The sequence below is a fragment of the Sphingomonas sp. 2378 genome (assembly GCF_038084995.1).
Taxonomy (GTDB): Bacteria; Pseudomonadota; Alphaproteobacteria; order Sphingomonadales; family Sphingomonadaceae; genus Sphingomonas.
This window is the reverse complement of sequence record NZ_JAXCMJ010000030.1, coordinates 1-44,687: the sequence shown is the minus strand read 5'-3', so window position 1 is coordinate 44,687 and position 44,687 is coordinate 1. Positions and strand designations below refer to the sequence as shown.

General features: G+C 66.6%; 39 protein-coding genes. 27 read left to right on the top strand and 12 right to left on the bottom strand.

Annotation, left to right across the window (positions count from 1 at the left end; genetic code table 11):
- Nucleotides 1–240: 240 nt before the first annotated feature.
- Both SM191_RS14040 and mnmA read right to left on the bottom strand, forming a co-directional pair.
- Nucleotides 241–513, bottom strand: coding sequence for a UvrB/UvrC motif-containing protein (locus tag SM191_RS14040; protein WP_306998342.1), 273 nt, complete (start codon nucleotides 511–513; stop codon nucleotides 241–243).
- A 14-nt stretch (nucleotides 514–527) separates the two neighbouring features.
- Nucleotides 528–1,634: a tRNA 2-thiouridine(34) synthase MnmA gene (gene mnmA / locus SM191_RS14035; RefSeq protein WP_445949861.1), complete on the bottom strand. Its 1,107-nt coding sequence runs from the start codon at nucleotides 1,632–1,634 to the stop codon at nucleotides 528–530.
- 142 nt (nucleotides 1,635–1,776) lie between these two features.
- Between mnmA and SM191_RS14030 the strand changes: the two genes are divergently transcribed.
- From SM191_RS14030 to SM191_RS14020, 3 genes are all read left to right on the top strand, one after another.
- On the top strand, nucleotides 1,777–2,007 hold the full coding sequence (locus SM191_RS14030; RefSeq protein WP_306998347.1) for a hypothetical protein: 231 nt from the start codon (nucleotides 1,777–1,779) through the stop codon (nucleotides 2,005–2,007).
- Nucleotides 2,008–2,103: 96 nt separating this feature from the next.
- Complete coding sequence (gene sciP, locus SM191_RS14025; RefSeq protein ID WP_267434254.1) at nucleotides 2,104–2,403, top strand: CtrA inhibitor SciP; 300 nt, start codon at nucleotides 2,104–2,106, stop codon at nucleotides 2,401–2,403.
- Between the two features lie 138 nt (nucleotides 2,404–2,541).
- Complete coding sequence (locus SM191_RS14020; RefSeq protein ID WP_267434219.1) at nucleotides 2,542–2,799, top strand: GlsB/YeaQ/YmgE family stress response membrane protein; 258 nt, start codon at nucleotides 2,542–2,544, stop codon at nucleotides 2,797–2,799.
- A gap of 118 nt (nucleotides 2,800–2,917) precedes the next feature.
- On the opposite strand, the gene SM191_RS14015 is transcribed toward SM191_RS14020, so the two are convergent.
- Entirely contained in the window at nucleotides 2,918–3,661 is a 744-nt protein-coding gene (locus SM191_RS14015) for an SIMPL domain-containing protein (protein WP_341506737.1), read from the bottom strand.
- Nucleotides 3,662–3,866: 205 nt separating this feature from the next.
- On the opposite strand from SM191_RS14015, the gene SM191_RS14010 reads away from it, so the two are divergent.
- The 11 genes from SM191_RS14010 to SM191_RS13960 all read left to right on the top strand — a co-directional run bounded on the left by SM191_RS14010 (nucleotide 3,867) and on the right by SM191_RS13960 (nucleotide 18,425).
- Entirely contained in the window at nucleotides 3,867–5,042 is a 1,176-nt protein-coding gene (locus tag SM191_RS14010; RefSeq protein WP_341506741.1) for an efflux RND transporter periplasmic adaptor subunit, read from the top strand.
- A 1-nt stretch (nucleotide 5,043) separates the two neighbouring features.
- A complete protein-coding gene (locus tag SM191_RS14005; protein ID WP_306998353.1) occupies nucleotides 5,044–8,250 on the top strand; it encodes an efflux RND transporter permease subunit in 3,207 nt (1,068 codons plus the stop codon).
- A gap of 258 nt (nucleotides 8,251–8,508) precedes the next feature.
- Nucleotides 8,509–9,714 (top strand): DUF445 domain-containing protein, encoded by a 1,206-nt coding sequence (locus SM191_RS14000; protein ID WP_341506740.1) that lies wholly within the window; start codon nucleotides 8,509–8,511, stop codon nucleotides 9,712–9,714.
- A gap of 97 nt (nucleotides 9,715–9,811) precedes the next feature.
- A complete protein-coding gene (locus tag SM191_RS13995; RefSeq protein WP_341506736.1) occupies nucleotides 9,812–10,918 on the top strand; it encodes an ABC transporter permease in 1,107 nt (368 codons plus the stop codon).
- The gene (locus SM191_RS13990; RefSeq protein ID WP_445949860.1) at nucleotides 10,909–11,835 is read left to right on the top strand and encodes an ABC transporter ATP-binding protein; all 927 of its coding nucleotides are present in this window, start codon (nucleotides 10,909–10,911) and stop codon (nucleotides 11,833–11,835) included. Before SM191_RS13995 ends, SM191_RS13990 begins: the two co-directional genes overlap by 10 nt.
- Nucleotides 11,835–12,797, top strand: coding sequence for an MlaD family protein (locus SM191_RS13985; protein ID WP_341506734.1), 963 nt, complete (start codon nucleotides 11,835–11,837; stop codon nucleotides 12,795–12,797). Before SM191_RS13990 ends, SM191_RS13985 begins: the two co-directional genes overlap by 1 nt.
- Nucleotides 12,798–12,817: 20 nt before the next feature.
- Nucleotides 12,818–13,402 (top strand): ABC-type transport auxiliary lipoprotein family protein, encoded by a 585-nt coding sequence (locus SM191_RS13980; protein ID WP_341506733.1) that lies wholly within the window; start codon nucleotides 12,818–12,820, stop codon nucleotides 13,400–13,402.
- Between the two features lie 248 nt (nucleotides 13,403–13,650).
- Nucleotides 13,651–15,123 carry an efflux transporter outer membrane subunit gene (locus tag SM191_RS13975; RefSeq protein WP_341506732.1) on the top strand — a complete coding sequence of 491 codons (1,473 nt, stop codon included), beginning with the start codon at nucleotides 13,651–13,653 and terminating at the stop codon, nucleotides 15,121–15,123.
- On the top strand, nucleotides 15,123–16,499 hold the full coding sequence (locus SM191_RS13970; protein ID WP_341506731.1) for an efflux RND transporter periplasmic adaptor subunit: 1,377 nt from the start codon (nucleotides 15,123–15,125) through the stop codon (nucleotides 16,497–16,499). The genes SM191_RS13975 and SM191_RS13970 overlap by 1 nt, the downstream gene beginning before the upstream one ends.
- On the top strand, nucleotides 16,489–17,220 hold the full coding sequence (locus SM191_RS13965; protein ID WP_341506730.1) for an ABC transporter ATP-binding protein: 732 nt from the start codon (nucleotides 16,489–16,491) through the stop codon (nucleotides 17,218–17,220). Before SM191_RS13970 ends, SM191_RS13965 begins: the two co-directional genes overlap by 11 nt.
- Nucleotides 17,220–18,425: an ABC transporter permease gene (locus SM191_RS13960; RefSeq protein ID WP_341506729.1), complete on the top strand. Its 1,206-nt coding sequence runs from the start codon at nucleotides 17,220–17,222 to the stop codon at nucleotides 18,423–18,425. Before SM191_RS13965 ends, SM191_RS13960 begins: the two co-directional genes overlap by 1 nt.
- Here SM191_RS13960 and SM191_RS13955 read toward each other — a convergent pair.
- Genes SM191_RS13955 through SM191_RS13935 form a run of 5 tightly spaced genes read right to left on the bottom strand, consistent with a single transcriptional unit; the run spans nucleotide 18,394 to nucleotide 23,685 of the window.
- Nucleotides 18,394–19,017: a nucleotidyltransferase family protein gene (locus tag SM191_RS13955; protein ID WP_341506728.1), complete on the bottom strand. Its 624-nt coding sequence runs from the start codon at nucleotides 19,015–19,017 to the stop codon at nucleotides 18,394–18,396. The genes SM191_RS13960 and SM191_RS13955 overlap by 32 nt on opposite strands.
- Complete coding sequence (locus SM191_RS13950) at nucleotides 19,004–19,927, bottom strand: XdhC family protein (RefSeq protein WP_341506727.1); 924 nt, start codon at nucleotides 19,925–19,927, stop codon at nucleotides 19,004–19,006. The genes SM191_RS13955 and SM191_RS13950 overlap by 14 nt, the downstream gene beginning before the upstream one ends.
- On the bottom strand, nucleotides 19,927–22,164 hold the full coding sequence (locus SM191_RS13945; protein WP_341506726.1) for a xanthine dehydrogenase family protein molybdopterin-binding subunit: 2,238 nt from the start codon (nucleotides 22,162–22,164) through the stop codon (nucleotides 19,927–19,929). Before SM191_RS13945 ends, SM191_RS13950 begins: the two co-directional genes overlap by 1 nt.
- A gap of 4 nt (nucleotides 22,165–22,168) precedes the next feature.
- A complete protein-coding gene (locus tag SM191_RS13940) occupies nucleotides 22,169–23,152 on the bottom strand; it encodes an FAD binding domain-containing protein (protein ID WP_341506725.1) in 984 nt (327 codons plus the stop codon).
- Nucleotides 23,149–23,685 (bottom strand): 2Fe-2S iron-sulfur cluster-binding protein, encoded by a 537-nt coding sequence (locus SM191_RS13935; protein ID WP_341506724.1) that lies wholly within the window; start codon nucleotides 23,683–23,685, stop codon nucleotides 23,149–23,151. Before SM191_RS13935 ends, SM191_RS13940 begins: the two co-directional genes overlap by 4 nt.
- Before the next feature lie 113 nt (nucleotides 23,686–23,798).
- Between SM191_RS13935 and SM191_RS13930 the strand changes: the two genes are divergently transcribed.
- Both SM191_RS13930 and SM191_RS13925 read left to right on the top strand, forming a co-directional pair.
- Nucleotides 23,799–24,797: a glycerophosphodiester phosphodiesterase gene (locus SM191_RS13930; RefSeq protein WP_341506739.1), complete on the top strand. Its 999-nt coding sequence runs from the start codon at nucleotides 23,799–23,801 to the stop codon at nucleotides 24,795–24,797.
- 14 nt (nucleotides 24,798–24,811) lie between these two features.
- Nucleotides 24,812–25,102, top strand: a complete 291-nt coding sequence (locus SM191_RS13925) for a hypothetical protein (RefSeq protein WP_341506723.1) — start codon at nucleotides 24,812–24,814, stop codon at nucleotides 25,100–25,102.
- Here the strand turns inward: SM191_RS13925 and SM191_RS13920 are convergent.
- Both SM191_RS13920 and SM191_RS13915 read right to left on the bottom strand, forming a co-directional pair.
- A complete protein-coding gene (locus SM191_RS13920) occupies nucleotides 25,081–25,803 on the bottom strand; it encodes an esterase/lipase family protein (RefSeq protein WP_341506722.1) in 723 nt (240 codons plus the stop codon). The two genes, SM191_RS13925 and SM191_RS13920, sit on opposite strands and share 22 nt — an antisense overlap.
- Nucleotides 25,794–26,489, bottom strand: coding sequence for a TIGR02117 family protein (locus tag SM191_RS13915; RefSeq protein WP_341506721.1), 696 nt, complete (start codon nucleotides 26,487–26,489; stop codon nucleotides 25,794–25,796). Before SM191_RS13915 ends, SM191_RS13920 begins: the two co-directional genes overlap by 10 nt.
- A 14-nt stretch (nucleotides 26,490–26,503) precedes the next feature.
- Between SM191_RS13915 and phhA the strand changes: the two genes are divergently transcribed.
- From phhA to SM191_RS13860, 11 genes are all read left to right on the top strand, one after another.
- Complete coding sequence (gene phhA / locus SM191_RS13910; RefSeq protein ID WP_341506720.1) at nucleotides 26,504–27,373, top strand: phenylalanine 4-monooxygenase; 870 nt, start codon at nucleotides 26,504–26,506, stop codon at nucleotides 27,371–27,373.
- Between the two features lie 141 nt (nucleotides 27,374–27,514).
- On the top strand, nucleotides 27,515–28,090 hold the full coding sequence (locus tag SM191_RS13905; RefSeq protein ID WP_341506719.1) for a ClpP family protease: 576 nt from the start codon (nucleotides 27,515–27,517) through the stop codon (nucleotides 28,088–28,090).
- 109 nt (nucleotides 28,091–28,199) lie between these two features.
- Nucleotides 28,200–28,979 (top strand): succinate dehydrogenase iron-sulfur subunit, encoded by a 780-nt coding sequence (locus SM191_RS13900; RefSeq protein WP_306998394.1) that lies wholly within the window; start codon nucleotides 28,200–28,202, stop codon nucleotides 28,977–28,979.
- A 296-nt stretch (nucleotides 28,980–29,275) separates the two neighbouring features.
- Complete coding sequence (gene zapE, locus SM191_RS13895; protein ID WP_341506718.1) at nucleotides 29,276–30,412, top strand: cell division protein ZapE; 1,137 nt, start codon at nucleotides 29,276–29,278, stop codon at nucleotides 30,410–30,412.
- A 121-nt stretch (nucleotides 30,413–30,533) separates the two neighbouring features.
- On the top strand, nucleotides 30,534–31,496 hold the full coding sequence (gene mdh, locus SM191_RS13890) for a malate dehydrogenase (RefSeq protein WP_341506717.1): 963 nt from the start codon (nucleotides 30,534–30,536) through the stop codon (nucleotides 31,494–31,496).
- A gap of 52 nt (nucleotides 31,497–31,548) precedes the next feature.
- Nucleotides 31,549–31,851: a GIY-YIG nuclease family protein gene (locus SM191_RS13885; protein WP_341506716.1), complete on the top strand. Its 303-nt coding sequence runs from the start codon at nucleotides 31,549–31,551 to the stop codon at nucleotides 31,849–31,851.
- A 56-nt stretch (nucleotides 31,852–31,907) separates the two neighbouring features.
- Nucleotides 31,908–32,792 (top strand): succinate--CoA ligase subunit alpha, encoded by an 885-nt coding sequence (gene sucD, locus SM191_RS13880; protein WP_042484035.1) that lies wholly within the window; start codon nucleotides 31,908–31,910, stop codon nucleotides 32,790–32,792.
- Nucleotides 32,793–32,922: 130 nt separating this feature from the next.
- Nucleotides 32,923–35,901 (top strand): 2-oxoglutarate dehydrogenase E1 component, encoded by a 2,979-nt coding sequence (locus SM191_RS13875; RefSeq protein WP_341506710.1) that lies wholly within the window; start codon nucleotides 32,923–32,925, stop codon nucleotides 35,899–35,901.
- A gap of 115 nt (nucleotides 35,902–36,016) precedes the next feature.
- Nucleotides 36,017–37,237 carry a 2-oxoglutarate dehydrogenase complex dihydrolipoyllysine-residue succinyltransferase gene (gene odhB, locus SM191_RS13870; protein ID WP_341506709.1) on the top strand — a complete coding sequence of 407 codons (1,221 nt, stop codon included), beginning with the start codon at nucleotides 36,017–36,019 and terminating at the stop codon, nucleotides 37,235–37,237.
- A gap of 109 nt (nucleotides 37,238–37,346) precedes the next feature.
- Nucleotides 37,347–38,741 carry a dihydrolipoyl dehydrogenase gene (lpdA, locus tag SM191_RS13865; RefSeq protein ID WP_341506708.1) on the top strand — a complete coding sequence of 465 codons (1,395 nt, stop codon included), beginning with the start codon at nucleotides 37,347–37,349 and terminating at the stop codon, nucleotides 38,739–38,741.
- A gap of 244 nt (nucleotides 38,742–38,985) precedes the next feature.
- Complete coding sequence (locus SM191_RS13860; protein ID WP_341506707.1) at nucleotides 38,986–41,376, top strand: TonB-dependent receptor; 2,391 nt, start codon at nucleotides 38,986–38,988, stop codon at nucleotides 41,374–41,376.
- 193 nt (nucleotides 41,377–41,569) lie between these two features.
- Here the strand turns inward: SM191_RS13860 and SM191_RS13855 are convergent, their stop codons facing one another.
- Both SM191_RS13855 and treF read right to left on the bottom strand, forming a co-directional pair.
- Complete coding sequence (locus SM191_RS13855; protein ID WP_341506706.1) at nucleotides 41,570–42,853, bottom strand: Hsp70 family protein; 1,284 nt, start codon at nucleotides 42,851–42,853, stop codon at nucleotides 41,570–41,572.
- 270 nt (nucleotides 42,854–43,123) lie between these two features.
- A complete protein-coding gene (gene treF, locus SM191_RS13850) occupies nucleotides 43,124–44,668 on the bottom strand; it encodes an alpha,alpha-trehalase TreF (RefSeq protein WP_341506738.1) in 1,545 nt (514 codons plus the stop codon).
- Between the last annotated feature and the right edge of the window lie 19 nt (nucleotides 44,669–44,687).

The window sequence follows — 44,687 nt, the reverse complement described above, 5'->3', positions numbered from 1 at the left end:
ACCCCCGGCCCCTCCCCTGAAGGGGAGGGGTGGATCAACCTGATGTCATCCCGCTCTAAGCGAAGCCGCCAACCTTTTTGCGCGCAGAGGCGCGGAGGACGCAGAGAAAATATGATCCTGCGGTAGCGGGCCTCACGGAATCATCGGGGGGCAAAAGTGGACTGGTGTCCGCCTCGGGCACGACAACTCTGCGTCCTCCGCGCCTCCGCGCGAACATATTCTTCGCGTCCCGCTCCAACTTCAACCCTGACGCCGACCCCGCCCTTTGGTCATCGGGTCGGGTTTCTTGGGCGGTACCCAGCCTTCGGGGCGCTCTGGCCGGGACTGGCTGGTGCCCAGACCCATTGCACCGGGTTGTTGTCGGGTCAGGCCGCTGGTGTCGACCGCCATATCCTCCGCCCCGCCGCGCAACAGGTTGATCTGGTCGCGCAGCACCCGCGCTTCCTCGAAGTCGAGGCGTTCGGCGGCGGCCTCCATCCGGTGGCGCAGTTCTTCGATAGTCGGACCGGTCATGCCGGAACAACGCTTCAGGCGGCGATGCGTGCCGCCTCGGTCTGTGCGATCCAGCCGCCGCCCAGCACCCGGTCGCCGTCATACAGCACCGCCGCCTGGCCGGGCGACACGCCATATTCGGGCGCTTCGAAGACCAGCCGATCGCCGACCATGCGGGCGGGCACGGGCTTCGCCATCGAGCGGACCTTGGCGAAGAGCGGGCCATCGAGCGGACCCAGCACGTTCATGGCCGTAAGCCGCGCCGCCTCGACCGCCAGCGCGGTGCGCGGGCCGACGACGACGCGCTTCGTGTCGGGCTCCAGCCGGACGACATAGAGCGGCTCGGGGCTGCCCCCGATCTCCAGACCGCGCCGCTGGCCGACCGTATAGTGGATCAGTCCGCGATGCTCGCCCAGCTTTGCCCCCGTCAGATCGACGATGTCACCGCGCGTATCGGCCTCGGGGCGCAGCTTGCGGACGAGGCTCGCATAGTCGCCATCGGGGACGAAGCAGATATCCTGGCTGTCGGGCTTGGCCGCGACGCCCAGTCCCAGTTCGGCGGCGATCTCGCGCACGCGGGACTTGGGCAGCGCGCCGAGCGGGAAGCGCAGGAAGTCCAACTGCTCCTGCGTCGTCGCGAACAGGAAATAGCTCTGGTCGCGCGCGGGATCGGCCCCGCGATGCAGTTCCGCGCCCCCTTGGCCCTCGACGCGGCGGACATAATGGCCGGTCGCCAGACAGTCCGCGCCCAGATCGCGGGCGAGCTTCAGCAGGTCGGTGAACTTCGGGCCCATATTGCACTGGACGCAGGGGATGGGGGTGCGCCCGGCGAGATATTCGTCGGCGAAGCGGTCGACCACCTGGGTCCGGAAACTGTCTTCGTGATCGAAGACATAATGCGCGATGCCGAGGCGATCGCACACCGCGCGCGCGTCGCGAATGTCCCGCCCGGCGCAGCACGCCCCCGCGCGGCCCACCGCCTCGCCATGGTCATAGAGTTGCAGGGTGACGCCGATGGTTTCGGCCCCCGTGGCATGGGCGAGCGCGGCCACGACCGAACTGTCGACGCCGCCCGACATGGCCACCACGATCCGCCGCGCCCGGGGATCGCCCCCAAGCTGAAAATCCACCATCTGCTCCATGCGCGCGCCATACGCCTTTCGCGCGCGGCTTGCAAAGCGAGCGGCCTGCCTGCGAAGAAAAGCGGAAAATGTCCCCGCCCTTTACCCGACTTTCATATCCGTCCGATAACAGGGTGGTTCACGATCGGGATGGATTGCGCTTTTGGACCTGAGCTTCAACCGCTTTGACCGGGATGCCGAACTGACGGTGCTGCCGCCCGATCTGGCGGTGTTGATGGTCGGTGCGACGGCTCGGCAGGCTGCCAGCCGGACGGCGGCGGTGCAGGCGGGATTCGTTCGCGGCACGGCGGACCCCGTGCTGTTCGCGCCGCTCGACGGCGCGTTCAACGGCCCCATGGCGCGTTATCTGGCCCGGTGGAACAAGAGTGAATAAAGCATTAACCTTTCGACTTTAGGTGATGTTCAAGCGCGTGTGTCAGGGTCGCCGTTACAGACGACATGGGGTAGGGAGCCCCGGTGAGGTTGTATGATGATCGAGAACCAGAAGATCCGTCCTGCGAAAGTGATCGGGCCGCTCGGCGAACCGCTGACGCTCGAATCGCTCCCGCCGCCCAGCACGACCCGCTGGGTGGTCCGTCGCAAGGCGGAAGTGGTCGCGGCGGTGAACGGCGGTCTCCTCTCGGTCGACGAAGTCTGCGATCGCTATGGCCTGACGGTGGAGGAATTCGCCGGGTGGCAGCGCGCGATCGACCGGTCGGGCATGCCGGGCCTGCGCGTCACCCGCATCCAGCATTATCGCTCGCTCTATGAACGCCAGCAGAAATACTGAGGGCGAAAATAAAAACGATCGCATCGTTGACCATGTGAAAACGCTTCATCGAATTGATGGTACGGGCACGGAACAATAACCGCCATTCGCACGTCTTCCCCCCGTGTCCCGCTCGCGGGCCCAACGGAGGGAAAGACAATGGGTATTATCCTGTGGCTTATCATCGGTGGTGTCATCGGCTGGCTGGCCAGCATCATCATGCGTACTGACGCCCAGCAGGGCATCTTCCTGAACATCGTCGTCGGCATCGTCGGCGCGTTCATCGGCGGCCTGATCTTCTCGGGTGGTTCGATCAACAACGCGGGTCTGACGCTGACCTCGTTCCTCGTTTCGCTGCTGGGTGCCGTCATCCTGCTGGCGATCGTGAACCTCGTTCGTCGCGGTCGGGTGCGCTAAGCACTTATTCGCTCCGAGCGGAATCAAAAGGGCCGTCCGGGAAACCGGGCGGCCCTTTTTCGTATATCGGGTATGGGCGATGCCCCCTCCGCCACGCGAGCGAAGGAGGCGGGCCGGATCAGTTCAGCAGGAAGCGGACCGAGACATTGACCGTCACGTCCCGCTCGCCCGGTGCGATGCTAGTCTTGGCCATGGCGTCGGCGGCCATTGCGCGCGCCATCATCATCGGCCGCTCGGGCCCGCCCGCATCCGCGCCGTTCTCGGTGATCGACACGATCCGGGCGACGCGCATCCCCGCCGCCTTGGCATAAAGCTCGGCGCGCGCGCGGGCCTTGGCGACGGCATCGGTACGCGCCTCGTCCAGCGCGGCATCGGGCTTGTCGATCGACAGGTTGGGGCCGTCGATCTGGTTGGCGCCCTGCGCCACCAGCGCGTCCAGCACCGTGCCGGACTTGGCAATGTCGCGGAACCGGATGCTCAGCGTGTTGGTCGCCTGATATCCGGTGATGGTCGGCGGGACATTCTCGCCATAGCGATATTGCGGCTGAAGCTGGACGGTCGCGGTCTGGATGTCGCGGTCGGCGACGCCGGCCCGCTTCACCGCCGCCAGCACGCGCGCCATGCGCTGCGCATTGTCGCTCAGCGCCGCGGCGGCGGTCGCGCCTTGGCTGACCACGCCTGCGCGGATCGTCGCCAGATCAGGCACCCGCGTCGTGCGCCCTTCCGCCGAGATGTCCAGGATCGTACCCGCCGCCGGAACCAGCGGCTCGACCGTGGTCGGAGCGGGCGCCGACTGGGCGGCGACGCCCGACGCTATCGCGAGCGGGGCCAAGGCGGCGGAAAACAGGAATAATTTCATCATCAACTCCCTTTGATGCTGGCAAGGCCTTTGGCCGACCGCGCCGAAACGTGCGATGAACGCGCCCGGCGCATCTTAGAGCCGCCTTAATTCTCCCATACGCAAAGTCGCTTGAGTGCAGTGATGTATTTCTATAATACAGCGGCGAATAGGCGCATCTGAGGCGTGGCCACGACATGACGATGCGGATCGGGGATCGATGACGAACATGAATTACGAAACGGGGGCGATCGGGGGCGGCAGCCATATGGCACTGGAAGGACCCGCGCCCGCACGGCGGCGCTGGATTCCGGTCGTCGTGGTGCTCATCCTCGTGGCGCTGGCGGGCTGGTATCTGCTCGGCGGCAAGAAGCATGATTCGGCCCCCGGTGCCTCCAGCGGGACGCAGGTGCCCAACATCACCGTCGTGGTTCCGGGGCAGCAGGCGGTCAGCCGCATCGTTTCCGCCACCGGTACGCTGGCCGCGCGGCGCGAAATGCCGGTCGGCGTCGCGGGCGAGGGGGGGATGATCACCCGCGTGCTGGTCGAGCCGGGGCAGTGGGTCCGCGCGGGCCAGGTGCTGGCGACCGTCGATCGCTCGGTCCAGACCCAGACCGCCTCCGCGTTGAACGCCCAGGTCGCGGTGGCGCAGTCGGACCAGCAGATCGCACAGGCCGAACTGGACCGTGCGCAGCAACTGGTCGATCGCGGTTTCATCTCCAAGGCCGATCTGCAACGGCGCGAGGCGACCCGCAACGCCGCCGCCGCGCGTGTCCGTGCGGCGCAAGCGTCGTACAGGGAAGCGCAGGCGCGCAACGGTCGCCTCGACATCCGCGCGCCGGCCGAAGGGCTGATCCTGACCCGCGCCGCCGAGCCGGGCCAGATCGTCAGCTCGGGCTCGGGCGTGCTGTTCCGCATGGCGATGGGCGGGCAGATGGAGCTTCGCGCGCAGCTCGCCGAATCGGACCTGGTCGGCCTGACCGCCGGTTCGCCCGCCACCGTCACCCCGGTCGGCGGCGACAAGAGCTTCAAGGGCGAGGTGTGGCAGGTGTCGCCGGTCATCGATCCGCAGACCCGCCAGGGCATCGCGCGGATCGCGCTGTCCTACAGCCCCGAACTGCGTCCGGGCGGCTTCGCCTCGGCGACGATCCGCGGCGGCGCGGGCCGCGCGCCCCTGCTGCCCGACTCGGCGATCCAGAGCGACGACAAGGGCAGTTTCGTGTATATCGTCGGCTCCGACAACAAGGTCGCGCGCCGCAACATCAAGATCGGTCAGGTATCGGACGATGGCGTGACCATTGCCTCGGGCCTGAACGGCAACGAGCGGGTGGTGCGGTCGGCGGGTGGCTTCCTGGCGGTCGGCCAGCTCGTCCATCCGATCCTCGGCGGCCCGGAGGCCAAGTGACATGAGTTTCCGCAACATCTCGGCCTGGGCGATCCGGAACCCGGTTCCGCCTATCGTCCTGTTCGTCGCGCTGACGCTGGCGGGGATCGTCAGCTTCATGCGGATGGACGTGAACAACGACCCCGACATCGACTTCCCGATCGTCGTGGTCGTGGTCAGCCAGCCGGGTGCGGCACCGACCGAACTGGAGACCCAGGTCACCCAGCGGGTCGAGGCGGCGTTGCGGAACCTTCAGGGCGTCGACCAGATCACCTCGACCGTGACCGAGGGCCAGTCGCAGACCCTGGTCCAGCTCGACATCGGCACCCCGATCGACCGCGCGGTCAGCGATGCGCGCGACGCGATCACTCAGATACGATCGATGCTGCCCGACGGCATCCTGGAGCCGCAGGTGATCCGCGTCGATTCGACCGACAACGACCTGGCCAGCTATTCGGCGGTGGCGTCCAACATGACGCCCGAACAGCTTAGCTGGTATATCGACAACAATGTCACCAAGGAGCTGTTGTCGGTCCCCGGCCTCTCCAAGGTCATCCGCAACGGCGGCGTGACGCGCGAGATCCGCGTGATCCTCGATCCGCTGAAATTGCAGGCGCAGGGGCTGACCGCCAGCGAGGTCAATGCGCAGTTGCGCATGACCAACCTGAACGCCGCCGGTGGCCGTGCCGAGATCGCGGGAACCGAGCAGGCCGTCCGCGTGCTGGGCAATGCGCGCAACGCCTATGACCTGGGCCAGACCCAGATCAACGTGCGCGGCGGGCGTACGGTGCGGCTGGCCGATATCGCCACGGTCCGCGATCTCTATGCCGAACAGCGTTCGCAGGCGGCGGTCGACGGGCGGCAGGTCATCAGCTTCGACTTCCAGCGGGCCAAGGGCGCCTCGGACGTCAGCGTCTATAACGGCGCGGTCGAGAAGCTGAAGGCGCTGGAAAAGCGCAATCCGGAGGTCAAGTTCGTCCTCCGCTCGAACAGCGTGAAATATACCGAGCAGCAATATGAAAGCGCCATCCATGCGATGATCGAGGGCGCGGTGCTGGCGGTGATCGTCGTGTTCCTGTTCCTGCGCGACTGGCGTGCGACGGTGATCTCGGCACTGGCCATCCCGCTGTCGGCGATCCCGACCTTCTGGGTCATGGACCTGATGAACTTCACGCTCAACCAGATGACGCTGCTGGCGCTCAGCCTGGTGGCGGGCGTGCTGGTCGACGACGCGATCGTGGAGATCGAGAATATCGTGCGCCACATGCGGATGGGCAAATCCGCCTATCAGGCGTCGATCGACGCGGCGGACGAGATCGGCCTCGCCGTGCTGGGCACCACCATGGCGATCGTCGCGGTGTTCCTGCCCGTGTCGATCATGCCGGGCGTGCCGGGCCAGTATTTCAAGAATTTCGGCCTGACCGTCGTCGTCTCGGTGCTGATGAGCCTGGCGGTGGCGCGGATGATCACGCCAATGATCGCGGCCTATTTCCTGAAGTCTGCCGGCCATGCCAGCCATGGCGAGGGGCGTCTGATGGACATCTATATGGCGACGCTGCGCTGGTCGCTGCGTTATGACCGACCGACCGAGGGCACGCGGCGCGGGGTGGTGCGGCGCTTTTTCGGGCGGTTCCGCGACCATCGCCTGTGGGTGATCGGCATCGGCGTGATGGCCTTCGTCCTGACCGTCGTGATGTTCGCGGTCATTCCCAAGACCTTCCAGCCGCCGCAGGACAATGACCAGGCGGTCGCCAAGATCGAGATGGTGCCCGGCACCACGCTGGCCCAGACCGATCAGGTCGTAAAGAAGGTCGCGCAATTCCTGCGCAAGCAGCCGGACGTCGAATCGGTCTATTCGCGCACCAGCGTCGGCAATGGCCGCGTGGTGGCGACGTTGAAGGAGGATCGCTCGATGAAGAGCACCGACTTCGAACGCTCGCTGGCCCCCGAACTGGCGGCGATCCCCGATGCGCGCGTATCCTTCCAGTCGCAATTCGGCTGGGGTTCGAGCGGACGTGACCTGACCATCACGCTGGGCGGCGACGATCCGGCGGTGCTGCGCGATACCGCGAACAAGATCGTCGAGCAGATGGGGACCGTCCCGGGCCTCGTCGCGCCGCGCATCGTCGGCAATCTCGACCGGCCCGAAATCGTGATCCGTCCGCGCCTCGACCTCGCGGCCAATCTGGGCGTGACGACGCAGGCGTTGTCCAGCGCGATCCGGATCGCGACCCTGGGCGATATCGACCAGAATTCGGCGCGCTTCTCGCTGTCGGATCGGCAGGTGCCGATCCGCGTGGCGCTGGACCAGAATGCCCGGGCGCGGATGTCGACCATCCAGAATCTGCCGGTGCAGACCCAGACCGGCGGCTCGGTGCCGCTCAGCGTCGTCGCCGATATCGGGCTGGGCGCGGGGCCGACCCAGATCGACCGCGTGAACCAGCGGCGTCAGGTGACGGTCGGCGCGGACCTCGCCAAGGGCGTAATCAGCGGCGACGCGATGAAGAAGGTCCACGACCTGCCGATCATGAAGAATCTGCCGATGGGGGTCAGCGAAATGGTGCTGGGCCAGGCCAAGATGCAGAACGAGATGATGACCAACTTCTTCACGGCGATCATCTCCGCCATCTTCATGGTCTTCGCGGTGCTGGTGCTGCTTTATCGCCGCTTCCTGCCGCCCTTCGTCAACATGGCCTCGCTGCTGCTGGCGCCCCTGGGCGGGTTGCTGGCGCTGCACTTCACCGGCAATCCGCTGTCGCTGCCGGTCTATATCGGGTTGCTGATGCTGCTGGGCATCGTCGCCAAGAATTCGATCCTGCTGATCGACTTCGCGCTGGAAGAGATCGCCAAGGGCGTGCCGGTGCGCGACGCGGTGCTGGACGCCGGCCACAAGCGCGCCCAGCCGATCGTGATGACCACGGTGGCGATGGTCGCGGGCATGATCCCGACCGCCTTGTCGCTGGGCGGTGACGGATCGTGGCGCAGCCCGATGGGCGTGACGGTGATCGGCGGCCTCGCCATGTCGACCATCCTCACCCTGTTGATCGTGCCCGCCGCGTTCAGCCTGGCCGTCGGGGTCGAGCGCTGGATCGGCCCGCGTCTGGGCAAGCGGCTGCTGACCTACAAGCCCGGCGACGAAACGGGCGGCGGGCCGGTGATCGAAGGCCCCACGGGCGGCCCCGCACTGCCGCCCGCGACCGGCAAGCTGGGTTATGGTCCGGCGGAATAAATCCTCCCCGGAACGGGGAGGGGGACGATCCGAAGGATGGTGGAGGGGGCGCGCCACAAAGGACAGCCTGCGTGGAAGCCCCCCCTCCGGCAGGGGTTTCGCCCTGCCACCTCCCCGTACCGGGGAGGTTCATCCCATTTTCGTTACGCTCGGGAAAGATTCCTCTTGAACAAAGCCGCCGCTCGCGAATTGTTCTGATCGATGGACATCGCGATGCGATCGGGGGGTAGCCAGACCGTTCCAGCCGCCCTGCGGAAGATGCGGGTCGTGGCGACCGGTTTGCTCGTCACCATGGCGGCGCTGTTCCTGGTTTCGCGCGCCTTGCAGCCCGTTCACCCTTTTTGGGGTTTCGTCCGCGCCTTTGCGGAGGCGGCAATGGTCGGTGGCCTGGCGGATTGGTTCGCGGTGACCGCGCTGTTTCGCCATCCGATGGGCCTGCCGATTCCGCACACCGCGATCGTGCCGCGCAACAAGGATCGGATCGGCGACACGCTCGCCAATTTCCTGCGCACCAATTTCCTGGTCCCCAGGGTCGTCGCGCGACGCATGGTCCGGCTGGACGTGGCGGGCGTGGCGGGGCGCTGGCTGGCGCAACCGCCGCAGGAGGGCGGGCGTATCCGGCGCGGCGCGTCGCGCCTGTTCGCCGAGATGCTGACCGCCTTCGACCCGCAGCGGCTGGGCGGCATGGTCAAGGCGGGCATCGGCGCAAGGCTGCGCGCGACCGAGGTCGCGCCGATCCTGGGACAGTTGCTCAAGGCCAGCATCGCCGAGGGGCGGCATCTGCCGCTGCTCGACTCGGTGCTACGCTGGGCGGCGAGCGCGCTGGAGGCGAACGAGCCGATCGTCCGCGCGATGGTGCATGAGCGGGCGGGTGCGATCCTGCGCTGGACCGGGTTGGACGAGACGCTGGCCGACAAGCTGATCGACGGGCTGCACAAGCTGCTCCACGACGTCGCCGAGGATCGCGAGCACCCGCTGCGACAGAAGATCGAGGAGGGGCTGGATCGCCTTGCCTGGGACCTGCAATATGATCCCGATACCCGCGCCAGAGTGGAGGCGGTGAAGGCCGAACTGATCGCCAATCCCGCGATGCAGCGTTGGCTGGACGGGCTGTGGGAACAGGCGCGCGAGGCCCTGTTGCGGATGGCGCGCGATCCGCAGGCCGTCACCGCCGGACGGCTGGGCGATGCGGTGCGGCAATTGGGGCAGACGTTGCAGAACGATCCCCGGCTGGCGGCGACGATCAACCGCTTCGTGCGGCGCGCGGTGGTCGGCGTGGCGGCGGATTATGGCGACGGCATCGTCCGGCTGGTGTCGGAGACGGTGCGCGGATGGGACGCCGACACCGTCACCTCGCGGCTGGAAAATGCGGTTGGGCGCGACCTGCAATATATCCGGATCAACGGGACATTGGTCGGCGGCAGCGTCGGACTGGTCCTCCACGCCGTGGACAGGTTGCTTTGAAAACGTCACGCAAAGGTCTAATTATCGGCCCGGGGCGATTCGTCGTGCGAAGGAAGCGCCTTGTCGATACCTCCGCTTTCCCTCAAAGAGGCAGGTGATGAACGCCAAGGCCGATTATCAGCTGGACCCGGCGAACGGTGGCGCGATGCGCTTCACCGGCAGCCTGTCGCTGGCGACGCTGGGCGACTTGCCGGAGCGGCTGGACCGCGAGGATGCAGCCGTCGAACGACTCGATCTGTCGCAGGTGGATCGGATCGACACGGTCGGCGCCTGGCTGATCCACCGTTTCGCCGCGCGCAACGATGCGCAGATCGACGGGCTGGACGAGGATCAGCGCCATCTGCTCGACAAGGTGGTGGAGGCGGATCAACCGGTCGCGATGCGGCCCAGGGCGATCAGCCCCTTTTCGCGCGTCGCGGGGGAAGTGGGCGATGCGGTCATCGCCGCGTTCAAGACATTGTACGGCCTGCTGGGCTTCATGGGTGCGACCGTGCTGGCCGCGCTGGCGGTGATCCGTCATCCGCGTCGCTTCCGCTTCAACGCGGTGGTGCATGAGTTCGAGACGGTCGGCGTGACCGCTCTCGCCATCGTCGGGCTGATGAGCTTCCTGATCGGCATCGTCATCGCGCAACAGGGCGCGGTGCAGCTTCGGCAGTTCGGCGCGGAGGTGTTCACGATCAATCTGGTCGGTCGCCTGACGTTGCGCGAACTCGGCGTGCTGATGACCGCGATCATGGTCGCGGGGCGTTCGGGCTCGGCCTTCGCGGCGCAGATCGGCACGATGAAGCTGACCGAGGAGATCGACGCCATGCGGGTCATCGGCGTGTCGCCGATGGAGGCGCTGGTGCTGCCGCGCACGCTGGCGGCGGTCACGCTGATGCCGTTGCTCGGTTTCTATTCCTCGCTGATCGCGATGATCGGGGGATGCTTTCTGGCGGCGGTGTCGCTGGGCATTCCGCCGATCACCTTCATCGCCCGCATTCGCGAGGTGGTGCCGATCACCGACCTGTATGTCGGGCTGATCAAGGCCCCCGTCTTCGGCGCGATCATCGCGATCGCGGGCTGTTTCCAGGGGATGCAGGTCAAGTCGGATGCCGAGCAGGTCGGGCTGCGCACCACGGCGGCGGTGGTGCAGGCGATCTTCCTCGTGATCGTGCTCGACGCCTTCTTCGCGGTCTTCTTCACCTGGATCGGATGGGATTGATGGCCGAACAGGACGAACATCTGATCCAGGTCCGGGGGCTGCGCAACAGCTTCGGGGATCAGGTGATTCACGACGGGCTCGACCTGGACGTGCGCAAGGGCGAGATCCTGGGCGTGGTCGGCGGATCGGGCACCGGCAAGTCGGTGCTGATGCGCACGATCATCGGCCTCCAGACCCCCGATCAGGGCGATATCACCGTGTTCGGCGAACCGACCATCGGCCGCGAGGCGACCGAGGCGGTCGATGTGCGCAAGCGCTGGGGCGTGTTGTTCCAGGGCGGTGCGCTGTTCTCGACGCTGACCGTCGCGGAGAATGTCGCGGTGCCGTTGCGGGAGTTCTACCGTGATCTGCCCCAGGCGCTGATGGACGAGATCGCGTCCTACAAGGTGGTGATGACCGGTCTGCCCGCCGATGCCGGGCCCAAATACCCGGCCGAATTGTCGGGCGGCATGAAGAAGCGTGCGGGGCTCGCCCGGGCCCTGGCGCTCGATCCCGAGTTGCTGTTCCTCGACGAGCCGACGGCGGGCCTCGACCCGATCGGCGCGGCGGCGTTCGACCAGTTGATCGCCTCGCTCCAGAAGACATTGGGGCTGACCGTCTTCCTCATCACCCACGATCTCGACACGCTTTATGCCATTTGCGACCGCGTCGCGGTGCTGGCGGACAAGAAGGTCATCGCGGTCGGCACGATCGACGAGTTGATCGCGCTCGACCATCCGTGGATCGAGGAATATTTCAAGGGGCCGCGCGGACGGGCCGCAATCGCCGCCAAGGACGAGGTGGCGGACCTGCGGCCCCGCTCCGCCGATACCGACGCCGCGCGCCACCCCACCGAAGTCGAAGCCCATTCCACCGGCCAACGGTCGCAGGGGACCGAGGCCGACGCCCATGCGAGAGGCGAACCAGGGACACGCTGATGGAAACTCGTTCGAACCACGTCCTTGTCGGCTCCGTCGTGCTGATCCTGCTCGTCGTGCTGGCGCTTTTCACCGTCTGGATCGCCCGGCTGGGCGGCACGTCGGAGAAGGAGTATGACATCTTCTTCCGCCAGTCGGTCGATGGCCTGGCCAAGGGCTCGGCGGTCACCTATTCGGGCGTGCCGTCGGGGCAGGTGAAGGAAATCGCGCTGTGGCGGCCCGATCCGCAGTTCGTGCGGGTGCGCGTCGCGGTCAACGACCAGACGCCGATCCTCCAGGGCACGACCGCGTCGATTTCCGCCAGCTTCACCGGCACCAGCACCGTCTCGCTCGACGGCGCACGCAAGGGCGCGCCGCCGATCGCCTGTCCGACGCCGGAAAACCGGACCGTCTGCCCCTATGACGTACCGGTCATCCCGACCAAGCAGGGCGGCATCGGCGCGATCCTGAACTCTGCGCCGCAGTTGCTGGAGCGGCTGTCGACGCTGACCGAGCGGCTGACCGGGCTGCTGTCGGATCGCAACCAGGCCTCGATCGCGGGCATCCTCGACAACACCAACCGCCTGACCGACGCGCTGGCCGATCGGGGGCCGGAGATCGCCGCGACGCTGGCGCAGACCCGCGTGGCGATCCAGCAGGCGGGCGATGCGGCGCAGTCGATCGGGCAATTGGCGGCGACGACCAACGGCCTGCTCGCCGAGGACGTCAAGCCGACCATGGCCAATCTGAACAAGGCGATCGCCTCGGCCCAGCAGAGCGCCGACACGCTGAATTCGGCGATCGGCGATGCGCGGCCGGGGCTTCAGACCTTCTCCAAGCAGACCGTGCCCGAGGTGGATCGTCTGGTGAAGGACCTGCGCGTGATGACCCAGTCGCTGTCGGCGGTCGCCGAGAAGGTCGACCAGCAGGGGGCGGGGTCGCTGATCGGGCAGCAGAAGCTGCCGGACTATAAGGGCAAGTGAGGAAGCCGATGAGGACCGTCATGAAGACTCCGCTGATCGTTCTGATGGCATCGCTTCCGCTGGCGGGCTGCATCAGCTTCGGGGCCAAGCCGCCGCCCTCGCTGTTGACGCTCCAGGCGCAGTCGGCGCCGGTGGTCGGCCAGACGCAGGATTCGGGTCGCGGCAAGTCGATCACCATCCAGGTGCCCAGCGCGCCGCAGGAACTCGCCACCGCGCGCGTGCCGGTGCAGGAGGATGCGACCAGCATCGCCTATGTGAAGGACGCGCAATGGGCCGAGCCGCCGACGCGGCTGTTCGCGCGGCTGATGGCGGACACGCTGACCGCGCGGGCGGGCCGGGTTGTGCTGTCGGCGCGGGAATCGATCGGCGATCCGGGCGATCGTCTGGGCGGCGAATTGCGCCAGTTCGGCATGGACGCCATCCGGCGCGAGGCCGTGGTGATGTTCGACGCCGCGCTGCAACGCGACGGTCAGACGAGCATCGAGAAGCGCCGCTTCGAGACGCGCGTGCCGGTGGGCAAGATCGACGCGGAAAGTGTCGGCCCCGCGCTGAACCAGGCGGCGAACCAGGTGGCGCAGCAGGTGTCCGACTGGGTGGGGCGGTAATTCACGATCCTCCCCGGCACGGGGAGGGGGACCATGCGAAGCATGGTGGAGGGGGATCGCCGCAAAGGATGCCCTTGAGGAAGCCCCCCTCCGTCAGACCTGCGGTCTGCCACCTCCCCGTGCCGGGGAGGATTTGCCTGACGCTGGAAAAACATGCGCCGCGACATGACGGCGAATTCCCGCATCCGTCACACTTTGCGACATAAACGCACTGGACGGGGCCGTAACGGCGGGGCAGGTTCGTGCCCATGAAGCCTCGCGCCCGCGTCCTTCTCCTGGCCACAGCCGTCTTGTCCGGCTGTACGGTCGGCCCCGATTACCGTCCCGCCGCTCCCCAAGAGCTGGGGGTGCCCGCCAATTGGTCGGTGCCCGCCGCCAATGCGCAGGCGCAGGACCTGACCCGCTGGTGGCGGTCGTTCGACGATCCGCTGCTGTCCGAACTGGTCGAGCAGGCGGTGGTCGCCAACACCGATGTGGTGCAGGCCATCGCCCGGCTGCGGCAGGCGCGCGAAAGCCTGATTCAGAGCCGCGCGACCTTGCTGCCCACCGTATCGGGTTCGACCGGCTATCAGCGGAACGAGAATCTCGCGGGTGGCGGGCGCAGCTTTACCCTCCCCGACGGAACCGTGGTCGATACCGGCGGGGGGGGCAGCAACAGCTATACCATTGGCCTGTCGGCGAGTTATCAACTGGGCCTGTTCGGCGAGGTCCGCCGTACCGTCGAGGCGACCCGTGCGACCTATGAGGGCGCGGGGTTCAGCTATGCCGCGACGCTGCTGACCGTCGAGAGCGAGTTGGCGCGCAATTACATGCTGGCGCGCGCCTATCAGGCGCAGCTTGCCAATGCGCGGTCCAGCCTGGCGCTCCAGGACGACAATCTGGAGATCGCCGGTTTCCGCGTGCAGGCGGGCCTTGTCTCCTCGCTCGACGCCGAACAGGCGCGCGGCCAGCGGGCGCAGACCGCCGCGACCATCCCGTCGATCGAGCAGCAATATAATGCCGCCGTTTCGCGCCTGGGCGTGCTGACCGCACAGGCGCCGGGCGCGCTCAAGACCCGGCTGGAGGCGGTGCGGCCCATCCCCAACGGCCCGGCGGTGATCGGCGTCGGCATCCCGGCGGACGTGCTGCGGCGTCGCCCCGATGTCCGCGCCGCCGAGCGCAACCTGGCCGCCGCCACCGCGCGGATCGGCGTGGTGCAGGCGGCGCTCTATCCGGCACTCGCCATATCGGGGAATATCAACACGGCGGCGACCAGCCTGGGCTCGCTGGGCGATGCGATCACCGGCAGCCTGTTCGCCGGGCTGACCCAGGCGATCTTCAACGGCGGTCGTCTGCGTTCGCAGGTCAGGAACGCGCAGGCGCTCGCCGATCAGAGCTATGCCGCCTATCAGGGCACCGTCCTGCTCGCGCTGGAGGACGTCGAGAACGCCATCGTCGCGCTCAACACCGCGCGCGAGCGGGAACGGCAATTCGCCATCCAACTCGATGCCGCGCGCAACTCGGCGGTGCTGGCGCGCAGCCAGTATCGCTCGGGCCTGACCGACTTCACCACCCTGTCGCAACAGGAGGCCGCGCTGCTCAGCGCGCAGAACGGGCTGGTACAGGCTCGCTCCGACGCCGCCACCGCGCAGGTCGCGCTGTTCGCCGCGCTGGGCGGCGGCTGGGACGACACCCATATTCCTGAAGCGCCATCGCGCGCGACAACCCCGGACAACCGCTGATGGCCGACCAGACTCTCGACGATTTCCTGGGCGTGAAGCCACAGCCGCGCTGGCGCAAATGGGTGCAATGGGGCGTGGTGATCGTTGGCGTGGTACTGCTCGCGCTGCTGCTGAAAAACTGTTTCGGCGGATCGAACGAGGCGGGCTATGCGACCGCGCCGGTGACGCGCGGAGACCTGACCGTCACCGTCTCGGCGACCGGCAAGCTGGCCCCCACGACCCAGGTGACGGTCGGCTCGCAGCTTTCGGGGCTGGTCACCAGGGTGGTGGTCGATGTGAACGACCGGGTGAAGGCGGGCGAGGCGCTGGCACTGATCGATCCCGAACAGATTGACGACCAGATCCGTGCGGGCCAGGCGACACTGGCCGCGAACCAGGCCCAGGTGGCGCAGGCGCGCGCGACCGTGGCCGAGGCGCAGGCGCAACTCGCGCGGCTGGAACAGGTCTATAAACTGTCCAACGGCCGCGTCCCCTCGGCCACCGAATTGCAGACGGGGCGCGCCGATGCGCAGCGTGCGGTCGCCGCGCTCCGCGTCGCGGAAGCCAATGTCGCCGCCGCCCGTGCGCAGCTCGCCCAGTCGCAGACCCAGCGACAGCGCGCGATCATCCGCTCGCCCGTCTCCGGCGTGGTACTGGCGCGGCAGGTCGATCCGGGCCAGACCGTCGCGGCGTCCTTCAACACGCCGACCCTGTTCGTCATCGCCGAAGACCTGACCCAGATGAAGCTGGAGGTCGCGATCGACGAAGCCGATGTCGGCGAGGTGAAGGTGGGGCAGAAGGCCAATTTCACCGTCGACGCCTTTCCGGGGCGGACCTTCCCCGCGACGATCACGCGGGTCGACCTGGGATCGAACCTGACGGTCAGCGCGGCGACCTCTTCGTCTTCCTCGACCACCAGTGCCACGTCGACCACGGGGCAGGTGGTGAGTTATGCCGCCGACCTGACCGTGGCGAACCCCGACCTGCAATTGCGCCCCGGCATGACCGCGACCGCCGATATCGTGACGTCGGACAAGCGGGGCGTCATGCTGATCCCCAATGCGGCGTTGCGCTTCCAGCCTTCGGACGGCGCGGGGCAGGGCGGCGGCGGCATTGCGGGTTCGCTGACCTTCCGTCCGCGCCGCGACCGGGCGGCGCGGACCGCGACCGTCCAGCGCGGCGCGACCCAGACCGTCTATGTGCGTGGTTCCGACGGCAAGCCGCAGGCGGTGCAGATCGTCACCGGCGACACCAACGGATCGATGACCGAGGTCCTGTCGGGCGGCCTCAAGCCGGATATGCAGGTCATCACCGGCCAGCTTGCGGCAGGGCAGAGCGCCCCCGCCGGGGGCGGCCAGCGTCGTCAGGGCCAGCAAGGGGGCGGCGGTGGCCGCTGATGCGCCTCTGATCCAGCTTCGCGGCGTCACCAAGACCTATGGCAGCGGCGCGACCCAGTTCCAGGCGCTGAAAGGGGTCGACCTCGACATTGCGGGCGGCGATTTCGTCGCGGTGATGGGGCCTTCGGGGTCGGGCAAGTCGACGACGATGAACATATTGGGCTGTCTCGACGTGCCGAGCGGGGGAAATTTCCTGTTCCGCGGCTATCATGTCGAGACGCTGGACCGCGACCAGCGCGCGATGCTGCGGCGGCGCTATCTGGGCTTCGTGTTCCAGGGGTTCAACCTGCTGTCGCGCACCACCGCGCTGGAGAATGTCGAACTGCCTCTGCTCTACCGGGGCGAGGACAAGAAGACGCGGCGCGAACTCGGCATGGCGGCGCTGGAGAAGGTCGGGCTCGACCAATGGTGGGACCATACGCCCGCCGAACTGTCGGGCGGGCAGCAACAGCGCGTGGCGATCGCCCGCGCCATCGTCACCAGCCCCGACGTGCTGCTGGCCGACGAGCCGACCGGCAATCTCGATTCCGAACGCTCGGTCGAGATCATGGAGTTGCTGACCGGGCTCAACCGGGACAGCGGCATCACCGTGTTGATGGTCACGCACGAGCCCGACATGGCCGCCTTCGCGCGGACCGTCATCCACTTCAAGGACGGGCTGGTCGAGCGGATCGAGGCGCAGCATCGCCCCGGCGTCGTGCCGGATATGGATGGGCACTGATGTTCGGCACCACGCTTCTTCTCGCCATCCGCTCGATCCGGCGGCATCTGCTGCGGTCCTTCCTGACCACGCTCGGCATCGTGATCGGCGTCGGCGCGGTCGTGACCATGGTGACGCTGGGCAAGGCGACGACCGCCGCCGTGCAGCAGTCGATTTCGTCGCTGGGCACCAACATCCTGCAAGTCCGCCCCGGCCAGGGCTTCGGGCGCGGCGGCGGCGGCCCGCGCCCGCCCGACTTCAAGCCCGAGGACGTCGAGGCGATCGCGGATCAGATCGCGGGCGTGACGGCGGTGGCCCCGCAGGCGCAGACCACCGCGACCGCCATCTATGAGGGCGCGAACTGGTCGACCACGGTGACGGGCACGACGCTCGCCTATTTCACCGTCCAGCCCTGGCCGCTGGCGTCGGGGCGGCTCTGGACCCCGGCGGAGGAAGCCTCGGGCAAGGCCGTGTGCATCATCGGCAATACGGTGCGGAAAAACCTGTTCCCCAGTACCGATGCGGTGGGCCAGCGCTTTCGCATCGGCGCGATCAGTTGCGACGTGGTCGGCGTGCTGACCACACGCGGGCAGGGCGGGTTCGGCGACCAGGACGATGTGGTCCTGATGCCGATCAAGGCGGTGCAGCGCCGCTTCACGGGCAACCGCGACATCCGCCTGATGCTGGTCGGGGTCGATCAGGCCTATCAGACCAGCGCGGTGCAGGCCTCGCTCACCGACCTGCTGCGCGAACGGCGCAACATCACCGGCGGCAAGGAAGACGACTTCAACATCTTCGATACCAAGCAGATCAGCGACACGCTGACCAGCACGACGACGATGCTGACCCGGATCGTCGCGGCGGTGGCCGCGATCAGTCTGGTGGTCGGCGGCATCGGCATCATGAACATCATGCTGGTGTCCGTCACCGAGCGGACGCGCGAGATCGGTATCCGCCTGGCGATCGGCGCGGTCGCGCGCGAAGTGCTGATGCAGTTTCTGGTCGAGGCGGTGGTGCTGTCCTGCCTGGGCGGGATCATCGGGCTGGTGCTGGCGCAGGCGATCATCGCCGCGCTGGTGCCGGTGATGCAGGTGCCGTGGACCTTCGACCCGCAGATCAACATCATCGCCTTCGCCATTTCGGCGGTGATCGGGGTGGTGTTCGGCTATTTCCCGGCGCGGCGGGCGGCGGCGCTCAATCCGATCGACGCGCTCCGGCACGAGTGATCGTGCGCTCCGGCGCGTGGACCAACTGGCGCAGGTGTTCCAGATCCTCGGGCGTGTCGATATCGATCAGTTCGGCGGGGGCGGTCACGACATGCCGGCCACCCGCGACCAGCTTGCGAGCGCCTTCGTCGCCCTCGAGCTGGAGCAGCGCCTCGAACCGGCCCGCACCGAAGACGCCCGGCGGGGTGGGATGCTCGCCATTGCTGGACATCACCACCGAGTCCGGCCCGTCAAAGGCGTCGAACAGCCGATAGATATGCGCCGCAGTCACGCGCGGCATATCGGCCAGCGCGATCAGGATCGCCTTGGGCGCGGCCTTTGCCGCTTCCCGCACGCCCAGATGCACCGAGTGCGACATGCCCCTGGCGATCTCGTCATTATGGATCACCCGGTATCCGCGCGAGGCGAAGTCCAACTGACAGCCATCGGTCACGACGATCCGGTCGGCGAAGGGAATGCTCTCCAGCGCGGTGGTGACGTGGAAGCCCACCGGCTTGCCCAGGAATTCGGCCTCCAGCTTGTTCTCCATCCCGAAGCGACTCGACTGTCCCGCCGCAAGCAGGACCAGCACCACATCCTCAGGGTCGATCATGAAAGGCTCCTATCATCGCCGCCGCGATCGACAGCGCGATCTCGGAGGGGCCGATCGCACCGATATCCAGCCCCACCGGACCGTCGATCCGGTCGATCGCTTGCTGGGAAACGCCCATCGCCGCCAGACGCTCCCGCCGCGCCGCATGGCTGCGCCGACTGCCCAGCGCACCGACATAGGCGGTGTCGTGCGCGAGCGCGGCGACCAGCGCGGGGTCGTCGATCTTGGTATCGTGACTCAGCGTCACGACGGCGGTGGCGGGGCCGGGGGCATAGGCCGCCACCGCCTCGTCCGGCCAGCGATCGTCCAGCGTGACGCCGGGGAAGCGCTCTTCGGTCAGGAAGCGGGCGCGCGGGTCGATGACGGTGGTGGCGATGCCCAAGGTCTGCGCCAGTTGGGCAAGGCTCTGCGCGATCTGCACCGCGCCGACGATCAGCAAGCGGCGCGGCGGGTCGTAGCGATTGGCGAAGACCTCGCCCGTCTCGATCGGCCGCAGGTCCGAATGGCCGGTGGTCAGGTCGGTGGTGACGGTCAGCGACCGGCCCGCCTCGCGCGCCTCGGCGATGCGGTCGAACAGTTCGGGATCGAACCCGTCCGCCGACACGGGCTGCACCATCACCGCGATCTCGCCGCCACAGGGCAGGCCGACGTCCCAGGCGGAGGCATCCGCCACGCCGTAGCGCTTCACCTGGAAGGGCGCGCCGCCGATCACCTCGGCGGCGGTGTGGAGGATGTCGTTCTCGACGCAACCGCCCGACACCGACCCCTCGAACCGGCCATCGGCATGGACCAGCATATGGCTGCCGCGCGGGCGCGGGGCCGAGCCCCAGGTCGACACCACCGTCGCGATCGCCATCGGCTCGCCCCGCCATTCGCGGGCGGCGGCGAGGACCCTGTCATTCTCGCTCATCAAAGCGCCGGGAGATGATCGAGAAGCTTGTCGAGCGTCACCGGCATATCCCGCACCCGGATGCCGGTGGCGTTGTAGATCGCGTTGACCACCGCCGGGGCCGCGCCGGAGATGCCCAGTTCGCCGATCCCCTTGGCGTGGATCGGGTTGGCGTGGATGTCCCGCTCGTCGAGGAAATGGACTTCCTGCTGGGGTACGTCGGCGTTCACCGGGACATGATATTCGGCAAGGTCATGGTTGACCAGCTTGCCGGTGCGCGGATCGTGGATCAGTTCCTCGGTCAGCGCGGTGCCGATGCCGAAGGTCATGCCGCCCAGGCATTGCGAGCGCGCCGTCTTGGCATTGAGCACGCGCCCCGCCGCGAACACGCCCAGCATCCGGCGGACGCGAACCTCTCCGGTGATGACGTTCACGCCCACTTCCGCGAAATGCGCACCGTAGCTGGCCTGGTTGAACTGCTTCTCCTGCGCGCCGGGCCTGATCTCGCCGATCGCGGACAGGCCGTCCTTGCCGACCAGTTCGCCGATCGGGACCGAACGGTTGTCGCCGATCGCCATGCCGTCCTTCAGCGTCAGGCTGTCGGTGTCGACACCCATCGCCTTGGCCAGCTTCTCGCGCACCCGCTCGGCCGCGAGATACACCGCCGACCCTGCCGACGCTGCGCCCCACGACCCGCCCGAGCCCGCGGCGGGGGGATCGTTGGTGTCGCCCAGCGCCATCGTGACCTTTTCGACCGGCAGGCCGAGGATTTCGGCAGCAATCTGCGCCATGATGGTGTAACTGCCCGTGCCGATATCGGTCATCGCGGAGGAGACGGTCGCGCTGCCGTCGGGATGGAGTTCGACCTTGGCGGCGGACTGCTGCAACTGGTTGGAGCGGCAGGCGGCGGCGACGCCCATGCCGATCAGCCAGTCGCCCTCGCGGCGCTGACCGGGTGCCCGGCGCTGGTCCCAGCCGAAATGCTTCGCGCCCTCCTCCAGCGAACGGGTCAGGTTGCGCGACGAATAGGGGACGTTGAGTTCCGGGTCCTGCTGCGGATCATTGACCTTGCGAAGGTCGATGGGGTCCATGCCGATCGCCTCGGCCAGTTCGTCCATGGCGCATTCCATGCCGACCATGCCCACCGCCTCACCCGGTGCGCGCATCGATCCCGACAGCGTCCAGTTCAGCCGCACCACGTCATGGTTGATCCGCCGATTCTCGCCCGCATAGAGGAAATGCGTACCGATCCCGACAGGCTCGAAGAAGTCCTCGTCCGGCAGGTTCGAGGTGATCGACTCGTGGCCCAGCGCGACGATCCGGCCGCCCGCTTCGGCGCCCAGCCGCATCCGCTGTTCGGTATTGGAGCGGCGGACCGTGGCGTCGAACACCTGCTGGCGCAGCATCACCGCCTTGACCGGGCGGTTCAGTCGCTTGGCCGCGATGGCCGCGGCGACGCTCTCCGGCGCGATGCCCAGCTTGGCCCCGAAGCCACCGCCGATATAGCGCGCAATGATCCGCACCTTGGACGACGATATCCCCAGCGCCTTGGCCAGTTGCTGCGCATCCGAGGTCGGCATCTGGTATGCGCCGTATAGGGTCAGCGCGCCGTCTTCCCACACCGCGATCGAGGCATGGGGTTCCATCGCGGCGGAGTTCTGGCTGGGGGTGGTGTAGGTGACGTCGACCTTCACCGCCGCGCCCTCGAACGCCTGGTCGAAATCGCCCTGGTCGTAATGGCCCTTGATAAGGCCATCGGGGGCTGGCTCGGCCTCGGCCTTGTTCGCCTCATAGTCGAAGGTCCCGTCGAGCGGCTCGTATTCGACCTTGAGCCGCTTGGCGGCGTCGCGCGCGACCTCGAAACTCTCGGCAACGACGATCGCGACGATCTCGCCGAAATAGTCGACGGTGCGCACGCCTTGCGTCGGGGCTTCTGTCTCGCCGCCCTGCTGCGAGTTGCGGATGAAGCTGTCATAATCGGTGATGACGTCGATCACGCCGGGGATCGCCTTGACCGCATCGGCGTGGATCGCCTTGATCTTGCCATGGCCGAAATTCGCGCCGACCAGCACGCCGTGCGCGATATTCTCGATGGCATATTCGGCGGCATAGGTGGCGGTGCCCGTCACCTTTTTCGGGCCGTCCACCCGGTCGAGCGGTTTGGAAATCACCCCCTGCACGCCGGTGTCGAGCAGGCTGTCGGGGTGCGGCTGATTCATGGTCAGCGTGTTCGTGTCGTCCTTGCCGAATCCGAACATGGGATCAGCCCTCCTGAGTCAGTTCGCGGAGCGTCGCGATCAGCGTGCGGCGCGTCAGCGGAATCTTGAAGTCGTTCGAGCCATAGCCTTTGGCGTCGGCCAGCAGCGCATCGGCGGCGGCGTTGAACGCCGTGTCGCTGGGGGCCTGCCCGACCAGCGCCTGCTCCACCGCCTCATTCCGCCACGGCATGGGGCCGAGCCCACCAAATGCCAGTCGGGCCGAGGCGATCCGGCCATCCTCGACCGCGACGATCCCGGCAATCGACACGAGCGCAAAGGCGTAGGAGGCGCGGTCGCGGACCTTGCGATAGGTCTGCTTGCCCCTGGGCGCGGGCGGCAGTTCGACATGGGTGATGAGTTCGCCGCGCTCCAGGACGTTCTCGATCTCCGGCGTGGCGCCCGGCAGGCGATAGAATTCGCCGATCGCGATCCGGCGGCGGTCGCCGTCCGGCTTCCGGGTGACGATGACCGCGTCCAGCGCGCGCATGGCGACGGCCATGTCGCTGGGGTGCGTCGCGATGCACTGGTCCGAGGTGCCGAGGATCGCGAGGATGCGGTTCTCGCCGCCGATCGCCGAACAGCCGCTTCCCGGATCGCGCTTGTTACAGGGCGTGGCGGGGTCGTAGAAATAATAGCAGCGGGTCCGCTGGAGCAGATTGCCGCCGGTCGACGCCTTGTTGCGCAATTGCCCCGAAGCCCCGGCCAGCAGCGCGCGCGACAGCACCGGATAGCGTTCGATCACCCGCGCGTCGGCGGCGAGGTCGCTATTGGGCACCAGCGCGCCGATGGTCAGGCCGCCATCCTCGCGCGCCTCGATCTCCCCAAGATCCAGGCGGCTGATATCGACCAGCGTGTCGGGCGTCTCCACCTGCAATTTCATCAGGTCGAGCAGGTTGGTGCCGCCCGCGATGAAGCGCGCGCCCGGCACCGCGCCGTCGCGGGTGGCGGTGGCGAGCGAGTCGGCGCGGGCATAGTCGAACGGTTTCATGCCGCGATCTCCCGGCCCACATCCTCATTGGGATTGCGGTCGCCTTGCCCCGCCACGTCGCGGATCGCGTCGACGATGTTGGGATAGGCGGCGCAGCGGCACAGATTGCCGCTCATCCGCTCGGAGATTTCGGCTTCGGTCAGTTCGGCATGGCCAAGGTCCTCGGTGACATGGCTGGGCCAGCCCTTCGCCACTTCGGCCAGCATGCCCACCGCCGAGCAGATCTGCCCCGGCGTGCAATAGCCGCACTGGAATCCGTCATGCCGGACGAAGGCATCCTGCAGGGGATGGAGGTTGCCCGGCTGGCCCAGCCCCTCGATCGTCGTGATCTCGTCATCCTGATGCATCACCGCCAGCGTCAGGCAGCTATTCACCCGCCGCCCATTGACCAGCATGGTGCACGCGCCGCACTGTCCATGGTCGCACCCCTTTTTGGAGCCGGTCAGCCCCAGATGTTCGCGACACAGGTCGAGCAGCGAGGTTCGGACATCGACCTCGATGTCATGCGATTGACCATTGATTGTGAAATGCATCGGGGCATCCCCTTGGGATTACTGTCGGATGAACAAACGTCATGAATCACTTGCGTTTCCCGTTGCGAACCACTCTCATTGCCGTTGCGCTGCTCGTCGGGCAGGGTGAGGCCATGTCCGCCGACCTGTCCAAACCGCTGTCGCCCCCCATCGTCATCGCGCATCGCGGGGCGAGCGGGGAACGGCCCGAACACACGCTGGCCGCCTATGACCTGGCGATCCGTGAGGGGGCCGATGTGATCGAGCCCGATCTGGTGCCGACCAGCGACGGGCATCTGGTCGCCCGGCACGAAAACGAGATTTCGGGCACCACCGACGTCGCCGCCCATCCCGAATTCGCGGACCGCAAGACGACCAAGACGATCGACGGCCAGAGCGAAACCGGCTGGTTCACCGAGGACTTCACGCTGGCGGAATTGAAGACGCTGCGTGCCCGCGAACGCCTGCCCCAGCTTCGCTCGACCGCCTGTGACGGGCGGTTCTCGATCCCGACGCTGGAGGAGATCATCGCGCTCGCCAAGCAGCGGTCCAAGGACACCGGGCGCACCATCGCCATCTATCCCGAAACCAAGCACCCGACCTATTTCGCCTCGATCGGCAAGGGCACCGACGCGCCGCTGGTCGCCGCGCTGGCCAAGGCGGGCTGGACCACGGCGGAGGCGCCGGTCTTCATCCAGTCGTTCGAGGTGAACAATCTCCAGCATCTGAAGACGATGACCGGCATCCGCCTCATCCAGCTCGTCGCCGCCCAGGATGGCCCGACGGACAAGGCCGCGTCCAGCTATGCCGCGATGATGACGCCGGACGGGCTGAAAAAGGTCGCGACCTATGCCTGGGGCATCGGGCCGGACAAGGCGATGCTGTGGAACGGCGATGCGCCCACGACGCTGGTGACGGACGCCCATGCAGCGGGTCTGCGCGTCCATCCCTGGACCTATCGTGCGGAGAATCTCTTCGTCCGCCCCGCTTTTCGGCGGGGCACCGATCCCAAGGCGCATGGCGATGTCGCGGGCGAGATTCGCGCCGCGCTGGGCCAGGGTATCGACGGATTCTTCACCGATTTCCCGCAAATCGGGGTAGAAACGCGCAACGCCGTCGTGCGTACCCGCTGAAAGACCCTGTATCCATGCGTAACCTCGTCCTGAAACTCGCCGTCCTGACCCTGCCGCTTGGCCTTGGAGGCTGTGTGAAGACGGTCGCCAGCGTGGTGAAGGCACCGTTCCAGGCGGCGGGGCAGGTGGTCGACTGGACGACGACCAGCCAGGACGAGGCCGATCGCAACTACGGCCGCAAGATGCGCAAGAAGGAAGCGCAGGAGGGGCGCGAGCGGCGCGACTATGAGAAGCAATGCCGCAAGCACCCGGAACAGTGCCAGGGCCAGCAAGGCTATGACGGCTATCGCGCCGCCAATGACTGATCGCTGACGGGCGGCCATCCGGCCAGGATGGTCGCCACCGCCGCCAGCACCTGCGGCCGGTGCTGAACCCATAGATGGCTGGAGCGGACCTCGACCGCCGGGGTCGCTTCGTCGCGGCAGATGGTGCCGGCGACCAGCCCGTCGCTCCGGCTCCAGATGGCGACGGCGGGGCAGGGGAGCGGGCCCGCGATCGCCGCCGATCGGGCGATGACGGTGGGATCGTCCACCGACTCGCCGGTCAGCCGCTCGAACACGCGCCAGACATTGGTGGCGCGGGGTGGCCCGGCATAGGGCGAGGAAATGGTGATGACGCCCGCGACCAGATCGGGCCGGGCCTGCGCCACCATCCGTGCCATGATCCCGCCCAGGCTGATGCCGATCAGCGTGACCGGCCCTTGCACCGCCAGCGACCCGACCCGCGCGATCAACTGCTCGGCCTGTGGCCCGACGCTGCGCACGCCACGGTTGCGGCCCAGCCCCCAGCCATGGACGCGGTATCCCTTCGCAGTCAGATAGCGGCGCAACACGATACTGGACGCGTCGCTGTTGAACAGGCCGGGCAATATCATCACCGTCCGCCCGTCGCCACGCGGCGCGGCGGCCAGGTCTGCCCGGTGCCGCCACCAGGTCGCCCCCATCCACAGCGCGCGCGGCAGTTCGGCGGCCCAGAGCGCCTTGGAGGGCGGCGGGATCACAGCCATGTCATCACCGTCACGGGGAAGGGCGTCCACCATCCCATTCGCACCCCCGCCGCCGCCAGCGCGTCGCCGGTCCAGTTGTTACAGGTGTGGGCGACGCTGTAGCGCCCGTTCGCCTCATAAAAGGCGTCATATACGTCATAGCCGGGATGATGCGGCCCGCCGCGTCGCCAACGCGATTGGATGAAAGCGACCATATGGCGATAGGCCGTCGGTGACAGGCGGATCATCCGCACATCGTTGCCGTTCGCGCGGGGGAGCGGCAGATGATCGACATGGATCAGCGTCCGGTCGCTGCCCAGCGCGGCGTGCAGGATCGTGCCAGGCCTGACGTCGCGCCAGTGCGGCGTCTCGCGAAAGAAGCCCGCCTCGCCCCAGCCGATCGCCAGATAGGGAAAGCCCGCATAGCGCGGGTCGCGCAAGTCCTGTGGTTTCGCCCAGTCGCGCCAGTCCATGCCCGCCGCCTGTTTGGGCACGATGATCGCGGTGTGGATCGCGCTCGCCTCGACGAAGATGGTGACGGCATCGGGACCGGCGGCGGGCTGCGCGACGGTCTTGCGCGGGATCGCACCCAGCGCCAGCCCCGCCGCGACATAGACAAACACCACCGCGCCGATCGCGACCGCGACGCCCCTTGCGACGCGCCCCAGCCGTCGCCACGATATGGTTTCATTTGTCACCATCATCATGATAGGCTCCGCTTATGGCACAGGATACCCATGTTCTCGCCGCCCCGCCCGAAGGCGCCGGAGCCGACTGGACCATCCCGCAAGGGTGGGAGCATTACACCGCGGAGGAACATGCGACCTGGGATACGCTGTTCGCGCGCCAATCCCAATTGCTGCCGGGCCGCGCGTCGGAGGCGTATCTGCGCGGGCTGAACGTTCTCAAGCTGTCGCGGCCGGGCATTCCCGATTTCGAGGAACTGTCCGACCGGCTGATGAAACTGACCGGGTGGCAGGTGGTCGCGGTGCCGGGGCTGGTGCCGGACGATGTGTTCTTCGACCATATGGCCAATCGCCGCTTCGTCGCGGGCAATTTCATCCGGCGGCCGGATCAGCTCGATTATCTTCAGGAGCCGGACGTCTTCCATGACGTGTTCGGCCATGTGCCGATGCTCGCCGATCCGGTCTTCGCCGATTACCTCGCCGCCTATGGCCGGGGCGGACAGCGGGCGCTGGGGATGGATGCGCTGAAATATCTCGGGCGGCTCTATTGGTACACGGTCGAGTTCGGACTGGTGCGCGAGGATGGGGATTTGCGAATCTATGGCGCGGGGATCGTGTCGAGCTATTCGGAGAGCCGCTTCGCGCTGGAGGACCCCAGCCCCAACCGAATGGGCTTCGACCTCGCTCGGGTGATGCGGACAGAGTATCGGATCGACGACTTCCAGCAGAATTATTTCGTGATTCCGAGTTACGAGGAATTGCTGCGGATCACCTTGGAGACGGATTTCGCTCCGCTGTATGAGGCGATCAAGGCGTTGCCGGATATTCCCGTGGCGGAGATTGTGGCGGGGGATGAGGTGGTGACGCTCGGGACGCAATCTTACGCGAAGGCGAAGCGAGGATAGGGATTCCCTTGGGCTTCGACTTCGCTAAGCCCGAACGGGGCGGGGGCATGTTCCCCAGCCTCCGTTCAGTCTGAGCGAAGTCGAAGGCCACGCCCGAACCTCAGAACCGGAACCTTATGCCGCACTCCCGGTTCGCGCATCATGCATGACCAACTCAACAACGCGGTGAATTACCCGCTGCTCGCCCAGCCCCATATCCAGCTTTACGGTACGGTGGACGAGGTGATGTACGCCGGTTTCAAGGACCAACTCGCCGCCGCGCCGGGCGATGGCCCGTTGGTCGTGTCGATCACCACGCTGGGCGGCGACCCGGAGATGGCGCGGGCGATGGGCGACTCGATCCGGCTGCTGCGCGACTATACCGGCCGCGACACGCTGTTCCTGGGCAAGGTCGCGGTCTATTCGGCGGGGGCGACGTTCATGTCGGCCTTTCCGGTCGAGCATCGTTTCCTGACCCGCGGCACCCGATTGATGCTCCATGAGCGCCAAATGAGCGGCAGCATCGATCTGTCCGGCCCGCTCACCAACCTGCCGGTGGTCCTGAAGGCCAAGCTGCACGAGATCGAGCAGTCCGTTCTGATCCAGGAAGAGGGCTTCCGCGCCATCGTCAACGGATCGAAAGTGACCTTCGAGACGCTCCAGGAGAAGGCGCGCAGCAACTGGTATATCGACGCCGAGGAGGCACGCGATCTGGGCCTCGTGCTTGATGTGATCTGAGGCAGCGCCTAAATCGGTCAAGACATTTGCGACAAGCGCCCCTGTCATGTATCGGCGGGGGCGATCCTTTGCCGACATGCCTGTCGGCCCATCCAGCGGGTTTGTGACCATGGCCGAATTTGCCCTGCCGAAGAACAGCGTCATCAAGAAGGGCGAAACGCATAAGCCGACCACCTCGGGCCGCATCAAGAAGTTCAAGGTCTATCGCTACGATCCCGATTCGGGCCAGAATCCGCGCTACGACACGTTCGAGGTCGATCTGGACGAGTGCGGCCCGATGGTGCTCGACGCGCTCATCAAGATGAAGGCGGAGCAGGACAGTTCGCTGACCTTCCGCCGTTCGTGCCGCGAGGGCATTTGCGGATCGTGCGCGATGAACATCGACGGGCGCAACGGCCTGGCCTGCACCACCGCGATCGAGGATGTGAAGGGCACGGTTCAGATCACGCCCTTGCCGCACATGGATGTGGTCAAGGATCTGGTCCCCGACTTCACCCATTTCTACGCGCAATATGCCTCGATCAAGCCATGGCTCCAGACCGTGTCGCCCGCCCCCTCGGGCAAGGAGCGGCTCCAGTCGCCGGACGACCGCGCGAAGCTGGACGGTCTTTACGAGTGCATCCTGTGCGCCTGCTGCTCGACCTCGTGCCCCAGCTATTGGTGGAACAGCGACAAGTTCCTGGGACCGGCGATCCTGCTCCAGGCCTATCGCTGGCTGGCCGACAGCCGCGACGAGATGACCGGCGAGCGTCTGGACGAACTGGAAGACCCCTTCCGCCTGTATCGCTGCCACACGATCATGAACTGCGCGAATGTCTGCCCCAAGGGGCTGAACCCGGCCAAGGCGATCGCCGAGATCAAGAAGATGGAAGCCGAGCGGATCATCTGATCCCCCTCCGTCGCCCCAGCGCAGGCTGGGGCCTCTCTTGATGGAGGGACGGCGGCCAAAGATCCCAGCCTTCGCTGGGATGACGATTTGAAGAAGGGGGTCGGAAACGGCCCCCTTTTCTTATTCCTCCCCAAGCTGTGCTTGGGGAGGGGGACCATCGCGCCAGCGATGGTGGAGGGGCGGTATCCCCAACGAAGCGGTGACACCCCTCCGTCAGCCCTACGGGCTGCCACCTCCCCTTGCAGGGGAGGAATGGGGTTGACGGAATCGGACTCGGGGCAGACATCGCCCCTGACATGCCCGATATCCTGAACGCCTATCACCGCCTGGTCGCTGCCGAAGAGCTCCGCCCCGATCCCGAACAGGCCGCCGCCGCCGCGCGACTCGAAGAACTGGCCACAAAGCTGGAAGCCGGAGAGAATCGCAAAAAGCCGAGTTTTTTGGCGCGGTGGTTCATAACTAGCCCCGTGATCCTATCGCGCGGCGTCTATCTCTGGGGCGATGTCGGGCGCGGCAAGTCGATGCTGATGGACCTGTTCTTCGATCACGTCGCGGTGGAGGCCAAGCGCCGCGTCCATTTCGCCGAGTTCATGCTGGAGGTCCACGCCCGCATCGCCACCGAGCGCGCCAAGCAGGCGGGCGAGCCGATCGCCCCCGTCGCCGCCGCGCTGGCCGAGGAAGTCCGGCTGCTGGCGTTCGACGAGATGATGGTGACGAATAGCCCCGACGCGATGATCCTGTCGCGGCTGTTCACCGCGCTGATCGAGGCGGGGGTGACGATCGTCACCACCTCCAACCGCCCGCCCAGGGACCTCTACAAGAACGGGCTGAACCGCGAGCATTTCCTGCCCTTCATCGCGCTGATCGAGGCGCGGCTGGACGTGCTGGCGCTGAACGGCCCGACCGATTACCGTCGCGACCGGCTGGGGCGGCTCGACACCTGGCTGGTGCCCAATGGGCCCAAGGCGACGATGACGCTGTCGGCGGCGTTCTTCCGCCTGACCGACTATCCGGTCGAGGATGCCGCGCATGTGCCGTCCGAGGATATGAAAGTCGGCGGCCGGGTGCTGCATGTGCCCAAGGCGCTGAAGGGCGTGGCGGTCTTCTCGTTCAAGCGGCTGTGCGGCGAGGCGCGGGGAGCGGCCGACTATCTGGCGGTCGCGCGGCGTTTCCACACCGTCATCCTGGTCGGCATCCCCAAGCTGGGGCCGGAGAATCGCAACGAGGCGGCGCGCTTCGTGCAGCTGATCGATGCGCTCTACGAGCACAAGGTCAAGCTGCTCGCCGCAGCGGACGCGCAGCCTGGCGAACTCTATGAAACCGGCGATGGTCGGTTCGAGTTCGAACGCACGATCAGCCGCCTGGAAGAGATGCGCTCCGAAGACTATCTGGCGCAAGGCCATGGCTCGGACGAAGGGCCGACGACGCCTTAATGCACTTGCGAACCATTATCGTTTAAAATCTTAAACTCTGTGGATTAACGGTTGCCCCCACGCCGATATGGGCGTAGGCCGCGTGACCAATCACGCACGTCCACTACGGAGTAGGATTGGAATGGCTCGCAAGAAGATCGCGCTGATCGGCGCCGGTAACATCGGCGGTACGCTGGCGCACCTCGCCGCGCTCAAGGGGCTGGGCGATATCGTCCTGTTCGACGTCGTCGAGGGCGTGCCCCAGGGCAAGGCGCTCGACCTGTCGCAGTGCGGCCCGGTCGAAGGCTTCGACGCGAATATCAAGGGCTCCAACGATTACGCCGATATCGCGGGCGCCGATGTCATCATCGTCACCGCCGGTGTCGCGCGCAAGCCCGGCATGAGCCGCGACGACCTGCTCGGCATCAACCTGAAGGTGATGAAGGCGGTCGGCGAGGGCATCCGCGACAACGCGCCCGACGCCTTCGTGATCTGCATCACCAACCCGCTCGACGCGATGGTCTGGGCGCTGCGCGAATTCTCAGGGCTGCCCGCGAACAAGGTCGTCGGCATGGCGGGCGTGCTCGACTCGGCGCGCTTCTCGCACTTCCTCGCCGAGGAGTTCGGCGTGTCGGTGAAGGACGTGAACACCTTCGTGCTGGGCGGCCACGGCGACACCATGGTCCCGGTCCTGGAATATTCGACCGTCAGCGGCATCCCGGTCAGCGACCTGATCGAGATGGGCTTCTCGACCAAGGAAAAGGTCGACGAGATCATCAAGCGCACCCGTGGCGGCGGCGGCGAGATCGTCGCACTGCTCAAGACCGGCTCGGCTTACTACGCGCCCGCGACCAGCGGCATCGCGATGGCCGAAGCCTATCTCTACGACCAGAAGCGCATCCTGCCGGCCGCTGCGCACCTGTCGGGTGAATATGGCATCGACAACCTCTATGTCGGCGTCCCCGTCGTGATCGGTGCCGGTGGCGTCGAGAAGGTCGTCGAGGTCAAGCTGTCGGACGAGGCGAAGGCCAATCTTCAGGTGTCGGTCGACGCGGTCAAGGAACTGCTCGTCGCCTGCAAGGGTATCGACGGGTCGCTGGCGTAATTTGAAGGAATAGAACCGCCCCGGCGAAGGCCGGGGCCCAGTTGGGTTGGTCATGGTGATCGAAGCGCAAGCCTTCGTCTACATCATGGCCAGCGGTCGAAACGGGACGATCTATATCGGCTCGACGACCAATTTACCGCGGCGGGTGTGGGAACACCGCAACGGCGTGGTCGCTGGGTTCACGCGGGAGCATCGCTGTCATCGGCTCGTCTGGTACGAGGCGCATGATAGCTGGGAAGCAGCGCGGCAACGCGAACTGCGAATGAAGAATTGGAAGCGGCTTTGGAAGCTGCGGGAAATCGAAGGGCTCAATCCCAACTGGGACGACCTGTTCGATCGCATCGCACTCCCATAACCGGATCGCAACTGGGCCCCGGCCTTCGCCGGGGCGGACAAGGACGGAACCGACGGATGAGCATCCTCGTCAACAAGAACACCAAGGTCATCACCCAGGGCATGACGGGTGAAACCGGCACGTTCCACACCCAGCAGGCGCTGGCGTACGGCACGCAGATGGTCGGCGGCGTGACGCCGGGCAAGGGCGGCACCGAGCATATCGGCCTGCCGGTCTTCAACACCGTCGCCGAAGCCAAGTCGAAGACGGGCGCGGACGCGTCGGTCATCTACGTGCCGCCGCCCTTCGCGGCCGACTCGATCCTGGAGGCGATCGACGCGGAGATTCCGCTGATCGTCGCGATCACGGAAGGGATTCCGGTCCTCGACATGGTCAAGGTCAAGCGCGCCCTGTCGGGTTCGAAGTCGCGCCTGATCGGCCCGAACTGCCCGGGCGTCCTGACGCCGGGCGAGTGCAAGATCGGCATCATGCCGGGTTCGATCTTCAAGAAGGGTTCGGTCGGCGTCGTGTCGCGCTCGGGAACCCTGACCTATGAGGCGGTGTTCCAGACCTCGAATGCGGGCCTGGGTCAGACGACCGCGGTCGGCATCGGCGGCGATCCCGTCAACGGCACCAACTTCATCGACGTGCTGGAGCTGTTCCTGGCCGATGACGAAACCCAGTCGATCATCATGATCGGTGAGATCGGGGGCTCGGCGGAAGAAGAAGCCGCGCAGTTCCTGCGTGACGAAGCCAAGCGCGGCCGTTCGAAGCCGATGGCGGGCTTCATCGCGGGCCGTACGGCTCCTCCGGGCCGTCGCATGGGCCATGCCGGCGCGATCGTGTCGGGCGGCCAGGGCGGCGCCGAGGACAAGATCGCGGCGATGGAAGCGGCCGGGATCAAGGTCGCGGCCAGCCCGTCGGAACTCGGCTCGACCCTGTTGTCGGTGCTGAACAAGTAAGGCGTATCGCGTCACCCCGGCACAACCGCCGGGGTCCGTGGCGGCAGGCGGGCCGCTCGCGGCTGCGGACCCCAGGCGGATGTGCCGGGGTGGCGATCACAAAGAAGTCGGGCGGTCGAGGAAGCGTCTCATGGGCTACGAAGGCCAGGAATTCAGCGAAATCGCGGCGGGCGTCAGCCCCGCTTTCATCGAAACGCTCTATGCCAAGTACCAGGCCGACTCCGCGTCGGTCGATGCGGGCTGGCGGACCTTCTTCGAGGGTCTGGAGCAGGGCGTGGGCGCCCCGAGCTGGCAGAACAAGCGCTGGCCGCTGACCTCGACCGACGATCTGACGGCGGGCCTCGACCCGACCCAGATGGAGCCTGCCCCCAAGCCTGCCAAGGGTGGCAAGCCCGCTCCGGCGGCTGCGGCGGCGGCCCCCTCGACCGCCGATATCGTCAAGGCGGCGGGCGACGCGATCCGCGCCCAGATGCTGATCCGCACCTACCGGGTGCGCGGTCACCTCGCGGCGAACCTCGACCCGCTGGGCCTTTCGGGCCTGCGGGAATTGCCCGAGGATCTGAAGACCGAATATCACGGCTTCACCGACGCCGATATCGACCGCAAGGTCTATCTGGGCGGCACGATGGGCTATGAATGGGCGACCGTTCGCGAACTGGTCGACACGCTGCGCAAGAATTACTGCGGCAATATCGGCCTGGAATATATGCACATCGCGGATGTGGAGGAGCGCCGCTTCCTTCAGGACCGGATGGAAGGCCGCGACAAGGCGATCGAGTTCACCGTCGATGGCAAGAAGGCCATCCTGAACAAGGTCATCGAGGCCGAGCAGTGGGAAAAATTCCTCGGCAAGAAATATGTCGGCACCAAGCGCTTCGGCCTGGACGGCGGCGAGTCGATGATCCCCGCGCTCGAATCGGTCATCAAATATGGCGGCCAGATGGGCGTGCGCGAGATCGTGTTCGGCATGGCGCATCGCGGTCGCCTGAACGTGCTGGCCAATGTCATGGCCAAGCCGTTGCGCGTGATCTTCCACGAATTCGCCGGTGGTTCGGCCAACCCCGATGATATCGGCGGTTCGGGCGACGTGAAGTATCACCTCGGCACCTCGACCGACCGGGAGTTCGACGGCCACAAGGTCCATATGTCGCTGGTCGCCAACCCCTCGCACCTCGAGGCGGTGAACCCGGTCGTGCTGGGCAAGACCCGCGCGATCCAGACGATCGCCGACGACCTGACCGATCACTCGGCTTCGGTGCCGGTGCTGATCCATGGCGACGCGGCGTTTGCGGGTCAGGGTATCGTCTGGGAATGCCTCGGCTTCTCCGGCATCCGTGGCTATAACACCGGCGGCTGCATCCACTTCATCATCAACAACCAGGTGGGCTTCACCACCTCGCCGCAATTCGCGCGTTCCTCGCCCTATCCGTCGGACGTGGCCAAGGGCGTCCAGGCGCCGGTCTTCCACGTCAATGGCGACGATCCCGAGGCGGTGACCTTCGCCACCAAGATGGCGATCGAGTTCCGCCAGAAGTTCCACCGCGACATCGTGATCGACATGTGGTGCTATCGCCGCTTCGGTCACAACGAAGGCGACGAGCCGGGCTTCACCCAGCCGCTGATGTACAACAAGATCCGCTCGCACCCCGGTGTCAGCGAAATCTACTCGAAGCGCCTCGTGTCCGAGGGCGTGGTCGATCAGGCCTGGGTCGACGAGAATATCAAGCAATACACCACCCGCTGCGAAGGCGAGTTCGAAGCGGGCGCGAGCTACAAGCCCAACAAGGCCGACTGGTTCGCCGGTCGCTGGTCGGGCCTTTCCGCTCCGAAGGAAAGCGATCAGGGCCGCCGCAATGTGGAAACCGGCCTCGACAAGAAGCTGTTCGACGCGATCGGCCGCACGCTGACCACGATCCCCGAAGGCTTGCAGGTTCACAAGACGCTGAACCGCGTGCTCGACGCCAAGCGTCAGATGTTCACGACCGGCGAGAATTTTGACTGGGCGACCGGCGAGGCCTTGGCCTTCGGCTCGCTGCTTTCGGAAGGCTATGGCGTGCGTCTGTCCGGCCAGGATTCGGGTCGCGGCACCTTCTCGCAGCGTCACGCGGTCTGGGTCGACCAGACCGACGAGCACAAATATGTGCCGCTGAAGACCGTCGAGCATGGCAGCTTCGAAGTGCTGGACAGCCCGCTGTCCGAGTACGGCGTGCTGGGCTTCGAATATGGTTACGCGCTCGCCGATCCGAAGACGCTGGTCATGTGGGAGGCGCAGTTCGGCGACTTCGTCAACGGCGCACAGATCATGATCGACCAGTTCATCACGAGCGGCGAGTCCAAGTGGCTCCGCGCCAACGGCCTCGTGATGCTGCTGCCGCATGGTTATGAAGGGCAGGGGCCGGAGCACTCGTCGGCACGGCCCGAGCGCTTCCTCCAGTCTTGCGCGAACGACAATATCCAGGTTGCGAACTGCACCACCCCGGCCAACTATTTCCACCTGTTGCGCCGCCAGATGCACCGCAATTTCCGCAAGCCCCTGATCGTCTTCACGCCCAAGTCGCTGTTGCGCCACAAGCTGGCGGTGTCCAAGGCCGAGGACTTCCAGGGCGAGAGCCACTTCCGCCGCCTGCTGTCGGACACCAACGGTGCCGCCGACGAAGCGACGACGCGGCTGGTCCTGTGCACCGGCAAGGTCGCCTATGACCTGATCGAGGCGCGCGACGCGGCGGGCGACACCACGACCCAGATCGTGCGTGTCGAGCAGCTCTATCCCTTCCCCAGCGACGCGCTGGCCAAGCGGATCGCGCGGATGCCGAACCTGCAGGACGTGGTCTGGGCGCAGGAAGAGCCGAAGAACAACGGCTACTGGTTCTTCGTCGAGCCGCTGATCGAGGAGGCGCTGGCCGAGGCCGGGGCTTCGGTGAAGCGCGCCCGTTATGCGGGTCGCACGGCGGCGGCGTCGCCCGCCACCGGCCTGATGAAGCGCCACACCGCCGAGCAGGGTGCGCTGGTCGCCGATGCGCTGGGCCATAATGTCCGCGAGGAAATCCGCCGGACGCGCGCCGAGGGCAGCAATACCACCGCCAAGCCGACGACGGCGGCGGTCGACTGAACGACTGACGAGTGCCCCGGTCCTTCGCGGGACCGGGGAGGGACGAAATCTGGCGCGGGCGTTTTGCCCGCCCGCGTAAGAACCCCGGTCGATGGACCGGGTGGAGGAAATGGAAATGGCGACTGAAGTTCTGGTGCCGGTGCTGGGCGAATCGATCTCCGAAGCGACGCTCGGCGAATGGCTGAAGCAGCCGGGTGACGCGGTGGCGGTCGACGAGCCGATCGCGAGCCTGGAGACCGACAAGGTCTCGGTCGAAGTGCCCTCGCCGGTGGCGGGTGTCATGGGCGAGCATGCCGTCAAGGTCGGCGACACGGTGCAGGTCGGCGCGCTTCTGGCGACCGTCGATGCCGGTGGCGCGGCCCCGGCCAAGACCGAAGCGGCAGCTCCTGCCGTGACCGCGGCTCCGGCGGCTGCCGCTCCGGCGCCCGCCGCTGACGAGTCGAGCGACTCGCCCGCCGCGCTGTCGCCCTCGGTTCGCCGTGCGGTGCTCGAACATGGTCTGGACCCGTCGACGATCAAGGGCACCGGCAAGGACGGCCGCATCACCAAGGAAGATGTCGCCGCCGCCGCCGCCAACAAGTCGAGCGCCCCGGCTCCGGCCGCAGCCCCCGCCGCTGCCGCCCCCGCCGGTTCGGCGCGCAAGGAAGAGCGCGTGAAGATGACGCGCCTGCGTCAGACGATCGCCAAGCGCTTGAAGGAAGCGCAGAACACCGCCGCGATGCTGACGACGTTCAACGACGTCGACATGACCGCGGTGATCGAGGCGCGCGCCAAGTATAAGGACCTGTTCGAGAAGAAGCACGGCGTCCGGCTGGGCTTCATGGGCTTCTTCGTGAAGGCCGCGACGATGGCGCTGAAGGACATTCCTTCGGTCAACGCCTCGATCGAGGGCGATGAGATCGTCTATCACGACTATGCCGACATCTCGGTCGCCGTCTCGGCCCCGAACGGCCTGGTCGTGCCGGTCATCCGCGATGCGCAGGACCTGACGGTCGCGGGCATCGAAAAGACGATCGGCGACTTCGGCAAGCGCGCCAAGGACGGCACGCTCAAGATGGAAGAGATGAAGGGCGGCACCTTCACCATCTCCAACGGCGGCGTGTTCGGCTCGCTGATGTCGACCCCGATCATCAACCCGCCCCAGTCGGCGGTGCTGGGCCTCCACCGTATCGAGGAGCGCCCCGTGGTCGTCGACGGCCAGATCGTCATTCGCCCGATGATGTATCTGGCGCTGTCCTACGACCACCGCATCATCGACGGTCGCGAGGCGGTGACCTTCCTCGTCGCGCTGAAGAACGCGATCCAGGACCCGACCCGCATCCTGATCGACCTCTGATCGCTTTGTGATCTATACGGGCCCTCGAACGGTCGAGGGTCCGTCCTTGCTGTGACAGGCGGGTGCGCCCGCAGGCTGGACCCCGAACGCCGGGGAACGGGAGAGACAAATGGCTGAGTATGACTATGACGTCCTGGTGATCGGCGCTGGCCCCGGCGGCTATGTCGCGGCGATCCGCGCGGCGCAGCTTGGGCTGAAGACCGCGTGCGCCGAGGCGCGCGAGACGCTGGGCGGCACCTGCCTCAATGTCGGCTGCATCCCGTCCAAGGCCTTGCTCCACGCATCGGAATTGTTCGAGGAAGCCAGCCATGGCACCTTCGCCAAGTTCGGCGTCGAGATCGAGGGCGCGAAGCTCAACCTCGACCAGATGCACGCCGAAAAGACCAAGGCGGTCGGCGAACTGACCGGCGGTATCGAATATCTCTTCAAGAAGAACAAGGTCACCTGGCTCAAGGGCAAGGCCGCGTTCCAGGATTCGAGCACCGTCAAGGTCGGCGACCAGACCGTCACCGCGCGCGACATCGTGATCGCGACCGGCTCGGTCGTGACCCCGCTGCCTGGCGTCGAGATCGACCAGAAGGTCGTGGTCGACTCGACCGGCGCGCTGGCGCTGCCCAAGGTGCCCGAGCATCTGGTCGTCATCGGCGGCGGCGTGATCGGTCTGGAACTCGGCTCGGTCTGGCGGCGTCTGGGTGCCAAGGTGACCGTGGTCGAGTATCTCGACCAGATCCTGCCCGGCTTCGATGGCGAGGTCCGCAAGGAATCGGCCAAGCTGTTCAAGAAGCAGGGCATGGAACTGAAGACCTCGACCAAGGTGACCGGCGTCACCGTCGAGGGCGACCGCGCGACCGTGTCGGTCGAACCGGCGGCTGGCGGTGCGGCGGAAACGCTGTCGGCCGACGCCGTGCTGGTCGCCATCGGCCGCAAGCCCAACACCGACGGGCTCAACCTGGAAGCTGCCGGCGTGAAGCTGAATGGCCGTGGCCAGGTCGAGATCGACCATGACTTCGCGACCAATGTCGATGGCATCTGGGCGATCGGCGACGTGGCCCCCGGCCTGATGCTCGCGCACAAGGCCGAGGACGAGGGCGTTGCGGTCGCCGAGAACATCGCTGGCCAGACCGGCATCGTGAACCACGACGTCATCCCCAGCGTCGTCTACACCATGCCCGAGATCGCCGGTGTCGGCCTGTCGGAAGAAGCCGCCAAGGAAAAGGGCGAAGTGAAGGTCGGCAAGTTCCCCTTCATGGCGAACAGCCGCGCCAAGACCAACCGCGACACCGACGGCTTCGTGAAGGTCATCGCCGACGCCAAGACCGACCGCGTGCTGGGCGTGTGGATCATCTCCTCGCTCGCGGGCACGATGATCGCGCAGGCCGCGCAGGCGATGGAGTTCGGCGCCACGTCGGAAGACATCGCCTATACCTGCCACGCCCACCCGACCCATGCCGAGGCGCTCAAGGAAGCCGCCATGGCGGTACAGGGCAAGCCGATCCACATCTGATCGGGCATACTTCGGAACGCGGAAGGGGCGGGCATCGCAGGATGTTCGCCCCTTTCGTTATGGAATGCCTAAGGTCAGGGTTGCCAGAGCATCGATGGCCTTTGAAACTCCCATGTCGGGCTCGTAACCGCAAAGCCACAACGACAGGCCGTCACAAACCGGTCATTACGCTGTCGCCACGGTGTCACGCACCGGCCCCATGCGCCCGCCTCATTGGGTTAACAATGCCATTGGGGTCAAAATCATGGTGAAGTATCTGATCGGTGTCGCGACGGTCGCGCTGATCGCGCCCGGCGTCGCGGCGCAGACCCTGCCGGCGCAGGCCGCCGTGACCGGCTCCGTCGATCCGGTCGCCGCCGATCCGACCGCAGCTCCCGCCGACGACCAGGCGGGCAGTTCGGGCGATGTCGTCGTGCTGGGCTTCGGCCAGAGCCGTCAGGTCCAGACGATTACCGCCGCCGACCTCGACCGGCTGACGCCCGGCACCTCGCCGCTCAAGGCGATCTCCAAGCTGCCCGGCGTCAATTTCCAGGCGTCCGATCCGTTCGGTGCCTATGAATGGTCGACCCGCATCTCGCTCCGCGGCTTCAACCAGAACCAGCTGGGCTTCACCCTTGACGGCGTGCCGCTGGGCGATATGAGCTATGGCCCGACCAACGGCCTGCACATCAGCCGCGCGATCATTTCCGAAAACATCGCCTCGACCAGCGTGGCGCAGGGCGCGGGCGCGCTCGGCACCGCCTCGACCAGCAATCTGGGCGGCACCATCCAGTTCACCAGCCGCGCGCCGTCCGAAACCGCCGGGATCGCCGCGTCGGGCACCTATGGCAGCAACGACACGATCCGCGCCTTCGTCCGCGCCGATAGCGGCGATCTGGGCGGCGGGCTGAAGGGCTATCTCAGCTATGCCTATCTCACCACCGACAAGTGGAAGGGTTTCGGCAGCCAGCGCCAGCATCAGGCCAATGCCAAGATCGTCAAGGACTTCGGCGATCGTGGTTCGATCACCGGCTTCTTCAACTTCTCGGATCGCCGCGAGAACGACTATCAGGACCTGAGCCTCGATATCATCAAGCGTCGCGGATTTCATAACGACAATATCAGCAACGATTATCCGCTCGCCATCCTCTACGCCAAGCAGGCGACCAACGGCGCGGCGGCGGCGGCCTATGCGGCGCGGAACAATGGTTCGCTGACCGGCTTCACCGCGCCCTATGCCAGGGTGGCGATCGGCCTGCCCACGGGCATCACGCTGGACGACGGCTATTATGACGCGGCGGGGCTTCGTCGCGACTATTTGGGCGGGATCACTTTCGACGCCAAGCTGACCGACAGCCTGTCGCTGACCTCGACCAGCTATTATCATCGCAACAAGGGGCAGGGGTCGTGGATCACGCCCTATACCCCCACCCAGCTCGGCGCGCCCAATGCCGATGGCACGCCGATCACCAATCCCGCGCCGCTGACCTTCCGCACGACCGAATACAGCCTGGACCGGGCAGGCACCATTGCCAAGCTGGCGCTGGCCACCGGTGCGAACACGCTGGAACTGACCGGCTGGTATGAGAGCAACACGCTGCATCAGGCGCGTCGCCTCTATGGCATGACCGATACCGCGACGCCGAACCGCAACGCGCTGGATTTCCAGAGCAATCCCATGGCGACGACGTGGAACGGCAAGTACGATACCGAGACGCTGCAATATTCGGTCGGCGACACGCTCGATATCGGCCAGTTGACCATCAACGGCGGCTGGAAGGGGATGCGGGTGCGCAACCAGGCCAATGTGCTGGCGGGCACGCTGGCGCGCGGTCGGATCAAGAGCCAGGACTGGTTCCTGCCGCAGATCGGCGCGGTGCTGCACCTGGGCAACCAGGCGGAGGTCTTTGCCAGCTATACCGAGAATATGCGCGCCTTCATCGCCGCTGCGACCGCGCCGCCCTTCTCGATCAGCCAGGTCGCGTTCAATGCGGTGGCGAACACCGTGCGTCCCGAAAAGTCGAAGACGGCGGAAGGCGGCGTCCGCTATCGCACCGGCGGACTGCAACTGTCGGCGGTCGGCTATTATATCGACTTCTCCGACCGTCTGTTGACCTATTCGATCGGCACCGCGATCCAGGGCATTCCGCCGACGCTGAACAATGTCGGCGGCGTGGAAAGCTATGGCGCGGAGGTTTCGGCCTTTTACCGCCTGACCCCGGCCTTCTCGGCGCTGGCCAGCTATTCCTACAATCATGCCACCTATCAGCAGACGGTGCGCGACGGTTCGGGCAATCTGCTGGCCGAGAAGGGGCGGTACGTCGTCGACACGCCGCAGAACATGGTGAAGGGCGAGCTGGTCTATGACGATAGCCGGTTCTTCGGCCGGGTCGGCGCGGATTATATGTCGAAGCGCTATTTCACCTATCTGAACGACCAGTCGGTCGAGGGCCGGGTGTTGGTCGACGCCAGCATCGGCTATCGCTTCCCGGCGGAATGGGGCGGCTTCTCGATCGAGGGCAGCGTGACCAACCTGACCGACAAGAAGTATATCTCGACCATCGGCACGAACGGCTTCCAGGCCAGCGGCGACAACCAGACGTTGCTGGCGGGCGCGCCGCGCCAGTGGTTCGTGACGCTGAAGAAGGGGTTCTGAGCCAAACCCTATCCGTATGACGCTCCCCTCCCGCAAGCGGGAGGGGATGTGGGAGGGCTGGAAGTCTCGCCGAGCCCGTCGCTTGCGGCTCTTGCCCCTCCCCAACCCAGTTTCAGGTAAACGATGCCCTGCATCGTTTAGGTCATGCCGGGGGCATGACCGACCTGAAACTCCCTGCCGGGAGAGGGGCTCTTTACACCGCCCAGGCTCCGATATCCGGCTGCTCCCCGATCAACGCCAACCCGTGCGCGATCGAGGTCAACTCGCCCCCGGTCGCGATCTTCCCGCCGCCGAACCGCGTCTCGAACATCCGCCGGATCGCGGGCATCAGAGAGGTGCCGCCGGTCAGGAACACCCGGTCGATCGCGCTCGCCTCGGTCCCGGCGGCGGTGAGCGCCCGGTCCACCGCTTGCTCGATCCGCGCCAGGTCGGGGGCGATCCACGCCTCGAAATCGGCACGGGTCACGTCCGCCTCGATCGACAGGCCACCGCCCTCGAACCGGAACCGGGCCTCGTCGGCGGCGGACAGGTCGCGCTTTACCCGACCGACCGCGTCGTAGAGCCGGTATCCCTGCTCCTCCTCGATGATCGCGATCATCCGCCCGATCGCGTCGGGGTCGAGCGCGGCGCGGCGGAGTTTTTCGAGTTCGGCCAACGTCTTGCGATTGCGCATCAGCGCCAGGCGCGACCAGTCGGCGAAATCGGCGAAAAACCCCCGCGGAATCTCCAACACCTTGTCGAACGAGCGATATTGTCCGCCCGCCCCCAGCAACGGCAGGACCAGATGGTCGATCAGCCGCTGGTCGAACCGGTCGCCGGCAATGCCGACACCGGCATGGCCCAGCGGTTCGCAGCGACGCTCGGCCCCCGGCGCGGCGATGCGCACCACCGAAAAGTCGCTGGTGCCGCCGCCGAAATCGGCGACCAGCACGGTCGCGGGCTCGGTGATACGCGACGCATAGCTGAACGCCGCGCCCAGCGGTTCGTAGACATAATGGATCTCCACCCCCAGCCGCGCGAACATCGCGTCATAGCGTTGGCGGGCCAGCGCCTCGTCGGGTCGGTGCCCGGCATATTCGACCGGCCGCCCGACGACGATCCGCGCCGCGCGTCCGTCGAGCACCCCGCCGCTGCGCGCCGCCATCCGGTCGAGAAAGGCCCGGCCCAGTTCCTCGAAGCGATAGCGTTTGTCGAACACGGTCGCGTGCTCGAACACCGGCGAGGCGGCGACCGACTTGAACGACTGGATGAACCGGCTGCCGCCCGGAAATTCCAGATATTCGGCGATCGCCCAAGGGCCCGCCTCGACCTCGATACCGTCCTCCTCCCAGAAGCATAGTGCCGAGCGGAAGACGGGATCGGTACCGTTCGGGCCTGTCAGCGGCACGAGGTGCGATGTGCCTGCATCGGCCCGCGCGATGACCGAATTGGTGGTGCCGAAGTCGATGCCGAGGATGGTGTGCGGGGTGTCGGTCATGCCGCGTCCGCTACACGAAGTGCGCGGCGGGGGGAGATTTTTTGTTCGCGCGGAGAAGCGGAGAGTTCGGATGCCGGGTCGGCTCATCCGGTTTTATCGGGCGGGAGACAGATTCACGCGAAGCCGCGATGACGCGAAGAGGGCAGCGCCAACTCCGAACGTCTTCGCGCCTTCGCGGCTTCGCGTGAATCTGTCTCCCGCCCGAGAGCGTATTCATCCGCGCGGCAAATCCAGACGGCTCCGCGCCTCCGCGTCTCCGCGCGAAAATTACTACTGCGCGGCGTTCGGCGGCGCCAAATCCGGCCACCGCTCCAGCATCGCTGCCGTCACGCCGTTGGTCCAGCCGAAGCCGTCCTGCGTCGGATATTCCCCGCCGCCGCCGGGCCGCCGTTCCTCGACGTCGTATTTTTCCAGCAGCTTGCCCGTCTCGGCATAGGTGCGCGCGACGGTGGCGATCCAGCGGCGGGCGATGTCCTTGGCCAGCGCCCGTTCGCCATATCGTCCCAGCCCCTCCACCGCGACCCATTGCAGCGGAGCCCAGCCATTGGGCGAATCCCATTGCTGGCCCGTGCGGATACCGGTGGTGCGCAGGCCCCCTTCGCCGATCAGCGTGGCGCGGGCGGTCGCGGCGACCGCGCGGGCCTGTTCGGTGCTGGCATGCCCGGCGAACAGCGGGAAGAGCGAGGCGGCGGTCCGCGATTCCGTGGGCCGCCCGGTGACCCGGTCCCAGTCGGCGAAGCGCTTGTCCCCCGCGACCCAGAGATAGCGGTCGATCGCCGCCTTTCGCCGTGCCGCCATGTCCGAGAAGCGACGCGCGGTCGCGTCGTCGCCCGCCGCCTTCGCCCGTGCCGCGATCCGGGTCTCGCTCACCCATAACAGGCTGTTGAGATCGACCGGCACGATGTCGGTGGTGCGGATCGTCTCCAGCCGCATCGGATCGGCCAGCCAGCGCGAGCTGAAGTCCCAGCCGGATTCCGCCGCCGCCCGCAGGTCGCGCTGGACGATGGCGGCGGGGCGGGGAGCGGCCTTCGCGGCGGTCTCGCGATCCTCGCGCCAGCTTTCGTCGCGGGGCGTGTCGCGCGCGTCCCAATAGCGGTTGAGTAGGCTGCCATCGGGCATCCGCACGACATGGGCGCACGCTCCACCCGCGTCCAGGCAGGTCGCGCCCGCCATCCAATAGTCATGCTCGCGGATCAGTGCCGCCAGCCGCCGCTTCGCCAGCACCGGATCGTGATTATCCGACAGGTCCATCATCAGCGCCAGAAAGGGCGGCTGCGAACGGCTGAGATAATAGGTGCGCGTGCCGTTGGGGATATGGCCGTAACGCTCGACCAGATCGACGAAATCGGCGAGCATCGCCTCGATCAGCGGGGCCTGCCCATCGGCCTTCAGGCCCAACATGGTGAAATAGCTGTCCCAGTAATAAATCTCCTGGAAGCGGTCGCCCGGCACGACATAGCCATGGTCGAGCCCCAGTGCCGACGATCCCGCGACCGGGGCAAAGGGCGCGCGGCCCAGCACCGGCCACAGTTCGCGGATGCGGTCGCGTAAGGGCGGCCTGGCCTGCTGCTCGCCACGCACCGAGAAGTGACGGCGGACGAAGGCGGTCAGCGCCGCCTTGTCCATCGGCTTCTCGCGGGCATAGGCGGCCATGATCGCGTCGGGCTTTTCGCGCGGGACCGCGTCGGCGAAGGTCTTGCCATCGGGAAATACGCGCGCCTCCTGCACCGCCGCGAACAGGGGGCCGTAAACATCGGCGGGCGAGGGTGGCATCGCCTGCGCCTGGAGCAGCAGGGCGAGCATGGGGAGCAGCATCAGGGGGCGGGTCCGGGCG

What these genes read in the sequence shown, in the direction of transcription:
- SM191_RS14040 (WP_306998342.1), bottom strand. Translation starts at nt 513, where the DNA reads ATGACCGGTCCGACTATCGAAGAACTGCGCCACCGGATGGAGGCCGCC.
- mnmA (WP_445949861.1), bottom strand. Translation starts at nt 1,634, where the DNA reads ATGGAGCAGATGGTGGATTTTCAGCTTGGGGGCGATCCCCGGGCGCGG.
- sciP (WP_267434254.1), top strand. Translation starts at nt 2,104, where the DNA reads ATGATCGAGAACCAGAAGATCCGTCCTGCGAAAGTGATCGGGCCGCTC.
- SM191_RS14020 (WP_267434219.1), top strand. Translation starts at nt 2,542, where the DNA reads ATGGGTATTATCCTGTGGCTTATCATCGGTGGTGTCATCGGCTGGCTG.
- SM191_RS14015 (WP_341506737.1), bottom strand. Translation starts at nt 3,661, where the DNA reads ATGATGAAATTATTCCTGTTTTCCGCCGCCTTGGCCCCGCTCGCGATA.
- SM191_RS14010 (WP_341506741.1), top strand. Translation starts at nt 3,867, where the DNA reads ATGAATTACGAAACGGGGGCGATCGGGGGCGGCAGCCATATGGCACTG.
- SM191_RS14005 (WP_306998353.1), top strand. Translation starts at nt 5,044, where the DNA reads ATGAGTTTCCGCAACATCTCGGCCTGGGCGATCCGGAACCCGGTTCCG.
- SM191_RS14000 (WP_341506740.1), top strand. Translation starts at nt 8,509, where the DNA reads ATGCGGGTCGTGGCGACCGGTTTGCTCGTCACCATGGCGGCGCTGTTC.
- SM191_RS13995 (WP_341506736.1), top strand. Translation starts at nt 9,812, where the DNA reads ATGAACGCCAAGGCCGATTATCAGCTGGACCCGGCGAACGGTGGCGCG.
- SM191_RS13990 (WP_445949860.1), top strand. Translation starts at nt 10,909, where the DNA reads ATGGGATTGATGGCCGAACAGGACGAACATCTGATCCAGGTCCGGGGG.
- SM191_RS13985 (WP_341506734.1), top strand. Translation starts at nt 11,835, where the DNA reads ATGGAAACTCGTTCGAACCACGTCCTTGTCGGCTCCGTCGTGCTGATC.
- SM191_RS13980 (WP_341506733.1), top strand. Translation starts at nt 12,818, where the DNA reads ATGAAGACTCCGCTGATCGTTCTGATGGCATCGCTTCCGCTGGCGGGC.
- SM191_RS13975 (WP_341506732.1), top strand. Translation starts at nt 13,651, where the DNA reads ATGAAGCCTCGCGCCCGCGTCCTTCTCCTGGCCACAGCCGTCTTGTCC.
- SM191_RS13970 (WP_341506731.1), top strand. Translation starts at nt 15,123, where the DNA reads ATGGCCGACCAGACTCTCGACGATTTCCTGGGCGTGAAGCCACAGCCG.
- SM191_RS13960 (WP_341506729.1), top strand. Translation starts at nt 17,220, where the DNA reads ATGTTCGGCACCACGCTTCTTCTCGCCATCCGCTCGATCCGGCGGCAT.
- SM191_RS13955 (WP_341506728.1), bottom strand. Translation starts at nt 19,017, where the DNA reads ATGATCGACCCTGAGGATGTGGTGCTGGTCCTGCTTGCGGCGGGACAG.
- SM191_RS13950 (WP_341506727.1), bottom strand. Translation starts at nt 19,927, where the DNA reads ATGAGCGAGAATGACAGGGTCCTCGCCGCCGCCCGCGAATGGCGGGGC.
- SM191_RS13945 (WP_341506726.1), bottom strand. Translation starts at nt 22,164, where the DNA reads ATGTTCGGATTCGGCAAGGACGACACGAACACGCTGACCATGAATCAG.
- SM191_RS13940 (WP_341506725.1), bottom strand. Translation starts at nt 23,152, where the DNA reads ATGAAACCGTTCGACTATGCCCGCGCCGACTCGCTCGCCACCGCCACC.
- SM191_RS13935 (WP_341506724.1), bottom strand. Translation starts at nt 23,685, where the DNA reads ATGCATTTCACAATCAATGGTCAATCGCATGACATCGAGGTCGATGTC.
- SM191_RS13930 (WP_341506739.1), top strand. Translation starts at nt 23,799, where the DNA reads ATGTCCGCCGACCTGTCCAAACCGCTGTCGCCCCCCATCGTCATCGCG.
- SM191_RS13925 (WP_341506723.1), top strand. Translation starts at nt 24,812, where the DNA reads ATGCGTAACCTCGTCCTGAAACTCGCCGTCCTGACCCTGCCGCTTGGC.
- SM191_RS13920 (WP_341506722.1), bottom strand. Translation starts at nt 25,803, where the DNA reads ATGGCTGTGATCCCGCCGCCCTCCAAGGCGCTCTGGGCCGCCGAACTG.
- SM191_RS13915 (WP_341506721.1), bottom strand. Translation starts at nt 26,489, where the DNA reads ATGATGATGGTGACAAATGAAACCATATCGTGGCGACGGCTGGGGCGC.
- phhA (WP_341506720.1), top strand. Translation starts at nt 26,504, where the DNA reads ATGGCACAGGATACCCATGTTCTCGCCGCCCCGCCCGAAGGCGCCGGA.
- SM191_RS13905 (WP_341506719.1), top strand. Translation starts at nt 27,515, where the DNA reads ATGCATGACCAACTCAACAACGCGGTGAATTACCCGCTGCTCGCCCAG.
- SM191_RS13900 (WP_306998394.1), top strand. Translation starts at nt 28,200, where the DNA reads ATGGCCGAATTTGCCCTGCCGAAGAACAGCGTCATCAAGAAGGGCGAA.
- zapE (WP_341506718.1), top strand. Translation starts at nt 29,276, where the DNA reads ATGCCCGATATCCTGAACGCCTATCACCGCCTGGTCGCTGCCGAAGAG.
- mdh (WP_341506717.1), top strand. Translation starts at nt 30,534, where the DNA reads ATGGCTCGCAAGAAGATCGCGCTGATCGGCGCCGGTAACATCGGCGGT.
- SM191_RS13885 (WP_341506716.1), top strand. Translation starts at nt 31,549, where the DNA reads ATGGTGATCGAAGCGCAAGCCTTCGTCTACATCATGGCCAGCGGTCGA.
- sucD (WP_042484035.1), top strand. Translation starts at nt 31,908, where the DNA reads ATGAGCATCCTCGTCAACAAGAACACCAAGGTCATCACCCAGGGCATG.
- SM191_RS13875 (WP_341506710.1), top strand. Translation starts at nt 32,923, where the DNA reads ATGGGCTACGAAGGCCAGGAATTCAGCGAAATCGCGGCGGGCGTCAGC.
- odhB (WP_341506709.1), top strand. Translation starts at nt 36,017, where the DNA reads ATGGCGACTGAAGTTCTGGTGCCGGTGCTGGGCGAATCGATCTCCGAA.
- lpdA (WP_341506708.1), top strand. Translation starts at nt 37,347, where the DNA reads ATGGCTGAGTATGACTATGACGTCCTGGTGATCGGCGCTGGCCCCGGC.
- SM191_RS13860 (WP_341506707.1), top strand. Translation starts at nt 38,986, where the DNA reads ATGGTGAAGTATCTGATCGGTGTCGCGACGGTCGCGCTGATCGCGCCC.
- SM191_RS13855 (WP_341506706.1), bottom strand. Translation starts at nt 42,853, where the DNA reads ATGACCGACACCCCGCACACCATCCTCGGCATCGACTTCGGCACCACC.
- treF (WP_341506738.1), bottom strand. Translation starts at nt 44,668, where the DNA reads ATGCTGCTCCCCATGCTCGCCCTGCTGCTCCAGGCGCAGGCGATGCCA.